Source organism: Actinacidiphila cocklensis, from assembly GCF_907177275.1.
Lineage (GTDB): Bacteria > Actinomycetota > Actinomycetes > Streptomycetales > Streptomycetaceae > Actinacidiphila > Actinacidiphila cocklensis.
On record NZ_CAJSLV010000051.1, the window covers coordinates 1 to 55,367 of the forward strand.

The following is a 55,367-nucleotide window of genomic DNA, read 5'->3' on the forward strand; positions in this document are numbered from 1 at the left end:
GGGCGGCCCTGGCCGCCCGCCCGGCGGCCCCGCGCCCGCTCGCGGCCCTGTCCGCGGCCACCGGCCCCGTACCGCGCCGCGTCGCCGCCCTCCTCACCCGCCCCCACCCGCCCCGCACCCCCCGCGCGATCGCGGTCGCCCTCGCCTGCTGCCTCGCCCTCTCCGCCGCCTGCGCCCTGGAGGCGGCCCACGACCTCCACGGCTCCATCGAGGTGGCCCAGGAGGAGTAGCCCCACAACGGCCGATCTCAAGCGGCGGCAGGAGAGGCGGGCGTCATGTCGAGGGACGAGATGATCCGACTCGCCGAGCGCCTTGCGGCCGGTGAGGGGACGGAGAGCGAGCACGACGGGCTCGTGCGGCTGCTGGAGGCGAACGTCCGGCATCCACGTGTGGTCGATCTGATCTACCGTTCCGGCCCGCAGCTCAGCGCGGCGGAAGTGGTCGACGAGGCTCTGGCGTACCGGCCCATTGCCCTGTGACCGCGCGGGCCGGCCGACGTGGCCGAGGAAAGTCCGGCCGGGGATGTCGAGAACCCGCGGCCGGCTCCGTCCCCGGGGTGAAGGCGGCGGCCACAATGGGTCGCACCGGCACGGAGGAGAACCACCATGGCCAAGTACCTGCTGCTCAAGCACTACCGAGGCGCCCCGGACGCGGTCAACAACATCCCCATGGACCAGTGGACGCAGGACGAGATCACGGCGCACATCCAGTACATGAACGACTTCGCGGCCCGGCTGGAGACGACCGGTGAGTACGTCGACGGCCAGGCGCTGTCCCCCGAGGGGACCTTCGTGCGGTACGACGGGGAGGGCCGCCCGCCGGTCACCGACGGCCCGTTCGCCGAGACCAAGGACCTCATCGCCGGCTGGATGGTGATCGACGTCGACACCTACGAGCGCGCGGTCGAACTGGCCGGGGAGCTGTCGGCCGCCCCCGGGGCGGGCGGGAAGCCCATCCACGAGTGGCTGGAGCTGCGCCCCTTCCTGACCCCGACGCACACCGTCACGGACTGCACGATGCACACCGCCACGGACTGACCGCGCCCGTGGACGAGGTCCTGCTCAGGAGCCTCACCCCGGGTGTGCTCGCCGTCCTCGTCCGCCGCGGAGCCGACTTCGCGGCGGCCGAGGACGCGGTGCAGGAGGCGCTGATCGAGGCCGTGCGGGTCTGGCCCGCGGAGCCCCCGCGCGACCCGAAGGGGTGGCTGGTCACCGTGGCCTGGCGCCGTTTCCTCGACGCGACCAGGTCCGACACCGCCCGCCGCCGGCGGGAGGACCGGGTGGAGGAGGAGCCGCCGCCCGGCCCCGCGGCCGCCGCGGACGACACGCTCCAGCTCTACTTCCTGTGCGCCCACCCGTCGCTGACGCCGTCCTCCGCGGTCGCGCTCACGCTGCGGGCGGTCGGCGGGCTCACCACCCGCCAGATCGCCCAGGCGTACCTCGTGCCCGAGGCGACCATGGCGCAGCGCATCAGCCGCGCCAAGCGCACCGTGTCGGGGGTGCGGTTCGACCGGCCCGGCGACGTCGCCACCGTACTGCGGGTGCTCTACCTGGTCTTCAACGAGGGCTACTCCGGCGACGTCGACCTCGCCGCCGAGGCGATCCGGCTCACCCGGCAGCTCGCCGCCGCCATCGACCACCCCGAGGTGGCGGGGCTGCTCGCCCTCATGCTGCTGCACCACGCGCGGCACGCGACCAGGACCACCCCCGACGGCGCCCTGGTGCCGCTGGCCGAGCAGGACCGCGGCCGCTGGGACACCGTGGCGATCACCGAGGGCGTCGCGATCCTCCAGGCGGCTCTCGCCCGCGACCGGCTCGGCGAATTCCAGGCCCAGGCGGCCGTCGCCGCGCTGCACGCGGACGCGCTCACCGCTGAGGAGACCGACTGGGTGCAGATCGTCGAGTGGTACGACGAGCTGGTCCGCCTGACCGACAGCCCGGTCGTCCGCCTCAACCGGGCGGTGGCCGTCGGTGAGGCCGACGGCCCCCGCGCGGGCCTCGCCGCCCTGGCGGCCGTCCCCGACTCCGTCCCTCGCCGCACCGCGGCCGCCGCGTACCTCCACGAGCGCGCCGGCGACCTCCCGACGGCGGCCCGCCTCTACGCGGAGGCGGCCCACCGCTCCCCGACCATCCCCGAACGCACCCACCTGACCCGCCAGGCGGCCCGCCTCAACGCCCACCTGCGCCCGTGAGGCGGGCGCCTGCCGGGCGGCCTACGCCCGGGCCGTCCGGGGGCTCGACCCCCCGGGTCGCGCCGGCCAGGTGCGCTGCGGGCTCCGGCGCGGGGCCGGGGTCCCGGCAGGGACAATAGGTGGGTGGAAGAGAACTTCGGCGACGTGCTCGCCCGGGCCGTCCGCGGCGGCGCGGACGACGTGGACGTCGCCGCGTCCGTGCTCGCGGCCGCCGCGGACTGGGACGCCGTCGCGGCACGGTCCGCGGAGGGGGCCGTACGCGACTGCGGGCGGCGCGGCTGGCAGCCGCAGGACCTCGTACGGATGGCCGCCCGTGAGCTGGGGCCGCTGCACCAGCGGCTGGCGGCGGCGGAAGGCGGCCTGGGCGCGTTCGCCCGGGCCGAACGGCTCGACCGCTTCTCCGCCGCGACCGCGTACGTCGAGCTGCTGTGCCTGTACGCCCGCCTCCCCGCGATCCCCGCGCTGCTGGCCGCCGCCCCGCCCGGCGAGGCCGCCGCGCCGCCGAAGATGCTGGCCCGCATCCGCGCGCTGCTGGCGAAGGCGGAGTCGACCGGCTACCCGGACGAGGCCGAGGCGCTCTCGGCGAAGGCCCAGCACCTGATGGCCCGGCACAGCATCGACGCGGCCCTGCTGGCCGCTTCCCACGAGCACCCGGACGCGGCAGGCGCCCGCCGCATCGGCGTCGACCGGCCGTACGAGGGCGCGAAGGCCCTGCTCCTGGACGCCGTCGCGGAGGCGAACCGCTGCCAGTCCGTCTGGTCCTCCGAACTCGGCTTCTCGACGGTCGTCGGCCACGCCCCCGACCTCGACGCCGTCGAGCTGCTCTACACCTCCCTCCTCGTCCAGGCCGACCGCGCCCTGCACCGCGGCCGCACCTCCCGCTCGCGCGACTTCCGCGAGTCCTTCCTGATCGCCTACGCCTCCCGTATCCGCGCCCGGCTGACCGCGGCGACCGCGGAGGAGGAGTCCGCGACCCCGGGCCTGCTCCCGGCGCTGGTCTCCCGCGCCCTGGCCGTCGAGGACACCACCCGCCGGCTGTTCCCCACGACCACCACCTCCCGCCTCAAGGCCCGCGACGCGGCCGGCTGGCAGCACGGCGAGGACGCCGCCGACAGCGCGCGCCTGCGCTGACCGCCGGCGCCCCCCTCGCTGGCCGTGGCCGGCGTCACCTCGCCGGACTTGCCCGGCTCCCCGACGCCCACCGAATACCCTGCCGCGGGCCGAACGGGTGGGCCGCCACGGCACGTTCACGTTCGGCACGACGGCGACCGACGCGGTCCCGTACCCGTAGGGCGTGCACGCAGCGCCGTCCTCGGCCTGCCGCCGGCGGGCTCTCCCCGCCGAGGGCCTTCTCGCTACGATCCCGGCTCCGTGGCCGGCCTGGAATGGAACTCGATGCGGCCCACCGGCGAAGGACACGTGAGAAACCCGAACAAGCCCAAGCCTTCGAGGCGTTCGCACGAACGAAAGGAGCCCCGATGGCCGTCGAGTCCCCGGGCGTCCGCACCCGCGAGGAGCATCGCGAGGACAGCGACGCCCGTGTGATCGCGCGGTCCCGGGACGAGCCCGAGCATTTCGCCGCGCTCTTCGACCGGTACGCCGACGCCGTGCACCGTTACGTGGCCCGGCGGATCGGTCCCGAGGCGGCGGAGGATCTGATGGCGGAGACGTTCACGACCGCCTTCCAGCGGCGCCATACCTACGACCTGACGCGTGCCGACGCCCGCCCATGGCTGTTCGGCATCGCGACCAACCTCATGGGCCGGCACCGCAGGGCCGAGGCACGCCGTTTGAAGGCGCTCGCCAAGGTTCCGGAGCCGGTGCAGCACGAGGAGCCGGTCGCGGACCGCGCGGTCGCCAGGGCCGGCGCCACAGGGGTGCGCCGGGAGCTGGCGGCGGCGCTGGCCAGGCTGTCCGCCCGGCACCGGGACGTCGTCCTGCTGGTGGCCTGGGGCGACCTCGGCTACGAGGAAGCGGCCCAAGCCCTCGGAGTGCCGGTCGGCACCGTCAGATCCCGGCTGAACAGGGCTCGCAAGAAGTTGCGCGAAGCACTGGGCGGGTCAGATCCGACAGCTTTCCGAGAGGCAGACCCCCATGCGTGACATCGAAGAACTGCGGGAACTGAGGGAGTACGACGCGGGGGCTCCCCCGCTCGACGACGCCACCCGGAGACGGGTGCGGGCACGGCTGCTCGACGCGATGGACGCGGAGGACGGACCCGCCACGGCCGTACGCCGCCGCCGTCCCGTCCTGCGCATCGCCCTGACCGCCGCGGTCGCGGCCGCGGTCGTCGGCGGTGTCCTGGTCGCCGGGCAGGGCGACGACAGCGGCGGGCGGCAGACGGCGGTACCGCCGTCTGCCAGTCTTCCGGCCCTGCAGAACGTGAGCGCGCAGGTCGTGCTCAACGGTGCGGCCACCTACGCCCGGCAGCACGAGCAGGCGGCCAGCCCGAGGGACGACCAGTTCATCTACACCAAGGAGATCATCAGGGAGACCGACGAGAAGACCGGCGCCACCAAGAGCTACACCGACGAGAACTGGAGGTCGGTGGACGGCTCGAAGCCTTCCTGGATCATGGAGGTCGGCAAGGGCTGGTGGGCACCGCCGACGGAAGCGGGCGTGACCGAGTGGCCGCCGCAGGACTGGGCGACGCTGAAGACGCTTCCGACCGACCCCGAGAAGCTGATCCTCTCGCTCGTGGCCGGGGGCGCGCCCAGCGACCCGTCGGCGCCCCCGTCGGCACCTTCGACGACTTCGGGCACGCCCGACGGCAAGGGCGACCCCCTCAGCGGGATCTCGGACGTCCGGTGGTCGGCGGCCGAGTTCCAGCTCACCGGGCTGCTCAAGCTGGTCCCGGTGATGCCCGACGGGCTGCGCCCGGCAGCGTACGAGGCGCTCGGCATGATCCCCGGGGTGAAGGCGGTGCCGAACCAGAAGGACGCCAAGGGCCGTACCGGCGTGGGCATCACCTACGACGACCCGACGCTTCCGGCCGAGTACGGGGGCTTCGGCAGCTACTTCATCTTCGACCCGAAGACCTACGAGTTCCTCGGCTTCCGCGACCAGAGCACCATCGGCAAGGGCAAGGGCAAGCACCGGGTCGAGGTCACCCAGCTCTCCTACCTCGACAGCTGGGCCGTCGTCGACAGGGCCAAGCAGCGGCCGTAGCCGGAAGGCGGCAGCGGCGAACCTGCGGGGCAGCGGTGGCCCGGTGAGGGCGGCCAGGACCGGAAGGTCCGCGGCCGCCCTCAGCGCATCGCCTTTCAGCGGGCGCCGCCACGGCGGAGGAGCTGGGTCAGGGGGGTGCGGATGTCGGCGGGGTGGAGGTTGAGGGGGGTGAACTCGGTCGGGCTTGCCCAGAGGAGTTCGAAGCTGTTGGTCGGGGAGTGTTCCTGGGCTTCGGGGCCGGACAGGGTGGGGGTGCCGGTGACGTCGGTCATCAGGTAGTAGGACGCGGGGCGGCCGTTGTGGAGGCCGGTCCACAGGAGGCGGTCGACGCGCGCTTCGAGGGTGGTCTCCTCGGCGAGTTCGCGCAGGGCGGCCTCCTCGGGGGTCTCGCCCTCCTCGACGTGGCCGCCGACCAGGACGGCGTAGTGGTGGCCGGGGCACTCCGGTCCGGGCGAGGCGGTGGCCTCGCACATGACGCAGGCGTCGAGCCGTTCGCGCTTCAGGTAGCGCTTGATGACCAGCGCACGCGGACCGTCGACGACCACGGCGACCGCTCGGGGTATCGGCATGCCGACGAGCATGCCAGCCGCCTGGTGCCGCCGGTGCTAGAGGTCGCCGGGCTCGCCCGTCACTGCGAAGGCGAGGACGCAGTGGCGGAGCCGGTCGAGGAACTCCGGGAGGTTGTCGGCGACCTGGCCGAACTCCGGCTCGTCCAGGGAGGCCGTGCGGGATCGGTGGACCGCGCCGCCCCAGTCGGCGACGTAGAGGTGGCCCGCGCCGTTCGAGGCGATCACCATCCCGAGCGGGTCGTCAGCCATCGGTATGAAGATCTCGCCTTCCTCTGCGAGCCGGTCCAGGACGTTGCGCGCCGAGTGGACGAAATAGCCGTTGCCGATATCCGGCAGCACGACCTCGCCGATCGACTCGTAGAACGTACTCATCTCGCGGAACCCGCAGCCTTCCCGGCCGTAATCGGCCGCAGCCCGGAGGTCCGACTCGTCCGCGACCCGGACCTCGTTCCTGCTGGGCGGGTAGCCGTACGTCTTCTCGAACGTCGACATCACGGCGGCCACCGCGCTGGTGACCTCGTCCCGCCAGCGTTCCAACCAGGCGGCGGAGTAGCTGAGTTCGTCCACGGCTCGAATCCTGCCAGACCCGGCCGTGAGGTCTCTGTCGTGCGTAGTACGCGGCAGATCAGGCTGACGGTTGAGTGCAGGTGGCCCAGACGATTTTGCCGGGGCCGTTGCGGTCGGTGACGCCCCATCGGTGGGCGGTCAGGGTGTCGACCAGGGTCAGGCCGCGGCCGCGTTCCGCGTCGGTGGGGGCCTCGGTCAGGGTCGGTGCGCCCTCCGCCAGGTCGACGGAGTCGTGGACCTCGATCCGTACGCCGGCGGGGACGCGGAGGACGGTGACGCCCGTCTTGCGGCCGGGGGCGGTGCCGTGGCGGTAGGCGTTCGTCATCAGCTCGGTCAGGACGAGACCGGCCGTGAAGGCCAGGTCAGACAGCTCCCAGTGGGCCAGTTGGCGTTCCAGGGAGTGGCGGGCCTGGTGGACTCCGCGGGGCGTGGCGGGCCACAGGATCTGTGCCGGGAGGTAGGTGGGGGTCGTGGTCGCCATCGCGGTGCGCCGCCTCTACGTGATCGGTTTCTGACGTTCTGTGGATAAGGGTGCGGTGTCGGACCTACGATCAGTAGGGGCTGGGCTTTGCCCTCCCTGACCGGCACATGGCCGGTTCGCATGCGTGCGACCGTGACGCTCCGCACGCAGGTGGCCGTGCCCGCTGCCGGGCCGGCCGGGCGGTTGCCCGGACTGCGAGGCAACGGAAGTGGGTGCGTACTGCGCATGAACGGCAACGGTGATGATGACCCGTCGGCCCGAGCGGTCTTCCGCCGCGAGCTGTCGCGCCGCCGAGAGAGCAGCGGCTGGACTCTCGCCCAGCTCTCCGACAAGACGAGGTACGACACGTCGTACCTCCAACGGCTCGAAAAGGGCGGTCGGTTGGGGTCCCTCGACGCGGCCTGCGCCCTCGACCGGGTCTACGACGCCGGTGATCTCCTCGCCAACCTGTGGCGGTTGGCCAAGCGGGAGGCGAGGCAGAGCCGTTATCAGGGCTTCACCGATCTGGAAGCCGACGCCACAGGCGTCCAGGAGTTCAGCATCAGCACGGTGCCGGGGCTGTTGCAGACGCCCAGGTACGCCGAGGCGCTGCTGCGAACGCTCCCCATCTCGGAGGAGGCGTTGCCAGGGGAGGTGCAGTCCCGGATAGCTCGGCAGGAGCTGTTGACCGGTTCGCAGCCACTGCACTACCGGGGACTGCTCGACGAGTCGGTGATCCGTCGCCCCGCTCGGAACCCGGAGGTCTGGACGGAACAGCTCGGGCATCTGGTCGAAGCGGCTCAACGCCCCAACATCTCGCTGCAGATGGTGCCGTACACGGCGGGCCTGCACGACCTGCTCGGCAGCTCACTCCAACTGCTGTGGCTCGCGAGCGGGCAGATGGTGGCGTACATCGAGAGCAGCCGTTTCGGGCAGTTGATCGACGACGTGGACGAGGTGGAGCACCTTCGGTTGTCCTACGATCGGCTGCGGGACTCCGCGCTCTCCACGGCCGAGACCCTTGGACTACTGCGAGACGTTCTGGAGGACCGCGCGTCATGCTCAACGCCACGCCAGACCTGAGCACCGCCACTTGGCGCAAGTCGTCGTACAGCGGTGGGGCCGACCCGGAAAGCTGCATCGAGGTCGCCGACGGCTTCGACGTCGTCCCCGTGCGGGACTCCAAGGACCCCCAGGGTCCCGCCCTGGTCTTCCCGGCCGCGGCCTGGGCCGCGTTCCTCGCCGACGTGAAGGCGAACCGCTTCCCGGTCTGATCGCGTGACGGGGTGACCCGTGTGCGGTCACACTGATGGGCCGGGCGCGCGACGCGCCGCGCGGACGGCTTGGCGCGGGCTGCCCGCGTAACGGACCCGTGGGGGATGTCGTGGCGAAGGTGACGATCAGCCTGGACAGCGATCTGGCGATCGAGGTCATGCTGCTGGCAGGTGCGAGGAGTCCGCAGGACGCGGTCGAGTTGATCGTGCGGGACTACCTGGAGCGGGGTCACCGCACCGAGGCCCGTACCGGTGACACCGGCGACGGCTACCGGGTCGCCGACCGGCGCGCTGCGCCGGAGGAAGGGCGATGAGCGCGGCGGGACGCGCCCCGTTCTGACCGGGTGGCGGACACGTTCTGCCGCCCGCAGGTGCTTCTATGGTCACTCAGCGCCGTCGAGCAAATGCGTGGAGTGGTCATGGCCGATGTGTCGCCACCGTCGTCACCGCCGTCGGACTACCGGCCGTCGAAAGGGCTCTGGCAGGAGGTGAAGGACGCGGTCACCCCGCGGTCCAGCATCCTGCTGCTCGGGGTGCTCATCCTCGAACTGGCCTTCATCGTCTCCTACATCGGGGCCTTCCACTCGCCGAAGCCGAGCCGGATCCCGCTCGCCGTGGTGGCGCCCGCGGGGACGCAGGCGGCGGTGGTCGGGAAGCTGAACGGGCTGCCAGGGGAGCCGTTGTCGGCGAAGTCGGCGGACAGCGTCGGGCAGGCGCGGGCGATGGTGCTGGACCGGAGCGTCGAGGCGGCGCTGGTGGTCGGGCCTGCGACGGGGACGGACCGGCTGCTGGTCGCGTCGGCCGGCGGGCCTGCGGCGGTGACTTCGCTGCAGGTGGTCTTCCAGAAGGTGGAGGCGCCGCGGCGGGTGACGATCGTCGACCTGCGGGCGCCCAACCCCGCGGACGGGCGCGGGCTGAGCAGCTTCTACCTCGTCGTGGGCGTGATCATCGGCGGCTATCTGGGGTCGGCCGCGCTGGCGATGTCGTTCGGTGCGCGGCCGGCGAACCTGCACCGGACGCTGGTGCGGCTGAGCGCGCTCGCCGTGCTGTCGGTCCTGTCCGGGCTGGGGGCCGCGATCATCGCCGACCTCGTCTTCGACGCGCTGCCCGGGCACTTCTGGTCGCTGTGGTGGATCGCGGTCCTGATCACCTTCGCCGCGTCCGCCGCGGGGATGGCCTTCCAGGTGCTGCTGGGGCAGATCGGCATCGCGCTGTCCGTGCTGATCTTCGTCGTGCTGGGGAACCCGAGTGCGGGCGGGGTGTTTCCGGCGTCGCTGATGCCGCCGTTCTGGCGGGACATCGGGCCTGCGCTGCCGAACGGGGCCGGGGTGACGCTGGTGCGCAACTACTCGTACTTCGGCGGGCACGACACCGCCACCGCGTGGTGGGTGCTGTCCGCCTGGGCGGTGGGCGGGGTGCTGGTCGGCATTCTGGCGTCCCTGCGGCGGCAGGCGAAGTTCGGCTTCATGGGCAGGCCGCAGGCGGCCTGACCGTCGGGCGGGCGAGTGCGGGAGTCCGGTCAGCGGCCGGGCCGGTGGGGGCCGCGGCCCCCGACTCCCGTGCGGCGTACCGCGTAGAGCGCCGCCCCTACCGCCGTCACCGCGAGGCCGGCGAGCACGGAGGAGAGCGGGAGGCTCGCGGCCAGGGCGGCGCAGCCCAGGACGCCGACGACCGGGACCGCGAGCGGAGGGCGGTGCTCGGCCGGGGCGAGGCGGAGGGCGGAGGCGTTGGCGATGGCGTAGTAGAGCAGCACGCCGAAGGAGGAGAAGCCGATGGCGCCGCGCAGGTCGGTGGTCGCGGCCAGGACGGTGGCGGTCGCGCCGACGGCGAGTTCCGCGCGGACGGGGGCGCCGGCCCTCAGGGTGGCCAGCGGGTGCGGGAGGTGGCGGTCGCGGGACATGGCCAGGGTCGTCCGCGATACGCCGAGCAGCAGCGCGAGCAGCGAGCCGAGCGCGGCGACGGCGGCGCCCGCGCGGGCCACGGGCGCCAGGCCCGGCGCACCGGCGGCGCGGACGGCGTCGGCGAGCGGGGCGGTGGAGTGGGCCAGCGCCACCGGGCCGAGGACGGCGAGCAGGGTGGCGGCGACGGCCGCGTAGACGACCAGGGTGATGCCGAGCGCCAGCGGGATCGCCCGGGGGATCGTGCGGGCCGGGTCGCGGACCTCCTCGCCGAGGGTGGCGATGCGGGCGTAGCCGGCGAAGGCGAAGAAGAGCAGGCCCGCGGCCTGGAGCAGGCCGTGGGCCGAGGCGCCGGTGCCGTCGGCGGCCAGCCGGTCCGCGTCGGCGTTGCCGGTCAGGCCCGCGACGACGCAGGCGGCGAGCACGGCGAGGGTCACCGCGACGATCAGCCGGGTCAGCCAGGCGGACTTGCGGACACCGAGGCAGTTGACGGTGGTCAGGGCCACGACGGCGGCGACGGCGGTGACACGGGCGTGGTTCGGCCAGGCGTAGTGGCCGACGGTCAGCGCCATCGCCGCGCAGGACGCGGTCTTGCCGGCGACGAAGCTCCACCCGGCGAGGTAGCCCCAGAACGGGCCGAGGCGCTCGCGCCCGTAGACGTAGGTGCCGCCGGACTCGGGGTGGCGGGCGGCGAGCCGGGCGGAGGAGGTGGCGTTGCAGTACGCCACGACCGCCGCGAGCCCGAGCGCGCCGAGCAGCGCGCCGCCGGCCCCCGCGGCCCCGGCGGCAGGGCCGAACGCCCCGAAGACCCCGGCCCCGATCATCGCCCCGAGCCCGACGACGACCGCGTCCCCGACGCCGAGCCGCCGCACCATCGCTTGTTCTGTCACGGGCGCATGGTGCCACCCCCGGGTGAACGGCGGGGTCGCCGCCGCGGGCCGGCCGGGATCCGGTCGGCCGGGGACCGCCGCCGCCGGGGCCGGCGGTCCCCGGCCAGGTGGAGCGGAGGTCAGAACTGCTGGACGAAGTACGGCGACACGGTCATCCGCCCGTTGCCCCGGGCGCCGTTGAGCTGGCCGGAGGAGGACTGGGCCAGGGTGTACCAGGAGTCGACGTAGTCGGCGTCGTTGGTGTACCAGGACGACGGGATCGCCGCCAGGATCGCGTCCACGAGCGGGATGTAGGCGCCCTGGTCGGTGATGGTGAGCAGGGCGTCCGCCAGTGCCTTGGCCAGGGTCGCGTAGTTGGTGTCGCCGTCGTCCTCCATCATCACGACGTCGGCCAGGTTGTACTTGTAGTTGGACCAGTTGACCAGGATCTGGTTGGGGTAGTACGTGGTGCCGTCGTTGTCCAGGTAGGGCATGTCGACGGTGTCGACGCGGACCTTGCCGTCGAATCCGAAGCCGCTGACGACCGAGAAGATCTCGGCGTTGCCGAGGATCCAGGGCTCCTCGTCGTCGTTGAGGTGGACCGAGTCGACCTTGGTCGTCCAGTAGCCGCCGGTGGCGGCCGTGGCGGCGGTCGCGGTGGCGGCGGGGGCGTTCAGGCCGGCCTGGTGGAAGGCCTTGCCGACCTCCTGGAGGCCGGCCGCGGCGGCCTTGTCGACGTCGACGTCCACCACGTAGACGGGCTGCTCCGGCGCCTGCCGGGCACTGAGGGTGTGGGCGTGGCCCGCACTGTCGTACGCGGTGACCGCGGCCCCGCTGTCGTCGTCGGCGGCGACGGCCACCAGCGGGACGGTGTCCGGGGTCAGGGCGGCCTTCATGCTGTCGGCGCCCAGCCGGACCCGCAGCAGCGAACCGGTCTGCGCGCCGAGGCCCTTGGCCGCGGCGATCTTCCGGTCGGCGGCGGTGACCGCGGCGGCGAGCCCGGCGGGTGCGCTGCCGCGCGCGGCGAGCGGGGCGAGGTCCACCTGCGCGGAGCCGAGCGCGGCGGCCCGTACCCGGCCGCGCCAGCCGGGTTCGGCGAGCGAGGCGGCGAGGCCGCGCGCGACGGCTGCTTCCGCGGCGGTGACGGGCGAGGTCTTGGCGGTGACGTGCGAGGGTGCCGGGGCGGCGGCGTGTGCGGAGGGCAGGGCCAGGCCCTGGACGGCCAGTGCGCAGGTCGCGCCGAGTGCGAGGGTGATCGCGGCGCGCTTGCTTGCGGTGAGGTGCACGGGGGTTCCTCCTGGAGGCGTGCCGGTGCCGCTGGTGAGCGGCGGAACGGCGGGCGAGGGCGTTCAGGACGGAGCCGATCTATGCGGGTAGATTTCCCGCATCGCCGTCATCATGGCCGGAGCATGCCAAGTTGCACAAGGTGCTTCGCCTGAACATGACCGGGCGCCGCGTGGCTGGCTCGTAACGGCTGCCCGCTGTCGTCGTCCACGTGGGCCGCAGTTCCGGGTGTCCTCGCCTCTGTGGACGGGGTGCGGAGAGCGGGCACCCGGAGTGGCCGGCTCGGGGGCGCTGACGTGCCGAGGGCGGCCCGGTCGGTGGACGGGCCGCCCTCGGGGTGTGGGGGAGGGTCAGACGGTGAGCGGGTCGAGGAGGAGGGGGCGGGCGCGGCCCTCGATCATGGCGCCGAGGCCCTGGACGGCGACGATGTCGGGGCGGTCGGCCACGTGGACGGGCATGCCGGTGGCCTGGCGGAGCATCAGGTCGAGGCCGGGCATCAGGGCGGAGCCGCCGGCCAGCATGATGCCGCAGTCGCCGAGGTCGGCGACCAGGTCGGGCGGGCAGTGCCGCAGGACGCCGGTGATGGCGTCCACGACCGCGGTCAGCGGGGTGCGCATGGCGTGCCGTACGCCCTCGGTGTCGACCAGGACCGAGCGGGGCATGCCGCTGACGACGTCGCGGCCGTACACCTCGGTGGTGGGGGTGCCGCCGCTCGCGGGGGCGCCGAGCATCTGGTGCAGCGGGCGCACGGACTGGCTGGGCAGCGTCAGCTCGTGCGCGTTGCGCAGGTGCTGCACCACCGCCCGGTCGATCGCGTCGCCGCCGACCGGCACGGTCTCCGCCGACACGATCGAGCCCAGCGAGAGGACCGCGACCTGGGTGGTGCCCGCGCCGCACACCACGATCATGGTGGCCTCGGGGTGCTCCACCGGCAGCCCGCAGCCGACCGCCGCGGCGATCAGCGTGTCCACCAGCTCGACCCGGCGCGCGCCGAGCCCGTACATCGTCTCGACGGCCGCCCTGCGGGCGATCGGCTCGCTGCCGTGCGGGGTGCACACCGCGGCCCGCATCATCGGCATCCGCAGCCTGCGGCGGCCGAGCTTGTCGCCGAGGATGTGCCGCAGCATCCGCTGGGCCATGGCGATGTCGACGACCGCGCCGCCCGCGACCGGTCGGACGACCCTGATGTGCTCGGGGGTGCGGCCGGCCATCTGCTCGGCGCTGGCGCCGACCGCGATGAGCGCGCCGGTGCGCACGTCGACCGCGGCCACGCTGGGCTCGTCGGCGACCAGGCCGCTGCCGCGCAGGTAGACCCGGGTGCGTGCGGCGCCCAGGTCGACCGCGACGGTGCAGCGGCGCAGCTGGACGAGGGTGGGGTTGGCGGGGAAGCCGATCACAGCTTGCCCCCGGCCTGCCGACCGTGCTGGGGGTGGTAGGTGGCCAGCGCCCAGATCACGAAGATGTCGATCCCGATCATGATCAGTGACCAGACGGGCTGGTAGGGCAGGAACATGAAGTTCGCGATCATGCTGAGCCCGGCGATCGCGATGCCCAGGTACTTCGCCCACGCGTCGCCGCGCAGCAGGCCCGCGCCGACGATCACGGCGATGACGCCGAGGACGAGGTGGATCCAGCCCCAGGCCCGCACGTTGAAGTCGTAGACGTAGCCGCCGCGGTTGACGATGTAGACCGTGTCCCTGGCGATGCCGACGATGCCTTCGAGGATCGCCAGGACACCGGCGACCAGCAGCAGGACGCCCGCGAAGACCGTGCCGCCCGCGGCCCAGGAGTTGCGTTCGTCGTCGTTCCGGGAGCGGCCCGGTCCTGCGGGGGGCGGCTGCGGTGAGGGTGTGTCGTGGCTCATGGCGACTCCCGGGTCCTGAGGACGACGGCGGGAGTGGTGCGCAGCAGGCGGTGCACGCCAAACGGCACCAACCCGTACAAACCCGCCTTGACGACAACATGATGTGACGACAAGTCGGATAATGCGAGCAGGACTGGGCCGTACGGGAGTGCGCCATGCGGGGGTTTCGTGCGCGCTCGGGCACTCGGGGGGCGCCCGGGGCACCCGGGGGAGTGAGGAAAGGGGGGCTAGTCCGCCGCCTCCAGGCGGAAGCCGAGCTTGATGCCCACCTGGTAGTGCTCGATCTCGCCGTCGACGAGGTGCCCGCGCACCTGCGTCACCTCGAACCAGTCGAGGCCGCGGAGCGTCTGCGAGGCCCTGCTGATGGCGTTGCGCAGGGCGGCGTCCACGCCCTCGTTCGAGGTGCCGACGATCTCCGTCACCCGGTAGGTGTGCTCGGTCATGGCGGACTGCCCTTCGCTGGGGGTCGGGGTGCCCTTCCACGGTGCCGCACGCCCGGCGCGACCGCACGGCGGCCGACCCGAATGCGTATCGTCATAAAATGGACATCGTGACGACCGGTTGGCCCACCGCACTCGTGCGCTGGATACCTGGTGGGATGGTCGCGGCCGGGGTCGTATTCGACCTGGCGACGCCCGCCCCCTACACCGGCGACCCCCTGCTCGCCGGGGGATGCGTGCTGGCCGGGGCCACCCAGCAGACCCGCGCCACGATGATCACCTTCGGCGCCGCACTGCTCGCGATGGTCGCGCTGACCATGGAGGACAACCGCCTCGACGAGCACAGCGGCATCGCCGACGTCGCGAGCATCGTGCTGGCCGGCGGGATAGCCCTGATCGTCAACCGGGTGCTGCGCCGCCACGGGCGGCAGCTGGCGACCGTACGCGGTGTCGCCGAGGCCGCACAGCGCGCCCTGCTGCCCGACCCACCGCAGCGCATCGGCCCGCTCGGCATCGCCGCACGCTACGACGCCGCCGCGTCCGAGGCCAGGATCGGCGGCGACGTCTACGCCGCCCAGGCGACCCCGTACGGCATACGGCTGCTGATCGGCGACGTCCGCGGCAAGGGCCTCGGCGCGGTCGGGGCGGTCGCGGTGCTGCTCGGCGCCTTCCGCGAGGCCGCCGACGCCGAGCCCGACCTGCCGCGGCTCGCCGACCGGCTGGACCGGGCGCTGGACCGCCACAAGACGGGCGGCGGCGACGAGGCCGCGCTCGAAGGCTTCACCACCGGGGTGCTCGCCGAGTTCAGCGCGGACGGCGACACCCTGCGCCTGGTCAACCGCGGCCACCCGCCGCCGTACCTGCTGACTGCCGACGGAGCCGTGCACACCCTGGAGCCGTCCGCGCCCGACCTGCCCTTCGGCATGCACGGGCTCGGCGGCCTGCGGTCGGTGCCCGACGAGGTGGCCGTACCGCACGGCGCCACGCTGCTGCTGGTCACCGACGGGGTGACCGAGACCCGCGACCCGGCCGGCGAGTTCTACGACCCGCAGGCCCGGCTGCCCGCGCTCGGGCCGCAGGACACCCCGCAGCAGGCCGTGGAGAGCCTGCTGCGGGACCTGGACGCCTGGACCGAGTCGCGGGTGCCGGGCAACGACGACCGTGCGGTGCTCGCCGTCCGGCGCGACTGACCGGTCCCGCCGTCCTCAGCGGTAGCGGTAGCACAGGGTGTACGACAGCTCGGGGTAGTTGTTCGGCCGCCAGGTCGCCCACGCGTCGTTGCCGCAGAACTTGCTGTCGTTGTACTTCGGGGTGCGGCCGGTGACGATGACGTTGGCGCTGCCGCACTTCGCCGCGTGCAGCGAGGGGTGGGTGGACGAGCCGCTGAAGTGCATGCACTGGTTCAGCACGGCGTGGCCCGCGTCGTCCGGGTAGACCATCGACAGGCACAGCGTGACGTCGAGGTCGGACCGGCCGCTCACCCCGAAGTGCTCGGCCCAGTCGTTGTTGCGCAGGCCCTTGCAGCGGCTGCCGTCCGTCGTCCCGGTGATCCGCTGCTGCACGGTGAAGGCGCCGGTCTGGCACTGCAGCTCGTCCCAGTCGCTGGTGGCGCTGTCGCCGTAGACGCACGTGCCGGCCGTCGCGTGGTACGCGGTGCCGTTCTCGTACTGGTAGCTCAGGCACAGCACGAGGTTCTGGGAGGAGTACGACACGTTCCAGTCGTCGCCGGGGAGCCTGTCGCAGCCGCTGGTGGCGGTGGTGCCCTGGAGGACCTGGACGACCTTGAAGGTCCGCGGCGCGCAGACCGTCGGCGTCAGGTCCGCGGTCTGCTCCGTCCCGCTGTTGTCGAAGCAGTCGCCGGCCTGGGCGGTCGCGATCGGGTCGTCCTGCGTCGGCGATGCGGACGGGATGCCGGAGACGTCCGACGGGTCGTCGTCGCTGCCGTCGTCGCTGCCGCTGTCACTGCCGCCGCTGGCGCCCGGGTCGGTGCTGCCGTCGGAGGGCAGGCTGCCGTCGAAGGAGGGCAGGCTCGGCAGGCCGGTCGCCGTCGCGCCCGCGGGCGGCTTCACCGAGAAGTCGTCGTGGCCCGAGCTGCCCGCCGTCAGGATGAAGACGGCGAACAGGGCAAGCGTCACGGCGGTCGCCACGACGGAGGCCGGCACGTCACGCCACCACGGCCGCTGCGCGGGTATCGCGGGTATCGCGGGCGCTCCGGGCATCGGAACGCCGCCCAGGGGAACGCCGGCCAGGGGAACGCCGCCCTGCGGAGGGCCGCCGTTCAGCCGGCCGAGCAGGTCGTGGACCGTGGGCCGGGCGGCGGGCTGCGCGCTCAGGCAGTCGGCGATCAGCAGCCCGAGCACCGGGTCGGCTATCGGCGGCGGCCCCGGCTGCCAGCCGGCCGAGGCGGGGGCCGGCGGGCGGCCGGTCGCGGCGAAGTAGAGGGCCGCGCCCAGGCTGTAGACGGCGTCCGGGTCCCCGCCGCCCGCCCCCGGTACGGCGTGCGCGATCCCGAAGGGGGCCAGCCGCGGACCCTCGGGCGTCATGAACACGGCGGACGGCTCCAGGCCGGCCAGGCGGACGCCGGCCTGCTGGGCGCCCGCCAGCGCACCGGTCAGCGCCACCGCCACGTCCCGCAGCTGGTTCGGCGGCAGCGGCCCGAGCCCGGTGACCGCCGTCGCCAGCGTCGCCACGTCGGGACCGGCCGAGGCCACCCAGGGCGCAGGACCTTCGGTGTCCGCGTCGACGGGCAGGACGTACGGGCCTGCGGCGCGGCGGGCGTCGTTCACGTCCGTGCGGAAGCGGGCGCGGACCTGCGGGTCGGCCGCCAGGTGCGGGTGCAGCACCGTGACGGTGACCGACGCCCCCGCCGGATGCCGTCCCGCGTACGCCTGCCCCAGCTCGTTCGCGCCCAGCCTGCCCGTCAGCTGGTACGGGCCGACCTGTGCCGGGTCGCCCATCATCAGCGGTTCCATCTCGCCGTTCCCCCGTTCCTTCGCACCCGTGCCACCCGAGGTGCGCCACTACGTGAACGCCGGTCAGCCGACCGGAAGGGGACACTGTGGCACTGCCGCGGCCGGCTGCGCCACCGGGTGGGAGGGGGCGGAGGGTTCAGTGGTGGAAGGCGGTCGCCACCGACTCGGGGCGGTTCAACGGGCCAGGCTGGCGGTGCAGTTCCGGCAGCAGCCGGGTGAGGTCGTTCATCAGCAGGTCGGCCAGGTCCTCGGAGAAGCCGTTGCGGCACACCACCCGCAGCACCGCCAGGTCCTGACGGTCGGCCGGGTACGTGTACGCGGGCACCAGCCAGCCGTGCTCGCGCAGCCGCCGCGAGACGTCGAAGACGTCGAAGGCCGTGACGTCGGGCGCGGTGGTCACCGCGAAGACCGGCAGCTCGTCGCCCCGGGTGATCAGCCGGAACTCGTCCAGCGCGGCGAAGCGGTCGGCGACCGAGACGGCCACGTCCCTGCTGGTCTGCTGGACCGCCCGGTAGCCGTCCTTTCCGAGCCGCAGGAACGTGTAGTACTGCGCCACCACCTGGGCGCCGGGGCGGGAGAAGTTCAGCGCGAAGGTCGGCATGTCGCCGCCCAGGTAGTTCACCCGGAAGACCAGCTCCTCGGGCAGCGCGTCGGCGTCCCGCCACAGCGCCCAGCCGACACCGGGGTAGACCAGGCCGTACTTGTGCCCCGAGGTGTTGATCGACGTGACCCGCGGCAGCCGGAAGTCCCACACCAGGTCCTCGTCGAGGAACGGCGCGACCATGCCGCCCGAGGCGCCGTCCACGTGCACCGGGATGTGGTGGCCTGTGCGCTCCTCGTACGCGTCCAGGGCCGCGCAGATCTCGGCGACCGGCTCGTAGGACCCGTCGAAGGTCGAACCGAGCACGGCGACCACGCCGATGGTGTTCTCGTCGCACAGCGCGAGCGCGGAGTCCGCGTCCAGGTGCAGGCGGTCGCCGCTCATCGGGGCGAGGCGGGCCTCGACCTCCCAGAACGTGCAGAACTTCTCCCAGCACACCTGCACGTTGGCGCCCATCACCAGGTTCGGCCTGGCCGTCGCCGGGTAGCCCTTGGTGCGCTTGGACCAGCGGCGCTTCAGCGCCATTCCGGCGAGCATGCACGCCTCGGACGAGCCGGTGGTCGAGCAGCCCACCACCGCGTCCGGGTCGGGGGCGTTCCACAGATCGCCGAGGATCGCCACGCAGCGCCGCTCCAGCTCGGCCGTACGCGGGTACTCGTCCTTGTCGATCATGTTCTTGTCGCGGCACTCAGCCATCAGGATGTCCGCCTGGGGTTCCATCCAGGTCGTGACGAAGGTGGCGAGGTTGAGCCGCGAGTTGCCGTCGAGCATCAGCTCGTCGTGCACGAGCTGGTACGCCGCGTGCGGCGTCATCGGCCCGTCCGGCAACTGGTGCTTGGGCGGTGCCGTCGTCCGCCCCGAAACGGGGTCGGCTTCGCCGAAGAAGGGGTTCACCGCGATTGCCCGCGGGCTGCCTGAGCCTTTGTGCAGTGCCATGTCTCGCACGATACGACTGCCTCTGCGGCTCCGCCCCCCGAGCCTTCACCCCCTCCGCGGGGGGCGCGCTTCCGCAGGGCGCGGTGGCTGGGGGCTCCCCTTCGGGGTACGTCCCGCCGTGTGGGGGTCCCCTTGCGGAAGGGGGCAACCCTCAGGGGCGCGGGGAACTGCGCGCCCAGCCCGCACCGGCGGGTGGTCCGGGGCGGAGCGAAGAGCCCCTCCGGGTCGGTGGCGAGCCGCGCGCGGTCGGTGGCTGGTCGCGCCGTTCCTCGCGCCCCTTCGGGGTACGTCCCGCCGTGTGGGGGTCCCCTTGCGGAAGGGGGTGCCTGACAGGGGCGCGGGGAACTGCGCGCTCAGCCCCCACCGGCGGGTGGTCCGGGGCGGAGCGAAGAGTCCCTCCGGGCCGGTGGCGACCCGCGCCACTGAGAAGCGCGAACCCGCTGCGGAAGAGGGCACCCACCCGGGGGAGGCGCCCCCCAGGGGGCGCTACGCGCGGGTGAGGACCACGGCGGAGCCGTATGCGCAGACTTCCGTACCGACGTCAGCCGCCTCGCTGACGTCGAACCGCATCGCCAGAACCGCGTTCGCGCCCCGCGCACGCGCCTGCTCGACAAGGCGCTGCATGGCCTGGTTGCGGGTCTCGACCAGCGTCTTGGTCAGACCCTTGAGCTCACCGCCGACCATGGACTTCAGGCCCGCACCGATCTGGCTGCCGAGGTGCCGGGAGCGGACCGTCAGGCCGAACACCTCGCCGATGACCCGTTCCACGCGAAAGCCGGGCGCGTCGTTCGTGGTGACGACCAGGATGTCCGCGCCCTGTTCCTGCCCACCGCCGAAATCATCGATTCCCATGGGAAGAAGCATCGCCCGGCGGTGGGCCTGCCGCAGCCGCGGCTACTCCAGGCGCGGCTGCTGCGCGGGGGCCGGGCAGATGCGCTGGCCCTCCTGGTCGAAGACGTACAGGTGCGCGAGGTCCACCAGCAGCGGGACGCGGTCCCCGCGGCGTACCCGGATGTCGGGTCCCGTGCGGACGACGAGGTCGCCGGTCTGCGTCTCCGGCGTCGAGGGCCGGTCCATGACCGACACCGGCGCCTGCTGCGGCTTGGGCGGCAGCCCGTCGGAGGACGCCGAGGAGGAGCTGTCGCGCTCCATGACGCTGGCCTGGATGCGCCGCGCGGCCTTCTGCGCGAGCTTGCCGAGCCCGACGCCGCTGCCGCCCCGGCGGGAGCCGTTCCTGGCCGCCGAGGTGGGGCGCGGGGCCTCCAGCTCGGGGACCACCGCGGGACGCGACCCGGTGTTGAGGTGCACCAGCGACTCGTGGCCCTGGTACTCGACGTGCTCGACGATGCCGCTGAGCACCACCTCGCCGGCGTGCGCCTGGCTGGGCTGGGCGATGCGCACCGCCTCCGAGCGCAGCCCGACGATGATGCGCCGGCCCTGCTGGATGCGCAGCATCTGGTGGTCGTAGTTCAGCGGCTCGGGCAGCCCGAGCCGCTGCCGGCCGAAGTCGATCCACATCCCGCCGGTGAGCGGGGCGATGACGGTGGCCTGGAGCAGGTTGATCCGCGGGGTGCCGACGAAGGCGGCGACGAAGACGTTCTCCGGCAGGTGGTACGCCTCACGCGGGCTGCTGATCTGCTGCAGCACACCGCTGCGCATGATCGCGACCCGGTCGCCGAGGGACATGGCCTCGGCCTGGTCGTGGGTGACGTAGACGGTCGTGACGCCCATGCCGTGGGTGAGGCGGGCGATCTCCGCGCGCAGGTGGGCGCGCAGCTTCGCGTCGAGGTTGGACAGCGGCTCGTCCATCAGGAAGACCGAGGGGTGCCGGGAGATCGCGCGGCCCATTGCCACGCGCTGGCGCTCACCGCCGGAGAGCTGCCCGGGGTAGCGGTCGAGGATCTCCTCGATGCCGAGGATGCGGGCGGTCTCGTCGACCCGCGGCCCGTGCTCCTCGCCCGGCATCTCGAACCGCAGCGGGAAGCCGATGTTCTCCCGGCTGGTCATGCTCGGGTAGAGGGCGAAGTTCTGGAAGACCATGGCCATCCGGCGGTCGCCGGGCGCGAGGTCGTTCGAATACTCGCCGTCGAGCAGCAGTTCGCCCGTGGTGATGTCCTCGAGCCCGGCGATCATCCGCAGGACCGTGGACTTGCCGCAACCGGAAGGACCCAGGAGCACCAGGAACTCCCCTGGTGCGATGTCCAGCGAGAACCGGTCCACGGCAGGCGACGGCTGCTTGGGGTAGTACTTGGAAACTTCGTGCAGGGTGATGGCGCGAGTCATAACGGGAGCCGCCAGGTGGTTCGGACGCAGTGACGGGGCACGTGGGGGGATGACTTTCCGGACATGCGAAGGTGGTGCGCGGGTGACACTGCGGAGAAGGTAGTCCACTACTCGCAGGTTGCGGAACGTTTGTATCAACACTGCATTGATACTTTTGGATCGTGACGAACATCGCCCTCGGTCCGAGCTGGCTCTCTCCCGACCATCTGATCAACACGTACGGCCTGTGGGGCGTACTGCTGATCGTGTTCGCGGAGTCCGGGCTGCTGATCGGATTCTTCCTGCCCGGTGACTCCCTGCTGTTCACGACGGGTCTGCTGGTCGCGGGCGGCACCCTGGACAAGCCGCTGTGGGCCGTGGCGCCGCTGATCGCCGTCGCCTCCGTGCTGGGGCAGCAGGTCGGCTACCTGTTCGGGCGCAAGGTCGGCCCCTCGCTCTTCCGGCGGCCCGACTCGCGGCTCTTCAAGATGGAGAACATCGAGAAGGCGCACGAGTTTTTCGATCGGCACGGCTCCAAAGCCATCGTGATGGCGTGCTTCGTGCCGATCGTCAGAACGTTCACCCCGATCGTCGCAGGCGTCAGCCGAATGAACTACCGCACCTTTGCCACCTTCAATGTCATCGGCGGCACGCTGTGGGGCGCCGGGGTCACCCTGCTGGGTTACTGGCTCGGGCAGATCGCATTCGTCAAGGACAACATCGAGGCGATCCTCGTCCTGGTGGTGCTGGTGTCCGTGGTGCCGCTGGGCATCGAGTACCTGCGCTCGCGCCGCAGGGCGAAGGCCGGGCCGGCGGCGCACGAGCCCGAGGGCGGAGAGACGTCCGAGGCCACCGCGGTCTCGCGTGGTGGCGGCCGGCACCGCGCGCAGAAGAACTGAGGCGGGCGGGTGACGGGCGGCGGCGGCCCGGGAGCAGGGGAGGAACGCGAGGCGGGGTCCGCCTTCACACCGCCCGAGGGCTTCCCGATCCTCCCCCTGCCGCCGGGTGACGCCCGCTGGCAGGACCGCATGCGGACCTTCGTACGGCTGCCCGTCACCGAGCGGCCGGGACCCGAGGCCGCCTTCGACCGGCCCGAGACCGGGCACACCGTGTCCGTGCCGAGGGTGCTCGACCTGACCCTGCGCATCGGCGAGCTGCTGCTCGCCGGGGGTGAGGGCGCGGAGGACGTCGAGGCCGCGATGCTCGGGGTGGCGTACGCCTACGGGCTCGCCCGGGTGGAGCCCAACGTCACCTTCACCCTGCTGGGCATCTCCTACCAGCCCTCGCTGACCGAGCCGCCGCTGACCGCGAGCCGTACGGTGCGCCGCCGCGTCACCGACTACACCCGGCTCGCCGCGGTCTACCGGCTCGTGGACGGCATCACCACGGGTGAGGCGACCCTGGAGGACGCCTACCGGCGGCTCGCCGACATCCGCCGCAACCGGCACCCGTACGGCAGCTGGCTGCTCACCTGCGCCGCCGGGCTGCTCGCGGGCGCGGCCAGCCTGCTGGTCGGCGGCAACCTGATCATCTTCCTCGCCGCCGGGCTCGCCGCGATGCTCGGCGACCGGCTGGCGTGGCTGCTGGCCGGGCGCGGGATCCCGGAGTTCTACCAGTTCGCGGCGGCCGCGATGCCCGCCGCCGCGATAGGGGTGGTGGTGGACCGCGCGCACTGGATTCCGGGCGCCGCGGGCGTCCAGTCCTCCGCGGTCATCACCGGCGGGCTGTTCGCGCTGCTGCCGGGCCGCGCGCTGGTCGCCGCCGTCCAGGACGGCCTGACCGGCTTCTACATCACCGCGTCGGCCCGGCTGCTCGAAGTGATCTACCTCGTCGTCGGCATCGTCATCGGCGTCACGCTGATCCTCTACGCGGGCGTCCACCTCGGCGCCGACCTCAACCCGGACCAGGCGATCCGGGCGTACGACCACCCGTGGGTGCAGCTGGTCGCCGCGATGGTGCTGACGCTGGCCTTCGCCGTGCTGCTCCAGTGCGAGCGGGCGGTGCTCCTGCTCGCCACGCTCAACGGGGGCGTGGCGTGGACGGTCTTCGGCGTCCTGCACCAGCAGGCGGGCGGCAACCAGGTCGCTGCGACCGCCGCCGCGGCGGGCCTGGTCGGGCTGTTCGGGCAGCTCATGGCCCGCTACCGGTACGTGTCCGTCCTGCCGTACGTGACGGCGGCGATCGGGCCGCTGCTGCCCGGCTCCGCGACGTACTTCGGCCTGCTGGCTTTCACCCAGAACCACGCGGCCCAGGGCTTCACGCAGCTCACCCGGGCCGCGGCGCTTGCGCTGGCGCTGGCCATCGGGGTCAACCTCGGCAACGAGATCGCCCGCCTCGCCCTCCCCACCCCCGGCCCTGCGGCCCCCCGCCGCGCGGCGAAGCGCACACGTGGTTTCTAGGGGGTTCCCCTCCCCCCGGCGGTGCGCGCCTCGTCCCGGGACCTTCCCCCGGGTTGCGACGAGCCACCGCCGGGGGAAGGTCCCGGGGCCGCCCGCAGGGGCAGGGCAGGGGGTCAGCCGCGGGAGACGCCGGAGGCAAGCGCGTCCAGAGCCGCCTGCGCGGCATCCGCGGAAGTCGTGCCCTGGGTCATGAAGGAGAACGCCAGGACGCGCCCCGCAGGGGTGACCGTCACCCCCGCGATCGTGTTCGTGCCGGTCAGCGTGCCGGTCTTCGCCCGGACGACCCCCGCACCGGGGCTCGCCGCGAAACGGGACGCGAGCGTGCCGGTGAAGGCCGCGACGGGAAGCCCGGCGAGGACCGGGCGCAGCTCGGGGTGGGCGGGGGACGCGGCCAGGGCGAGGATGCGGGTGAGCGTCGCGGGCGACAGCGCGTCGGTGTGGTCCAGGCCGCTCCCGTCGGCGAAGACGGCGTGCACGAGGGGCACGCCGTACTGCCGCAGCGCCGCCGCGATCGCCTTCGCGCCGCCCGCGAAGGAGGCCGGGTGGCCGGAGGCCAGGGCGACCTGCCGGGCCAGCGCCTCCGCGAGGTCGTTGTCGGAGTCGGTGAGCATCCGCTCGACCAGCTCGCTGACCGGCGCCGACTGGTGCACGGCGAGCCGCGTACCCCCGGCGCCGCGCGCGGGCGCGGGCCCGCCGGCCACGGTGATGCCGTGCGAGCGCAGCAGGGCCGCGAAGGACGTGGCCGCGGAGAGGGCCGGGTGGGTGGTGCGGGTCGCAGGCCCGCCGGTGCTGGCGTCGAGGCGGCCCTCGCGCACCATCAGCGCGGTGACCGGTGCGAGGTTCTCGTTGTAGCCGATGGGGTGCAGCACGGGACCTGAGTAGAGCGACGTGTCGTAGCCGAGCCGTACCGATGTGGTGCCGCGAGCGTGCAGCGCGGCCGCGGTGTCGGCGGCGAGCCGGTCGAGTTCGAGCGTCGGGTCGCCGCCGCCGACGAGCACGATGCGCCCGGGTCCGAGGGCGACGACGCTGGTCGCCAGGGTGCGGGAGCCGCCCAGGACACCGAGCGCGGCGGTGGCGGTGGCGAGCTTGGTGGTGGACGCGGGGGTGGAGGCGGTGCTCGGCCGGTGGGCGTAGAGCAGCTTCCCGGTGGTGACGTCTATCACCGCCCCGGTGCGTACCGTGCCCAGGCCGGGCGAGGCCATCAGCGGCCCGAGCCGGGCCGCGAGAGCCGCGGCGGTCTCCGGCGCCCCGCCGCCGGCCGCGGCCAGGACAGGCGCGGCGGAGGCGGCGGGCGGCGCGGCATAGGGCCGCGGCGACGCGGTCGCGGCGGACCGTACCGGCGCCTCGTGCCCGTCCCGGGCCGCGGCGAGTGACCGCTCGGCCTTACGCTGACCGCCGTCCCACGGTCCGGCCGCGGCCACCGCACCGGCGGCGACGACCGCGCCTATTGCCGCGGATATCGCCACTACCTGCACATTCCTGCTGTGCGGCACCCCCGACCAGCCCCTTTCGCGACCACCCACTTGCGTGGGAGACACTTAATCACCCGCAGTATGCGCTGATCATGGAGGAGTAGGGCCTTGGAGTTCGACGTCACGATCGAGATCCCGAAGGGTTCGCGGAACAAGTACGAGGTGGACCACGAGACCGGTCGTATCCGCCTGGACCGCCGGCTCTTCACCTCGACCAGCTATCCCGCCGACTACGGCTTCATCGAGAACAGCCTGGGCCAGGACGGCGACCCGCTGGACGCGCTGGTCATCCTGGACGAGCCGACCTTCCCCGGCTGCCTGATCACCTGCCGCGCCATCGGCATGTTCCGCATGACCGACGAGGCCGGCGGCGACGACAAGGTGCTGTGCGTGCCCGCGTCCGACCCGCGGGTGGAGCACCTGCGGGACATCCACCACGTGAGCGAGTTCGACCGGCTGGAGATCCAGCACTTCTTCGAGGTCTACAAGGACCTGGAGCCCGGCAAGTCCGTCGAGGGCGCCGACTGGGTCGGCCGCGCCGAGGCCGAGGCCGAGATCGAGGACTCGTTCCGCCGCCTCAAGGAGCACGGCCCGGGCCACTGACGGCCGCAGCCGCCACGTACGCCCGAGGGGCGGGCCGGGGAATGTCCCCCGGCCCGCCCCTCCGCCTTCTGCGCGGCGCCCCAAAGCGCGGACCGGCAACGTACCGTGAGAGGCATGACGAGCATCGGTGGAAGCGAGATGGTCGACTGGAACCTCGCCGTGGCGACGGCCCAGAGGCTGACGCGCCCTGGGCCTGAGGTGAGCCGGGACGAGGCCCGGGCGATCGTCGCCGAGCTGCGCGGGCACGCGCAGGAGTCGGAGGCGCACGTGCGGGGCTTCACCCGCATGTACGGCGACGGGGAGGTGCCGCCGCACGGCACCCCCGTACTGATCGTGGACCGGGCCGGCTGGGTCAAGGCGAACGTGGCGGGCTTCCGCGAGGTCCTCAAGCCGCTGCTGGTCAAGATGCAGGCGCGCAGGCCCGGCGGCGCGGGGGGTGCGGTGCTCGGCACGGTCGGCGGCAAGGTCACCGGCGTCGAGGTCGGGATGCTGCTGAGCTTCCTGTCCTCCCGGGTGCTCGGGCAGTACGAGACCTTCGCGCCGCCCAGCCGCGACATGCCGGCGGGTCCGGTCAAGCCGGGTCCCGGCGAGTCGCGGGCCGGCCGGCTGCTGCTGGTCGCGCCGAACATCGTGCAGGTCGAGCGGGAGCTGGACGTGGACCCGCACGACTTCCGGCTGTGGGTGTGCCTGCACGAGGAGACGCACCGCACGCAGTTCTCCGCGGTGCCGTGGCTGCGCGACCACATCGAGGGCGAGATCCAGTCGTTCCTGGGCGAGACCGACCTGGACGCGTCGACCGTGATCGAGCGGGTCAGGCAGGCCGTGCAGTCCTTCACCGGCGGCAACGGCGCCAAGGACCCGGCGGCGGAAGGGGCCGAGGAGCGGGCAGCGGCCGCCGACGCGCCTGACGACGGCCGCAGCCTGGTCGACCTGGTCCAGACGCCCACCCAGCGGGAGATCCTGGCCCGGCTGACCGGCGTGATGTCGCTGCTCGAAGGCCACGCCGACTACGTGATGGACGGTGTGGGACCCGACGTCGTGCCGAGCGTCGCGGAGATCCGCGAGAAGTTCAGCCGCCGCCGCGCCAACGGCGCCGGCCGCCTCGACCAGGCGCTGCGCCGGCTGCTCGGCCTGGACGCGAAGCTGCGGCAGTACCGCGACGGCGAGCGGTTCGTACGGGCGGTGGTCGACGAGGTCGGCATGGACGGCTTCAACAAGGTGTGGACGTCGCCCAACACGCTGCCCAGCAAGGCGGAGATCGGCAAGCCCGCGGAATGGGTCGCGCGGGTGCACCGGCGCTCCGACGGCTGACGAGCGAGCGCCGCAGTGGCCGGCCGAGGGACGAGGCCGTCCGCGGAGGGTGCGAGGAGGAAGACGGAGCGGTGAAGGGGTCGCCTGACGCTCTTTCACGCCCCCGGTTCACCCGTCCGAGGGACCGTAGACGCAGGGTAGGGCGTGCGATGCTCGGGTAATGCCCAGAGTTCTGTCACCATCTGGATACCCTGCGTCATCTCCTCTCGTCGATCCTGCTCACCGCAGCCTTCACAGCCTCCTCAGGAGGGAACCGGACATGGGACCCCACCCCACGGTCGCGGCGATACGCCTGGCGGTCCGCCGCGTCCTGCACGACGTCCTCAGCTCGTCCGCAGAACCGCACCCCGTGGTGCTCGCCGCGTGCAGCGGCGGCGCCGACTCCATGGCGCTGGCCGCCGCCCTCGCCTTCGAGGCGCCGCGGCTCGGCGTCAGGGCCGGCGCGGTCACCGTCGACCACGGCCTGCAGGACGGCTCCGCCGTCCGCGCGCAGGAAGTGGCAGGACGGCTGCGCGCGCTCGGCCTGGACCCGGTGGACGCGGTCGGTGTGACCGTCGGCCGCCAGGGCGGCCCCGAGGCCGCGGCCCGCGACGCCCGCTACGCGGCACTCGACGCCGCCGCCGACCGGCGCGGCGCGGCGGCCGTACTGCTCGGCCACACCCGCGACGACCAGGCAGAAACGGTGCTGCTCGGGCTCGCCCGCGGCTCCGGTATCCGCTCGCTTTCCGGCATGGCCGCGGTCTCCGGGGCCGGCGGCCGCTACCGGCGGCCCTTCCTGCTGCTGGACCGCGACACCGTGCGCCAGGGCTGCCTGGCCCAGGGCATCACGGTCTGGGAGGACCCGCACAACCACGACCCCGCCTACACCCGCTCCCGGGTCAGGCACGAGGCGCTGCCGGTGCTGGAGAAGTCGCTCGGCAAGGGCGTCGTCGAGGCGCTGGCCCGTACCGCCCAGCTCTCCAGGGACGACGCCGACGCGCTCGACCAGTGGGCGGCCGACGCCCAGGCGGACGCGGCGGGCGACGACGGCAGCCTGGACGTGCGCCGGCTGGCGACGCTGCCGGCGGCGGTGCGCCGCCGGGTGCTGCGCAGGACGGCGATCGCGGCCGGGTCACCGCCGGGCTTCCTCTTCGCCCGGCACATCGAGGAGGTGGACCGCCTGGTCACCGGCTGGCACGGGCAGAAGGCGCTCAACCTGCCGGGCGGCGTCGCCGTACTGCGGGCCAATGGCAGACTGGTGTTCTCGCCGTCGTAGAGGCGCCGGCGTGGACCCGAGCAGCTGAGGGATGTACCAGGCAGTGAACGAGATCGACATGGGCACCGACCTGGAGAAAGTACTCATCTCCAAGGCAGAGATCGACGCCAAGCTGGTGGAGCTGGCTGCGGAGATCGACCGGGACTACGCGGGTAAGGACCTGCTGATCGTGGGGGTGCTCAAGGGCGCCGTCATGGTCATGGCGGACCTGGCCCGCGCCCTGTCGAGCGAGGTCACCATGGACTGGATGGCGGTGTCCTCCTACGGCGCCGGCACCAAGTCCTCCGGCGTGGTGCGCATCCTCAAGGACCTCGACACCGACATCGCCGGCCGGGACGTGCTGATCGTCGAGGACATCATCGACTCGGGCCTGACGCTCTCCTGGCTCATCAGCAACCTCGGCTCGCGCGGCCCGGCCTCCCTGGAGGTCTGCACTCTGCTGCGCAAGCCCGAGGCGGCCAAGGTCGAGATCGACGTGAAGTACACCGGCTTCGAGATTCCCAGCGAATTCGTCGTCGGTTACGGCCTGGACTATGCCGAGAAGTACCGGAATCTGCCCTTCGTCGGGACGCTCGCCCCGCACGTCTACGGCGGCTGACCGCCGCCCGGGCGGGCACAGGGAACCGATGGCACTTTCCCAGCGTTGGAGCAGGGGAAAGCGGGTTGGTTAACAGTCGGCGGCGCCCTCGGGTGACAATGCTGGGGTACCGTCCGAAGGTCGGGTCATTACAACACCGGATGCATGCGCCGCCAGCAGGCGGCGGTGCCTCACTGTGGCAGGAGGGACGGGGCGGTTTCGCCCCGCATGGATGGACGTGAAGCGCTATTTCCGTGGGCCAGTGATGTGGATCGTGCTGGTTGTCCTCGCTGTGATCGTGTTGATGCAGGTCGTCGGGTCTGGCGGCGGCTACAAGACGGTGGACACCGGCGCGGTTCTGCATGCGATCGACACCAACCAGGCCAAATCAGCCGAGCTGACCACCGGAGACGACAACTCCATCAAGGTCCAGCTCAAAGACGGCGTGAAGATCGAGGGCAGCTCCAAGGTCAGGGCCAGCTACATCGGCGACCAGGGTGCCGCGATCGCCGCCGACCTGCAGCGGATCGTGGACGGTCAGGTCAAGGGAGTCCAGCTCCCCGACAAGTACACCGTCTCGCAGTCCAAGCAGAACGCCTTCCTCGGCATTCTGCTGTCGCTGCTGCCCTTCGTCCTGATCGTGGTGGTCTTCCTCTTCCTGATGAACCAGATGCAGGGCGGCGGTTCGCGCGTCATGCAGTTCGGGAAGTCCAAGGCCAAGCTGATCACCAAGGACACCCCCAAGACGACGTTCTCGGACGTCGCGGGCTGTGACGAGGCGGTGGAGGAGCTCCAGGAGATCAAGGAGTTCCTGCAGGAGCCGGCCAAGTTCCAGGCCGTCGGCGCCAAGATCCCCAAGGGCGTGCTGCTGTACGGCCGCCCTGGTACCGGCAAGACGCTGCTCGCGCGGGCCGTCGCCGGTGAGGCGGGCGTGCCGTTCTACTCGATCTCCGGTTCCGACTTCGTCGAGATGTTCGTCGGTGTCGGCGCCAGCCGGGTCCGCGACCTGTTCGAGCAGGCCAAGGCCAACGCACCGGCCATCGTCTTCGTCGACGAGATCGACGCCGTCGGCCGGCACCGCGGTGCGGGCCTCGGCGGCGGGCACGACGAGCGTGAGCAGACCCTCAACCAGCTGCTGGTCGAGATGGACGGCTTCGACGTGAAGGGCGGCGTGATCCTGATCGCCGCCACGAACCGGCCCGACATCCTGGACCCGGCGCTGCTGCGCCCGGGCCGCTTCGACCGGCAGATCGCGGTCGACCCGCCGGACCTTCAGGGCCGTCTGGAGATCCTCACGGTCCACCAGAAGGGCAAGCCGATCGCGCCGGACGTCGACCTGATGGCCGTCGCCCGCCGCACGCCGGGCTTCACCGGTGCGGACCTGAGCAACGTGCTGAACGAGGCCGCGCTGCTCACCGCCCGCGGCGACAAGAAGCTGATCGACAACGGCGTGCTGGACGAGGCCATCGACCGCGTCGTGGCCGGGCCGCAGAAGCGCACCCGCATCATGTCGGACAAGGAGAAGAAGATCACCGCGTACCACGAGGGCGGACACGCCCTGGTCGCGGCGGCCTCGCCCAACTCCGACCCGGTGCACAAGGTGACGATCCTGTCCCGCGGCCGCGCCCTGGGCTACACGATGGTGCTGCCCGACGAGGACAAGTACTCGACCACGCGCAACGAGATGCTCGACCAGCTCGCCTACATGATGGGCGGCCGGGCGGCGGAGGAACTGGTCTTCCACGACCCGACCACCGGCGCGTCCAACGACATCGAGAAGGCCACCACCACGGCCCGCGCGATGGTCACCCAGTACGGCATGACCGAGCGGCTGGGAGCGATCAAGTTCGGCTCCAGCGACTCCGAGCCCTTCCTCGGACGTGAGATGGGCCACCAGCGCGACTACTCGGAAGAGGTCGCCGGGCTGGTGGACGAGGAGGTCAAGAAGCTGATCGAGACGGCGCACAACGAGGCCTGGGAGATCCTGGTCGAGAACCGCGACGTCCTGGACAACCTCGTGCTGGCCCTGCTGGAGCGGGAGACGCTGAACAAGGAGGAGATCGCCGAGATCTTCGCCCCGATCGTGAAGCGCCCGCCGCGTCCGGCCTGGACCGGTTCCGCCCGGCGTACGCCGTCCACCCGTCCCCCGGTGCTCTCGCCGAAGGAGCTGGCGCTGACCAACGGCAGCCAGCAGCCCTCCAACGGCAACGGCCCGGCGGCGATCACGACGACGAAGCCGCCCGTGGAGCCCGTCGACCTGCCCGAGGACGGCAGGAACGACAGCTGACAAGCCGCAGGTCCGGGAGCCTCCCGGAATGAAGGCCGCGGTCCCGGGGTTTTACCCTGTGGCCGCGGCCTTTTGTTGTCGCGGCTCCCGGCCGACCGCACCAGCAGCAGGAACGAGGCACCATGACCGACCCCGTGACACTCGACGGCGAGGGCCGGATCTCCGAGTTCGACGAGAAGCGGGCCGCCGCGGCCGTCCGCGAGCTGCTGCTCGCCGTCGGTGAGGACCCCGACCGCGAGGGCCTGCGCGAGACCCCGAACCGGGTGGCCCGGGCCTACCGGGAGATCTTCTCCGGGCTGTGGCAGGAGCCCGAGGACGTGCTGACCACCACCTTCGACCTCGGGCACGACGAGATGGTGCTGGTCAAGGACATCGAGGTGATGTCCTCCTGCGAGCACCACCTGGTGCCCTTCGTGGGCGTCGCGCACGTCGGCTACATCCCCTCCACCAGCGGCAAGATCACCGGCCTGTCGAAGCTGGCCCGGCTGGTCGACGTCTACGCCCGCCGCCCGCAGGTGCAGGAACGTCTCACCACGCAGATCGCCGACGCGCTGATGCGGATACTGGAGCCGCGCGGGGTGATCGTGGTCGTCGAGTGCGAGCACATGTGCATGACCATGCGGGGCGTCCGCAAGCCCGGGGCCAAGACGATCACCTCCGCGGTGCGCGGCCAGCTCCGCGACCCGGCCACCCGCGCCGAGGCGATGAGCCTGATCATCGGCCGCGGCTGAGCGGCCCCGCCGGCGGCCGCGGCCGCTACGACGGGGCGAGGTGGGCACTGAGCCACTCCAGCGCCGGCGGGATCTCCCGCGCCCAGGTCGTGAAGTTGTGGCCGCCGCTGGGCAGGATGATCGACGAGACGCGGGTCGGGCCGTGGCCGGCCAGTGCGATGAAGCGCAGGGTCGCCCGGTAGTTGCGCTCGCCGTGCCGGCTGCTGGTCACCAGCAGGTCCACCGGCGGGTGCGGGAGGTGCCCCAGGCGCCACATCAGGTCGTCGGAAGCGCGGCGGGCGGGACTGCCGCCGTAGAGGTCCCCGGTCGTCGCGTCCTCGGGGGCGCCGTAGTCCGCCGACAGGCCCACCGCGGCGCCGTACGAGCCCGGGTTCCGCAGAGCGAGCTTGAGGGCGCAGTAGCCGCCCGTGGAGTCGCCGATGACGCCCCAGCTCGCCGCGCCCGCGCCGATCCGGTAGCGGGCCGCCAGTGACCTTCGCAGGTCGGTGGCGAAGAACGTCTCGGTCCGCGGCCCGCCCGGCACGTCCGTGCACTCCGTGTCGCGCGGCGGCGCCACGGTGGGCCGCATCATCACCAGGATCATCGGCCGGGCGGCGCCGCGCCGTACCTGCCCCGCGGCGACCACCGGGTACTTCAGCTTCTTGAACAGCGCCTCGGCCGTGCCCGGGTAGCCGGTGAGCACGAGCGCGGCCGGGAAGCGGCGGTGCGGGTGCGCGAAGTACTGCGGCGGCAGGTAGACGTACGCCGTCGTCGTGATGCCCGAAAGGCCGCCGCCGAGGGCGATCTTCTGGATCTGGCCGCCGAGCCGCGGCACCGAGCCGCCCGCGACGTTGACGTGCAGGGTGGCGAGCACCCGCAGCGCCCCCTCGGCCGGCGAGCCCGCCGCGTGGTCGACGACGACGCCCGGGGTGGTCTCCAGGCCGAAGAGGTCGGCCCAGGAGGCGTAGAACCCGAAGGAGTAGTTCGCCGCCAGGCCCAGCGCGGCGACCAGCGCCAGCTGGGTCGCCAGCAGCGCCCCGACCCTGCCCAGCACCGGCAGCAGGCCCCGTCCGGCCAGCCGCGGCCACAGCCACACCGTGGCCGCGAACAGCGCCAGGGCGAGCAGAGCGGCGGCCAGCAGCACCTTCTTACTCGTGAGACCCATGTCGGCAGGTGTACTTTCTGCGTCGGCGTCCAGTTGCGCCGCCCGGGAAGGAACCCGGACGGCAGAGTTCGCGTCCTAGAGGGCGCAAATTCTTCGTACTGGAGCAGATTGCGGGACATTCCCGTGATTTCCGGTGATGCTGTGGTTTGGGTGACCCATGTCTGTGCTGCTAGAGGCTGAAAGCCCGGCCCGGGTTCCGTCGGCGGTGGACGATGTCCGCTGATCGGCAGTCGGCCGCGCGCCGGCACCGCTGGCCGGTGCGGTCTTCCGCCGTGCCCAAGATCATCGGCTCCGCGACGGCGGTGATCGGCCTGCTCGACGTGATCTCCGCGGTCTTCCCGGCCTTCCGCAACGGCCGGATGCACCACATGGCCGCGGTCTTCCCCGGCACCGTCAGCTCGCTGGCCGCCGCCACCTCCGTCGTCACCGGCATCCTGCTGCTGATGCTGGCCCACGCGCTCAAACGGGGGAAGCAGCGCGCCTGGTGGGCCGCCGTGGCCCTGCTGCCGGTCGGCGCCGCCACCCAGCTGATCTACCGGCACTCCTTCTTCGGCGTCGGCGTGTCGCTGGCGCTGATGACGGTGCTGCTGCTGCACCGGCAGGAATTCACCGCGCTGTCCGACCCGCACACCCGCTGGCGCGCACTGCTGAACTTCGTCGGGCTGAGCGCCGTCGCCTTCTCCCTCGGCCTGGTCATCACCAGCGCCCACCCCTCCTCCGAGCGCGGCAGCCCCGGCTTCCTCGACCGGTGCGAGCACGTGCTGCTCGGCCTCTTCGGCGTCTCCGGGCCCGTCAACTACACCAGCGACCGGGTCGACGACGTCGTCGGCTTCTCCCTCGGCGGCCTCGGCCTGCTCATCGCGATCTCCACCGTCTACCTCGCGCTGCGCCCCGGCCGCCCGGTCGCCGAGCTCAGCGAGGCCGAGGAGGACCGGCTGCGCGCCCTGCTGGCCCGGCACGGCGCCCGCGACTCGCTCGGCCACTTCGCGCTGCGCCGCGACAAGTCCGTGGTCTTCTCCGCCAGCGGCAAGGCCGCGGTCTGCTACCGGGTGGTCTCCGGCGTGGCGCTGGCCGGCGGCGACCCGATCGGCGACGTCGAGGCGTGGCCCGGCGCCATCGAGCGCTTCATGGAGCTGGCCCGCGCCCACGCCTGGCTGCCCGCCGTCGTCGGGTGCAGCGAGACCGGCGGCGAGGTGTGGACCCGCGAGACCGGGCTCGACGCGCTGGAGCTGGGCGACGAGGCCATCGTCGACGCCGCGGACTTCACCCTCGAAGGCCGCGCCATGCGCAATGTGCGGCAGATGGTCAAGCGCATCGAGCGGTCCGGCTACGTGTGCCGGGTCCGCAGGGTGCGGGAGCTGACCGAGGGCGAGAAGCAGAAGGTGCGGCTCGCCGCCGACGCCTGGCGCGGCACCGACACCGAGCGCGGCTTCTCGATGGCGCTCGGCCGCTTCGGCGAGGACCTGGACGGCGACTGCGTCGTCGTCACCGCCCACAAGGACCGCGAGCCGGGCGCCCCGAACCCGGAGCTGGGCGACCTGCGGGCGGTGCTGCACTTCGTGCCCTGGGGCGCCGACGGCATGTCGCTCGAGCTGATGCGGCGCGACCGCAGCGCCGACCCGGGGCTCAACGAACTGCTCATCGTCGCCGCGCTCCAGCAGGCCCCGGCGCTCGGCGTGGTCCGGGTGTCGCTGAACTTCGCGATGTTCCGCTCCGCCCTGGCCCGCGGCGAGCGGATCGGCGCGGGGCCGGTGCTGCGCGGCTGGCGCGGCCTGCTGGTCTTCCTGTCCCGCTGGTTCCAGATCGAGTCGCTGTACAAGTTCAACGCGAAGTTCCAGCCGGACTGGGTGCCGCGCTTCCTGGTCTTCCCCAACTCCCGCGACCTGCCCAGGATCGGCTTCGCGATCATGCAGGCGGAGGGCTTCGTCACCCTGTCGCTGCCGCTGCCCGCCGCCGTCCAGCGCTTCCTGCCCGGCCGCGCCGACCGGCCCCCGCACCGGCACCGCACGGGCTACGCCGCCGTACCCGACAGCGCCGCGGCGTTGTCGCGGGACTCGGGCAAGCGGAGTGCGGTCGCCTGACCCGCACCGCCTACGCTGGGCGCATGAGTACCCAGCAGGGTCCGGCAGGACCCGTAGGACTCCCGCAGTGGGACCGCTGCGCGGTCATGGGCGTGGTGAACGTCACGCCCGACTCCTTCTCCGACGGCGGGCGGTGGTTCGACCCCGATGTCGCCGTCAAGCACGGCCTCGACCTGGTCGCCCAGGGAGCCGACCTGGTCGACGTCGGCGGCGAGTCCACCCGGCCGGGTGCCGCCAGGGTCGACGAGATGGAGGAGCTGCGCCGGGTGCTCCCGGTCGTCCGCGAACTGGCCGCCTCCGGCGTGCTGGTCAGCGTCGACACGATGCGGGCCGCCGTCGCGGAGCAGGCCGTCGCCGCCGGGGCCAGGCTGGTCAACGACGTCAGCGGCGGCCAGGCCGACCCGGCGATGATCCCGGTGGTGGCCGCGGCCGGCGTGCCCTTCGTGGTGATGCACTGGCGCGGCCAGAGCATCGACATGAACAACCGCGCGGTCTACGGCGACGTCCTCGCCGAGGTCATCGCCGAACTGCGCACCAGCCTGGACCGGGCGGTGGCCGGCGGCGTCGACCCGGACCGCATCGTGCTCGACCCGGGTCTGGGCTTCGCCAAGGAGGCCGACCACGACCTCGCGCTGCTCGCCCAGCTCGGCGCGCTGCGCACGCTGGGCCGGCCGCTGCTGGTGGCCGCCTCCCGCAAGCGTTTCCTCGGCCGCGTCCTGGCCGGCTCCGCGGGCGACCCGCCGCCGGCCCGCGAACGCGACGCGGCCACCGCCGCGGTCACCGCGATCGCCGCCCGCGAGGGCGCCTGGGCGGTCCGGGTGCACGAGGTGCACGCCAGCGCGGACGCCGTACGGGTGGCGCGCGCCATCGAGACGGCCGCAGGGCAGACCGCGGCGGGGGCGGGCGCATGACGCCGCGCACCGCGGAGGCCCGCGCGGTCGAGCGGGCCAACCAGGCCTTCTACGACGCCGTGGAGAACTCCGACCTCGACGCGCTGGAGTCGGTCGTCCTGGACGGCCCGCTCGCCGAGTCCGTCGCCGTCGTCCACCCCGGCTGGCCGGTGCTGCGCGGGCGCCGCGAGGTCATGCGGTCCTTCGCGCTGATCATGGCCAACACCGACTACATCCAGTTCTTCCTGACCGACGTCGAGGTCGGGGTGGACGGCGACGCCGCCGTGGTGACATGCACCGAGAACATCCTCACCGGCGGCCCCGCCGAGGACGACGGTTCGGCCGGCTCGCTGGTCGGCGGCCTGGTGGTGGCCACCAACGTCTTCCGCCGCACCGCCGACGGCTGGCAGCTGTGGGTGCACCACGGCTCGCCGGTGCTGGCCGAGGAGGACGACGAGACCGAAGAAGCAGAACACGAGGAGTGATGGTGGACCGAGTCGCGCTGCACGGGCTGAAGGTGCACGGAAACCACGGGGTCTTCCAGCACGAGCGGGAGAACGGCCAGGTCTTCGTGATCGACCTGGTGATGGGCCTGGACACCGTCCCGGCGGCGGCCGGTGACGACCTCGATCGGACCGTGCACTACGGTGTGGTCGCCGAGGAGGTCGCGGCCGTCGTCTCCGGCGAGCCCGTCGACCTGATCGAGACCCTTGCCCAGCGCATCGCCGACACCTGCCTGGGGCACGAGGCGGTGCAGGAGGTCGAGGTGACCGTGCACAAACCCGACGCTCCCATCACCGTGCCCTTCGACGACGTGACCGTGACCATCACCCGGAGGCGCCAGTGACCGCCGAATGGCCGGAACAGTCCGCAGACCCCACCGTCCAGCCCGTGCCCGCGTCCGTCGTCGCCGCCGTCGACGCGGCCGACCGCACGCTGCAGAACCCCAAGACCGCCGTCGTCGCCCTCGGCGGCAACCTCGGCAACCGCCTGGAGACGCTCCAGGGCGCCGTGGACGCGCTGGAGGACACCCCGGGCGTCCGGGTCAAGGCCGTCTCCCCGGTGTACGAGACCGAGCCGTGGGGCGTCGAGCCCGGCACCCAGCCCGGGTACTTCAACGCGGTCGTCCTGATCCGCACCACGCTCCCGCCGAGCGCACTGCTGGAGCGCGCCCACGCCATCGAGGAGGCGTACCTGCGGGTACGTGCCGAGCGCTGGGGGCCGCGCACCATCGACGTCGACATCGTCGCCTACCAGGGCATCGTCTCCGACGACCCGGCCCTCACGCTGCCCCACCCCCGCGCCCACGAGCGCGCCTTCGTGCTCGTACCGTGGTACGACGTCGAACCGGCCGCCGTCGTGCCAGGACACGGGCCGGTCGCGGAACTGCTCGCGGCCGTCGGACGGACGGGCGTCGAGCGCCGCGACGACGTGGAACTACGGCTGCCCGAGTAATCGTTGCGACCGGTAGACAACAACGACGTGGAGGCGGGCGCTCGGTGAGGACACTGCGGATCAGGATGCTGGCGGGGCTCTTCGCGATCGCACTGGTGATCGCCTGGTCCATTGCCCGGCTGTGGGACACGGTGGGCACGCTGCCAGGCGTGCCGGTGGCCGCGCCCATCGTCCTGGCCGTGATCGCGGTGGCCCTCTTCGCGACGGCCCTTTCCCTGCGCTCCCGGCTCCGCGCGCAGCGCGAGCGGCGCCCCGGCGCCAAGGGCGTCGACCCGCTGGCCGCCGCCCGGGCGGTCGTCTTCGCCCAGGCCAGCGCGCTTGTCGCCGCGCTGGTCGCGGGGCTGTACGGCGGCGCCTGCCTCTACCTGATCATGTACAAGCTCGACATGGATCCGCGCCGGCACCAGGCCGTCTACGCCGGCCTGGCGTTCCTCGCCGGGGTCGCGGTCGTGGCCGCGGCCATATTCCTTGAGCGCATCTGCAAACTCCCCGAGGACGAGGATTCCCCTCCGGGGGTTCACGCGCCGCACCACCGCCACCACTGACTCCCCGGGCGCCGGCCCCCCGTCCCTGCCCCTTCCCCCGGGCTCCGGGACCTTCCCCCGGTGGTGGGTTGCGCGCGCAGTTCCGCCCCCAGAGCTTTGCGCTGGGGGTACCCCCAGCTCCCCCTGAAAAACGCTTGCCCTGTGCGCAGAGGGCGAGCCCCTGCCAGGGGCGAATGCTGTGCGTCGGAGGACGCGGGCCAGAAAGGGGCGCCCACAGGCGAAGCTCTGGGGGAGAACGGAGCGACAAGCCACCCGCCGGGGGAGGGTCCCGGGGCGGCGCCCGGGGGCAGCCCCGGGTGGGTGGGGGTGAGTTGACCCGCGGGGGAGGCTCGTGGTTCGCTCGGGGCGTGAACGAGTTCGCGCCCCGTTTCCACCGGAGGGTCCATCTGGACCTGCTCCGGTACGCGGGCTGCGTGTGTACGGCCGCGCGCTGACGCGCGCCTCCGCGCCCGCCGTTCACCTACGCCCCCAGGGTGGTCACCCTTGTCCACGTCACGCACGACATCCCTCGCGCCCACCGCCGCGGAACTGCTCGACTTCGCCAGGCGCACCGCAGCCGACACCGCGCTGGTGCGCGACCTCCCGCTCGACCCCGAAGGCCGCACCTGGGTGCGGCTGGAAGGCCCCGGTGGGGCCGAGGCCTGGCTGATCGGCTGGCCGCCCGGCGCCGAGACGGGCTGGCACGACCACGGCGGCTCCTACGGCGTCTTCGTGACCGCCGCGGGCGAGCTGACCGAGCAGTCGCTGTCGGTACCGCTGCCCTCCGAGGGCTGGCGCTCGCTGGAGCTGGCCGACGGCCTCGACCGCGACCGGGTGCTGCCGGAGGGCAAGGGCCGGGCGTTCGGCCGGCACCACGTGCACCAGGTCGAGAACCGCTCGCAGACCACGCACGCGGTCTCCGTGCACGCGTACTACCCGCCGCTGCCGCTGATCCGCCGCTACAGCCGCAAAGGCAGCACGTTCCGGCTGGAAATGGTCGAGCGCCCGGAGGAGTGGTGATGGCCCGCTCACTGGACGAGCACCTGGCGGCGCTGCGGACGACGTACCGCCGCCTCGGCCCCGCGGAGGCGGCCGGGGCGGCCCGCGAGGGCGCGCTGCTGGTCGACATCCGCTACGCGGCCCTGCGGGACCGGGACGGCACGATCCCGGGCGCGGTGATCGTCGAGCGCAACGAACTGGAGTGGCGGCTGGACCCGTCGGGGTCGCACCGGCTGCCGCAGGCGGTGTCGTACGACCTGCCGGTCGTGGTGGTCTGCAACGAGGGCTACGCCTCGACGCTGGCCGCGGCCTCGCTGCACGCCCTGGGCCTGGCCGCTGCCACGGACCTGGCGGGCGGCTTCCAGGCGTGGCGTGCGGCGGGCCTGCCGGTGACCGCGCCGGACGGCACGCCGACGCGCCCGACGCCGTCGATCGCGGCCGAGGGCGCCCCCGCGTAGTCCAGCCCACCGGCTCCACCGCCGCGCCCTCGCGGCGGTGGGCTCGTCGAGCCATACGGTGGGCGCGGCCGGCAGGTCGGCGAGGGCGATGCCGGTGACGGAGAGCCGTTCGAGGCCGCGGTCGGCGCCGACGAACTCGGCGACGAGGCGGTCGAACAGAATGCCTTTGCCGTCAGCAAGGACTTCGCCGAGCAGCACCACCTGAAGACGCTTTCCGATCTTGGCGCGGCGAACCTCAAGATCAAATTGGCGGCCGGCGACGAATGCCCCGACCGGCCCTTCTGCGAACCCGGTCTGAAGTCCGCCTACGGCATCGGCGTCGTATCCGTCGCCCCCGAGGGAGTCGGCACCACGCAGTCCAGGCAGGCCGTCAAGGACGGTACCGGCCAGCTGGTGCTGACCACCACCGGCGCGACGCTCGAACAGTTCGACCTGGTGCTGCTCCGACGCGGAACGCCGGAAGCCGCGGATGTCGCCGCCGACTACCTCGACGCCAAGGGGCTGTGATCCGGGGCGATCCGGGGCGATCCATGGGCGGTAACGGCGAGGGTATTCGGCATGTCGCAAAACGGACACAACGTGCCATGGCGAATGCCCTCCGTATTCGCCCGGCATTAGATACCGGAATCGGGCAGAAAAAGTGTCACCCGCTGCCCCACGGGCCGTCCGCGCACGCTAAATTTCTGGCCATGCCCCGTGGACGCCACCGCCATTCCCAGCCACTGCACCGTTTGCTGCCGCCGCTGAGCGTCGCCTGCGGCGCCGCAGTGCTCGCCGCCGCTTCACTCATGGCCGCGGATACGGGCGTGATACGGGTCATCACCGCCGCGACCGCGCTCACCGCGATAGCCGGCGCGGCACTGGCCCGCACCTGGGACCGGTCCGCGGGACGCGAGGTCGCCGAACTCGAGGCCGCCCGGGTGCGCGAGGAATGGCGCACCGACGAGCGGGTCGCCGAGCTGGAGACCGACCTGGAGGAGTCGCGGGAGATCCGCGGCCGGCTGGAGAAGAAGCTGCGCGCCAAGCGGTCCGAGATGGCCCGCCTCCGCACCGAGCACGCCGACCTGCTGCGGCGGTACGCCACCGCCGAGGCCGAGCGGGCGCGGGCGCTGGAGAAGAACCGGCTGCTGCGGGTCGGCGACGCCCCGCAGCAGCTCGCCCTGACCGCCGGGACCTCCGCGATCGGGCCTGCCGCCTTCCTCAAGGCCGAGCAGGCGTTGCGGGAGCTGTCCCGCAACGCGGCGAAGCAGCAGGCACAGGCCACCGTCGAGGAGGCCAGGCGCCGCGAGGCGGCGGCGCCCGAGGAGGAGCAGGGGCGGCACACCGCGGAGTCCCACGCCCGCGCCACGTCCCGTGCGGGGCTGCCGGTGCGCGAGCACCGGCTCGTGCCGGCCGTCGCCGCGGCCGTCCTGCCCTACGCGCAGCCCACTGCCGCGCCCACCGGGTCCGCGCACCGGGCGATCGGCGGCTTCGACTTCTTCGGCACGCAGAAGGAACTCCCGCCGGCTCCGTCGGCCGCCGCCGAACTCCCGCCCGCGTCCTCGTCCGCGTCCTCCTCCGCATCCTCGACTTCGACTTCGACTTCGTCCGAGCACGCCCAGGCCGAGGACCCGGCCGAGGTCATCGACCTCACGGCGCACGACGACACGGAGCAGCTCGACATGTCGGGCCTGCGCGCCCAGGCCTAGCGTTCAGGCGACGATGGGGCGGACGCCGGCGGATGCGCGGGCGGCGGCGTGGCCGGACACGAGGGTGCGCAGGGCGCGTTCGGCCGCGGGGTCGGCCGGTGTCACCGCGATCAGGCACTGGTCGAATCCGCCCGGGGTGGCCAACGCGTCGTAGTTGACCGTCAGCTCGCCGACGGCAGGGTGCCGTACGCGCTTGGTGCCGTGGTCCCGCTCCCTGACCGTGTGGTCGTCCCACCAGGTCGTGAAGTCCGCGCTGGCGGACCGTAGCTCCGCGATCAGTTCGCGCAGCCGGCGGTCGTCGGGGTGCCGTGCGAGATTGGCCCGCAGGTTGCCGACCGTCTCGCGGGCGACCCGCGCCCAGTCGAGCTGCATGGCGCGCACCGGCGTCGGCAGGAAGAGGGCGCGGGCCAGGTTGTCGGCGCCCGCCGTGCCGAAGTCGTCGCCGAAGAGCGCCGCGGCGGCCGCGTTGTGCGCCAGGACGTCGAGCCGGAAGTCCAGGACGTACGCGGGCAGCAGCGGCATCCCGTCCAGCAGGGCGCGCAGGGAGCCGCCGACCAGCGGCCGGTCGTGTGCGGGCAGCGGCACCTCGCCGCGCCCGATCAGGTGCAGGTGCCGCAGCTCGGCGGGGGACAGCCGCAGCGCCCGCGCCAGCGCGTCCAGCACCGCCGCGCCCGGGGTGCCCACCCGTCCCTGCTCCAGGCGGATGTACCAGTCGATGCTGACCGCCGCGAGCTGCGCCACCTCCTGCCGGCGCAGCCCCGGGGTCCTGCGCCGGCCGCCGGCCGGCAGCCCCACGTCCTCCGGCGCCAGCCGGGAGCGCATCGCCCGCAGGAACTGCGCCAGTTCCGCCTGCCCGCCTGCTCGCCGCCCCGTCATCCCCCCATGATCCGCAGGGCGGCCGGGCAGTGTCCACCCGCGGACCTGGCACTGCGCGTACCAGCATCCGGAGGGCCTTCCCGCCGCCGGCCGTCCCACCGAGGGTGTACCCACATTCCCCTGCCCCTGGAGGCCGAACACCATGACCTGGTCCGTCCGCACCGCCGTCCGAGCGCCGCGCCGCGCCGCCGTCGCGCTGGCCGCCGTCACCGCCGTCACCGCCGCCGCGGTGGGCGCCGGATCGGCGGCGGCCCACGACAGCGTCCGCAGCTACGGCTACACCGCGGTCCGCAGCGCGGTCCCTGCCGATGCCGGCCACTTCTCCGTCACCAGCCCCGACGTCCGCGACGGCGGCACCTTCCCCGCGGCCTTCTACGCCGACGCCTTCGGCTGCACCGCCGCCAACCGGCAGGTCAGGCTGGCCTGGAGCGGCGCCCCGCGCGGCACCCAGAGCTACGCGGTCACCATGTTCGACCCCGACGCCCCCTCGGGCGCCGGCTTCTGGCACTGGCTGACCTGGGACATCCCGGCCGGCACTCGCACCCTGGGCGGCACACCGCCGCCCGGCGCGGTCGCGGGCACCGACGACGCCGGTGCCACCGGCTACCTGGGTCCCTGCCCGCCCGCGGGCGACATCCCGCACCGCTACGTGATCACCGTCTACGCGCTGGACGTCCCCAGCCTGGACCTGCCCGCCGCCACCCCGGCGACGGTCACCACCTTCACGATGTCCTCCCACATCACCGCCACGGCCCGCCTGACGGCGACGGCCGCCCGCTAGGCGGATCGATCACGCGGTCCGGCTCCGGGCCGCCCGGGGGCACTCGCCTTCCCCCGGGTGACCCGGGGGAAAGCGCAATACGGAGAACACCTGTAACGCGCGGGCGGCCCCGCGCATCGACTACGGGTAGGAGCACGCCGTCCGGAGGGGGCCGTCCGCATTGCGACAAGCACAGACCAAGGCGTACATCGAGTTCGCCCAGGCCAGAACACGGCCGTTGTACCGGTCCGCGTGGCTGCTCGCCGGCGGTGACACGCACCTCGCCGAGGACCTCGTCCAGGAGACGCTGAGCCGGATGTACGTCGTCTGGGGGCGCGGGTCGGACAAGCTCGGCAACCCGGCCGCGTACGCCCAGACCGTCCTGGTGCGGACCTTCCTGATGCACCGGCGCCGCCGCGCCACCGCCACCGAGCGGCTGACGCCCGACCCTCCGGAGTCCGGGCGGCAGCCGGCCGGGGGCGGCACCGGCGACGTGGCGCTGCGGGTGACGCTGCTCGACGCGCTCGCCCGGCTCGGCCCGAAGGACCGCGCGGTGCTCGTCCTGCGCTACTGGGAGGACCGCAGCGTCGAGGACACCGCGGAGGCCATGAGCGCGACGTCGGGCGCGATACGCACCCGTACCGTCCGCGCCCTGGAACGGCTGCGGGCCGAACTCGGCGAGCAGGCGGCCGATCTCGTCCCGAGATGAGGCGCCCGCCGCATCCGGCGCCGTCTGCCGCGCTCCGGCAGCACTCACGACCCGTCCGCACGCGCGGTCCGCGCATGCCCACCAGACGAGGATCAGCCATGCCCGAATTCGAGGACGCCCTCAGCACCGCCCTCCGCCAGGCCGCCGAATCCGTGCTGCCCGACCGGCCGCTGCGGCTGGTGTCCGAGGCCCACGCCCAGGGGCGCAGGACGCGCCGGCGGCGCAAGCTCGCCATGGTGACGACGGCCGCTGCCGTCGCCGCCGCCCTCGCGGTCGGCGGCACGGTCGTCGCGATGTCGGGGTCCGACGGCCACCGCACCGACACGATGGTCGCGGATCCCCCGCCGGCCGGCCAGGGGCAGCGGGACGTGCAGATGAGCAACGCCCTGACCGCGCTGCTGACGCCGGGCACCCTCACCGGGATACGCCCCGAGGACAGCATCGCGAAGGAGGACGAGAAGGCCGGCATCGCGCCTGCGGCCGGTGTGGCGGCCAAGTTCTCCAACAGCCGGGGCGTGGCGGTGGTGTCGGTCTTCGTGACCCGCAAGCCGGCCGGTGCAGGCCTGTCCAGGGTCGTCTGTCCCCCCGGCGGGTCGGGCGGCTCCGACGGCCCGTGCCACATAGCCACGTTCAAGGACGGCCGGGTCATGGTCTCCCAGAGCATCCAGCCGGCCCCGAAGGACTGGCTGGGGGCGCTCTACGAGACCGCCGGCTACCAGGTCACCGTCATCCAGGACTGGTTGCGGAAGCCGGGTACGCCCGGAGGCAACTCCCCGAAGACCGACGCCCCGCTGACCGTCGCGCAACTGACGTCGATCGCCCAGTCCGATCTCTGGCGGACCATCGCCGCGGGTATGCCGGTCCCGCCCGGCTCGGCCACGGTGGCGGGCAGGTTCGTCTCCCCGGCACCGTGGTCCTAGGGCGGGGACCTACGCGAGGCGTTCCACCGTCAGGGTGGTGAGGACGTCGGGTGAGGTCAGGACGTCGATCGTGCGGACCCGGCCTGCGGCGATCGTGAAGGTCAGGACGCGGAAGCGGGGCGTGCCGGGCTCGGCGACGATACCGACCGCGCCGTCGACCAGGGCGAGGTGGGCGCCGACCGCGGTGGCCGCGAGAGCGGCGTTGCGGGCGACCGCGACCGCGCCCCGGCTCACCGGCGCCCCCGCCACGTCGGTGCGCGAGACCGCGTCGGGGTCGAGGAGCGCGACCAGCGCCTCGAAATCCCCCTGCCGCGCGGCAGCGAGAAACGCACCGACCACCTGCCGCTGCCGCGCGAGATCCGGCTCGGGCGCGACGGGCGCACCCTGCACCCGGCGCCTGCCGCGGCTGGCCAGCTGCCGCGCGGCAGCCGGCGTGCGGTCCACGATCGGCGCGATGTCCTCGAACGGCACCGCGAACATGTCGTGCAGCACGAAGGCCAGCCGCTCCGCGGGGTCGAGCGTCTCCAGCACCACGAGCATCGCGACCCCGACCGAGTCGGCGAGCACCGCCTCCTGCTCGGGATCGGCGGCCCCCGGCCCGGGAACCGCCGGGAGCGGCTCCTCGCGGCGCGACCTGCGCGACCGCAGCATGTCCAGGCAGACCCGGCCCACGACGGTGGTGAGCCACCCGGCGAGATTCGCGACCTCGGCGGTGTCGGAGCGGCTGAGCCGCAGCCACGCGTCCTGGACGGCGTCGTCCGCCTCGGTCGCCGAGCCCAGCATGCGGTAGGCCACCGCCCGCAGATGGCTCCGGTTGGCCTCGAAGCGTTCGGCCAGCAGCTCGTCGTTCATCGGTCACGTCCTCCGTTGCGTTCCGTCGCCCCTTTGACGCGCGGCACGCCGGTGATGTGACCGGCCGCTCCCTGCTACTTGTCGACGTCGCCGACCACGAAGAACATCGACCCGAGGATCGCCACCATGTCGGCCACCAGGGTGCCGGGCAGCAGCACGGTGAGCGCCTGTATGTTGTTGAACGAGGCCGAGCGCAGCTTCAGGCGGTACGGGGTCTTCTCGCCCTTCGACACCAGGTAGTAGCCGTTCAGGCCGAGCGGATTCTCCGTCCAGGCGTAGGTGTGGCCCTCCGGGGCCTTGAGCACCTTCGGCAGCCGCTGGTTGATCGGCCCCGGCGGCAGCTCCGCCAGCCGGTCCAGGCACGCGTCGGCCAGGTCGAGCGCCACATACGTCTGTTCGAGCAGTACCTCGAAGCGGGCCAGGCAGTCGCCCTCGGTCCTGGTCACGACCCGCATCGTGTCGGCCAGCTCGCCGTACGCCAGGTACGGCTCGTCCCTGCGCAGGTCGAAGTCCACGCCGGAGGCGCGGGCGATCGGCCCGCTCACCCCGAAACCGTGCACGTCCTGCTGCGAGAGCACGCCGACGCCGCGGGTCCTGCCGCGGAAGATCTCGTTGCCGAGGACGAGGTCGTCGATCCGCCCCATCCGCGAGCGCACCGCGGCGACCGTCGCCCGCGCCCGCCCGGTCCAGCCGTTCGGCAGGTCCTCCTTGAGGCCGCCGACGCGGTTGAACATGTAGTGCATCCGCCCGCCGGAGACCTCCTCCATGACGTGCTGCAGCTCCTCGCGCTCGGTGAACGCGTAGAAGATCGGCGTGATCCCGCCCAGCTCCAGGGGGTACGAGCCGAGGAACATCAGGTGGTTCAGCACCCGGTTCAGCTCGGCGAGCAGCGTCCGCGTCCACACGGCGCGCTCCGGCACCTCCATGCCGAGCATGCGCTCGACGGCGAGTACGACGCCGAGTTCGTTCGCGAAGGCGGAGAGCCAGTCGTGGCGGTTCGCCAGCATGACGATCTGGCGGTAGTCCCGCGCCTCGAACAGCTTCTCGGCGCCGCGGTGCATGTACCCGATGATCGGCTCCGCCGAGCGGATGCGTTCGCCGTCCAGCACCAGGCGGAGGCGGAGCACTCCGTGGGTCGAGGGGTGCTGGGGGCCGATGTTCAGCACCATGTCGGTGCCTTCGGCTGCGCCGCCGATGCCGATCGTGGTCTCCGTCATGCGCCCATCCTCTCAGCTCAGCCCCTCCGGGCTGCCCCGTCCCCCGGTCCCGGGACCTTCCCCCGAGGGCGGAGCCGCGCGACGAGCCACGCACCGGGTGGTGGGTGAAAGCGCTCCGCAAGGCGCGGATGCGGGGCTCAGGAGAGGGTGCCGGCCAGGGGGGCCAGGGACGGAGTGGGGGTGAGGGACCAGGTGAAGGTGCCGAGGGTTGTGGGGGAGATGAGCGCGGCGGCCTCCGAGGCCGCAGACAGGGCGCGGACGTAGTCCGCGGGGGAGGTCGTCGCCAGGGCGAGGGGCGGGCGCGCGGCGGTGAGCCCCAGAGCGCGGAGGGCGTCGCGCTGGGCGACGCGGACACCCCCCGGCAGGGAATCCGCCGCGACATGCGCGGTCAGGTCGCACGTGCCGTCAGGCACGGGAGGCACCTGCCGCCCCGCCCGGTACCCCGTAAGCGTGCCGTAGGGCGGCCGCTCGGCCAGGACGTGGCAGTAGTCCACGGCGACGGCGAGCCCGTCCGCCAGGGACGCGGCCGCGGCGGCCCACGCCTCGTCCCTTGGCCGTCCGATCTCCGCCCGCTCCCCGGGCGAGAGCGCCGGCCACCAGCGGCGCAGCCACTGCGCATCGGCGCTGTCCACTTCCGCGCCGAGGCGCTCGGCCCCGTCCGAGGTACGGACCTCGACATAGCGGACGGCACCGTCCTCATCCGCCTCCGCCACGTCCAGCGGCACATTGTCGAGCCATTCGTTGGCGAAGAGCAGCCCGCGTACATTGCGTGGCGTCTCCGCCGCCCAGGTGATGCGCGGGTCGAGCCCGGCCGGGCGCGGCGAGAGGTCGACGGCGTAGGGGCGTACCCGCGCGGCGACCCCGGGGGGAAGCGCGTCGAGCACGCCGGCGCACAGTTCGCCGCCGCCCGCCGCCATGTCGGTGAAGACCAGTTCCCCGGGGTGCCCGAGCGCGCTGTCCACCCGGCACAGCAACTCCGCAACGGCCTCCGCATAGAGCCGCGAGACGTGCACTGACGTGCGGAAATGCCCTGCGGGCCGCTCGCGCAGGAAAAAGCCGCCGGGACCGTAGAGCGCCTGCTGCATCGCGGTGCGCCAGGGAAGCCACTGCGGGGTGGGGCTGGTCACACGGAACCTTCCTGACCTGGAGTTGCGTCGTAGGGCTGGGCGGTTCGCCACCCGGGGCCGGTAGGGTTCCGGAATACCACAGTGCCGTGGGCGCCGATGCAGGTGGCGGCGGATGTGCGGTAAGGCAGTACGAGGGAGTGGAAAGCGGATGACGGCCGGACACGACGGCACGCCGGAGAACGACGACCCGTTCGGGTACCTCTACCGGGCCGAGGACGGCAGCGAGCAGCCCGCGGCACCGCGCACCTCGTACAACCAGGTGCAGCGGGTCGGCGAGCGGCGCAGCCCGCAGCAGCAGCCCCAGCAGGCGCAGCAGGGCGGGTACGGCTACCCGCCGGCCCAGCCGCAGCAGCAGGGCGGCTACCCGCAGCCGCAGCAGCAGCAGGCGCAGGGCGGCTACGGCCGGCAGCAGGGTGGCCCGCAGCAGGGCGGCCCGCAGCAGCCGCCGCAGTACGCTCCGCAGCCGGGCGACGGCGGCGGCCGCCGGGGCGCGGGCAACGGCCACGGCGGCGGCGACGCGCCCAACCGCAAGGGCCTGCTCATCGCGGCGATCGCGGTGGTGGCCGCGGTGGCGATCGGTATCGCCATCGCCATGAGCCAGGGCTCCGGCAAGGACGACCAGGCCAACGACAAGCCGACCACCCCGCCGGTCAGCAGCACCACGCCCTCGACGCCGTCGCAGACGCCCTCCGCCACGCCGTCGCAGTTCGCGTCGGACAAGGTCGACGCCTCGACCTTCGCCCTGGCCGGCGGCGCCGCGACGAGCACCGAGGTGCAGGGCGCGAGCGCCGCCAACGGCACGTACGTCGGCAACCTGAACCAGGTCGGCTCCAGCGCGACCTGGACGGTGACGGTGCCCGAGGACGGCGCCTACACCTTCTTCATCAACTACGGCAACGCCGGTCCCGACGCGACGCTCTCGCTCGCCGTCAACGGCACGACGCGCACCACGCCGGTGAAGCTGAAGAACTACGGCTCGTACACCGACTGGTCGAAGGCCTGGAACAACACGACCTTCGCCTGGGTCACCCTGAAGAAGGGCGACAACACCCTCCAGCTGTCCTTCCAGCAGAGCGACACCGGCGCGGTCAACCTCGACCAGACCTGGCTCAAGCAGGGGCAGGTCAAGAAGTAGCCGGGACGACCTCGATCCGCGGCAGCAGGTCGGCGTAGGCCGCCCGGTCGTACTCGCCGGCCGCCGGGGCCAGGACGGTCGCGGCCGACAGGGCGACCGCCCGGGTCAGCCGCTCCGGCCACGGAAGCCCCTCGGCGACGCCCGACAGCAGGCCGGCGACGGCGGAGTCGCCGGCGCCCGTGGGGTTGCCGGTCAGCAGGACCGGCGGGGCGGCCCGCCAGCCGATCTCCTCCTCGGCCATCACGAGCATGCCCTCGGCGCCCAGTGACGCCGCCACCGCGCGCGCCCCGCGCCTGCGGGCGTCGCGGGCCGCCCTGACGGGCTCGGCGAAACCGGTGAGGCCGGCCAGCTCGTCGGCGTTCGGCTTGATCAGGTCGGGCCTGGCGGCCAGGCCGCGCCGCAGCGGCGGTCCTTCGGCGTCGAGCAGGACGTAGACGCCGGCCGCGCGGGCCTCGCGTATCAGCTCCGCGTACGCCCCGACCGGTACGCCCGGCGGCAGGCTGCCGCACAGCGCCACCGCGTCGGCGCTGCCGCCCGTCAGCAGCTCGCGGTAGACGCCGAGCAGGGCGTTCCACTCGGCGGGGGTGACGGTGGGGCCTGGCTCGTTCAGCTGCGTCGCGCCGCCGTTGCCCGCGTCCACGACGCCGACGGTCCGGCGGGTGTGGCCGGCGATCGGCACGAGGGCGTCGGTGAGGCGGCCGTCGTACGACCCCGCGGCGAGCCGCCGCCGCACCTCGTCCCCCGCGGGGCCGCCGGCGAAGCCGGTCACGGTGACGGGGTGGCCGAGCGCGGCCAGCACGCGGGCGACGTTGAGCCCCTTGCCCCCGGGCCGCTCGACGACCTCCAGCACCCGGTGCGAGGCGTGCGGCAGGAGCGCCGGGACCCGGTAGGTGAGGTCCAGAGCTGCGTTCAGCGTGACGGTGATGATCACCCACCGATTCTGACCCACCCCCCACCCCCGGGTACACCACGCGTCCCCTTCCCCTTCGCCAGGGGAGGACGCGCTTCCGCGGGGCGCGGTGGCTTGTGCGGTGCCCCTTGCGCAGGGGGTGCGCTTCCGCGGGGCGCGGTGGCTGGGGGGTTCCCCTTCGGCAAGGGGGCAACCACCAGGGGCGCTGGGGGCACCCCCAGGCGAAGCTCTGGGGGCGGAACTGCGCGCTCAGCCGTCCACCGGGGCGCGGGTCGCCACTGACCCAAAGGGGCTGTTCGGTGCGATCCGGACCACCGGCCGGTGGCCGCTGTGCGCGCAGTTCCCCGCGCCCCCAAATGCCTCGCGAACCCGGGAGCGCGCAGGCGCCGCCTAGAGCCTCGCTCGCCCGGGAGCGCGCGGGCACCCCGGAGGGCTCGCGAACCCGGGAGCGCACGGGCGCCCCCGAGGACTCGCGAACCCGGGGGCGGGGAGGGCGCCCCGAAGCGCCAGGGGATGGCGCATTCCGCGGACGGGGGCGCCCGAAGCGCTCAGCTCGGGTCAGGGGCGCTTGAGCCACTCGCCGTTGCGCATGACGCCCACGACGTCGTAGGACTCGTCCAGGACGACGAGATCCGCGTCCTTGCCGGGTTCCAGCGTGCCGACGCGGTCGGCGAGCCCGATGAGCCGCGCGGGGTTCGTGGACACCGCGCGGACCGTGTCGGTCAGCGACAGGCCGTCCAGGGTGACCGCGCGCTTGAAGGCGGTGTCCATCGTGAGGGTGGAGCCGGCGATCGAGCCGCCCTCGACGAGGCGGGCGACGCCTTCGAGGACCTCGACCTTGAGCGGGCCGAGGTCGTAGAGCCCGTCGCCGAAGCCGGCGGCGTCCATCGCGTCGGTGATGAAGGCGACCCGGCCGGCGCCGGCCGTGCCGAAGGCGAGTTCGAGCACGGACGGGTGCAGGTGTGTGCCGTCGTTGATGAGCTCGACGGTGATCCGCTCGTCCTCCAGGAGCGCCGCGATCGGCCCGGGGGTGCGGTGGCCGAGCGGCGGCATCGCGTTGAACAGGTGCGTGGCGACGGTCGCCCCCGCGTCGATCGCCTCCACCGTCTGCTCGTACGTGGCGTCGGTGTGGCCGATCGCCGCGATCACGCCGAGGTCGGCGAGCATGCGTACGGACTCGATGCCGCCGGGCAGTTCGGCCGCCAGGGTGACCATCTTGGCGGCGCCGCGCGCGGCCTCGACGAGCTTGCGCACGTCCGCCGGGTCCGGGTGGCGCAGCAGGCCCTCGTCGTGGGCGCCCTTGCGGCAGGGCGAGATGAAGGGGCCCTCGTAGTGGATGCCGGCGATCTCGCCCTGCTCCACGAGTTCCGACAGCAGCCCGGCCTGCCGGGCGAGCGCGTCCATCGTCTCGGTGACGGTGGAGACGACCAGCGTGGTCGTGCCGTGCTCGCGGTGCGTGCGCACACCGGTGAGCACGTCCTCCGCGGTGCCGGAGGTGAAGGACGCGCCGCCGCCGCCGTGGTTGTGGATGTCCACGAAGCCGGGGACGACGGTGTGGCCCGCGGACAGGTCGAGTACGACGTCGTCCGGCAGCGGCCCGGTGTCCGCGGCGATCCGCGAGCCCTCGACGGCGATCCGGCCGCCTTCCACCACACCCGTGGGCAGGACCACACGGGCACCCGTCAGCACCGTGCGCTGCGTTGTCGTTACGGGGGCCATCAGGCGGATACCTCCACGGAGAGTAGATCCCAGGCGAGCAGGCCGGCGCCCAGGCATCCAGCGGTGTCCCCGAGGGCGGCGGGGACGATGAGGGGGAGCTTCTGGAAGGTGGTGCGCGCCTCGACCGCCGCCCTCAGCGGGCCGAAGAGGGTGTCGCCGGCCTCCGCGAGGCCGCCGCCGATGATCAGGACCCGGGGGTCGAGCAGGGTCAGCCCGGTGACCAGGCCCGCGGCGAGCGCGTCGATGGCGTCCCGCCAGACCTCCAGGGCGCGCGGGTCGCCGGCCTCGACGGCGCGGGCGCAGTCCGCCGCGTCCGCGGTGGGGTCGTCGCTGGCCGCGGCCCACGCGCGGGAGACGGCGGCGGCGGAGGCCAGGATCTCCATGCAGCCGCGCTGCTCGCAGCTGCACAGCGGCCCGTCGGGGCGTACGACGACGTGGCCCAGCTCGCCGGCGAAGCCGTGCGCACCGGCCTCGATGCGCCCGTCGATGCCGATGGCGCCGGCGATGCCGGTGCCCAGGGCCAGGAAGAGGAAGCGGTCGGTGCCGCGGCCCGCGCCGATCCGGCCCTCGGCGAGGCCGCCGGTGCGCACGTCGTGGCCCAGGGCGACGGGTACGCCGTCGAGCCGCTCGGACAGCAGCGCCCGCAGCGGTACGTCCCGCCAGCCGAGGTTGGAGGAGTACGCGGCGATGCCGTTGACGTCGTCCACGATGCCGGGCACGGCGACGCCCGCGGCGGCGGCCGGTTCGCCGTGTTCGCGTATCCCGTGGTCGCGCAGGTCGGCGGCGAAGTCCACGATCGCGGTCACGACGGCGTCGGGGCCGTGCTCCCTGCCGGTGGGCCTGCGGTCCTCGTGCAGGAGGGTGCCGTCGGCTGCGACCAGGGCGGCCTTCATCCCGGTGCCGCCCACATCAAGGGCGATGACATGTCTCACGGGGGACAGTCTCGCGGGTAACCCCACTAAAGGTCTAGTCCACTCGTCGAGGAAGATCCGAGGTGGCGCAGGGTGCCCCGCCGAACGGGGGATTCCGGTCATGGTGTAGACCTTGGGTGAATCTGTGGGCAAGACTCTGCGCTTCCGCGGACAAATCCATCCACGAAGGCGGTATTCCGGCATGAACGTGCAGCGACGAAGACTTGTGAGCCTGGTGGCGGCCGGACTGGGCACCGTACTCGCCGCGACCGCCCTGAGCGGATGCAGTGCGAAGTCGGACAAGGACGTCACCCTGCACATGGTCGCCGCGGACTACGGCGACCCCAAGACGCACAACAGCTCGACGACGTACTGGAACGACCTGGTCAAGGCGTTCGAGAAGAGGAACCCGCACATCAAGGTCGACGTCCAGGTCGTCGACTGGGACCACGTGGACGACAAGGTCGCCACCATGGTCAAGGCGGGCAAGGCCCCCGACATCGCGCAGATCGGCTCGTACGCCGACTACGCCGCCGACGGCCTGCTCTACAGCGCGGACGACATCTTCTCGATCAGCATGCAGGCCGACTTCATCCCGTCGCTGGTCTCGGCCGGCACCATCCACCGGGTGCAGTACGGCATACCGTGGGTGTCCAGCTCGCGGCTGTTCTTCTACAACAAGGGCCTGTTCAAGGAGGCCGGCATCAAGCGCGCGCCGGCGACCTGGGCCGACGTCGCGCACGACGCGGCCAAGCTCAAGGAGCACGGCGTCAAGGTGCCCTACGGGCTGCCGCTGGGCACCGAGGAGGCGCAGGCCGAGTCCCTGATGTGGATGCTCGGCGCGTCGGGCGGCTACACCGACAGCGTCGGCGGCTACACCTTCGACTCCGTCGAGAACGTCGCCGCCTTCAAGTGGCTGAAGGACAACCTCGTCTCGAAGGGCCTGACCGGCCCCGGCGACCCCGCCAAGACCAACCGCCGCACCGTGTTCGCCGACTTCCTGGCCGGCGACGCCGGAATGCTCAACGGCCACCCCACGCTGCTCGCCCAGGCCAAGGCCGCGCACATCGACGTCGGTGTCGCCGCGCTGCCCGGGCAGAAGGGCACCACGGACAGCACGCTCGGCGTGGCCGACTGGATGATGGCCTTCAAGCAGAAGGACGACCACCTGGCGGCGGACAGCGCGTTCCTGCGCTACGTCTACAGCGCGGAGAACTCGCTGAAGTTCCTCGACCAGTACGGTCTGCTGCCGGTGACGACCTCCGCCCTGCAGGCGATGGAGCGCAACCCCAAGGACGCGGACATGCGCCAGTTCCTGGAGCGGCTGCCCGCCGCGGTCTTCTACCCCGTCGACAAGACGTCCTGGGGGCCGGTCAGCGACCAGGTCAAGAAGTTGATCGGCACCGCCGTGGACGGCGATCCGAAGCAGGTGCTGGGCACGCTCCAGAGGTTCGCGGCGGCGCAGGTCGGGAAATAGCCCTCTCGTGAGCGAAGAGGAGCTGCCGCTGTCCGCGCGGGACATCGCCGTGCTGGACTTCGCGTCCAGGGCGTGGGCCGGAACGGGGGCGCGGGACCGCGCGATACGGGAGCGGTTGGGGATGTCGCCGACGGCGTATCTCCAGCTGCTCAACGCGCTCCTGGACGATCCCCGCGCGCTGGCTCACGCCCCCGCGACGGTCAATCGCCTCCGCGCGAGCCGCGCACTCCGCCGCTCCGAACGCTGAACTCCTCCCCCCGGGTTGCCCCTTCCCGCCGTCCCGGGACCTTCCCCCCGGTGGGTGGTTCGTCTCGCAGTTCCGCCCCCAGAGCTTCGCCTGGGGGTACCCCCACGCGCCCCCTTTGGCCCGCGTCCTCCGGTGCACAGGGTTCGCTACGGCGGCGGGAGGGTCCCGGGACAGGGGTCGGGGGGTACCCCCGGGGGCAGGGGGCGACGGTAAGGTCGGAGTCATGGGTTACGCCGAGATTCCGACGCCCAGCACGCCGCAGGGCGAAGTAGGACTCAACGCGCTGCTGGCGCAGCCGCAGCGCGCGGTCGTGGCGCTGGATTTCGACGGCACGCTCGCCCCGATCGTGCCCGATCCTGAGCAGGCCCGCGCCCACCCGGGCGCGGTCCCGGCGCTGGCGCGGCTCGCGCCGCACGTCGCGGCGGTGGCCGTGGTCACCGGCCGCCCGGCCGGTGTGGCCGTCCGCTACGGCGGCTTCGCCGGGGTCGCCGCCCTGGACCACCTCGTCGTCCTCGGCCACTACGGTGCCGAGCGCTGGGACGCGCACACCGCCGAGGTGCACAACGCCGGCGCCCACCCCGGCGTCACCGCGGTCCGCGCGGAGCTGCCCGGCTTCCTCGACCGCAACGGCGCCTGGCGGGGCACCTGGATCGAGGACAAGGGCGGCCGGGCGGTCGCCGTCCACACCCGCCGCACCGAGAACCCGGACGCCGCCTTCGAGGCGCTGCGCGTCCCACTGGCCCAACTCGCCGCCGACCACGACCTGATGGTCGAGCCGGGACGCTACGTCCTGGAGCTGCGCCCGCCCGGTGTGGACAAGGGCGTCGCCCTGGCGGCGTATCTGCGCGAGGTGGACGCCGGCTGCGTCCTCTACGGCGGCGACGACCTCGGCGACCTCGCCGCCTTCGCCGCGGTGCACGAGCTGCGCGAACAGGGTCTGCCCGGCCTGCTGGTGGCCAGCGCGGGCGGCCCCGACTCGCCCAAGGAGCTGACGTCGCAGGCCGACCTGGTCGTCCCGGGGCCGGCCGGCGTCGTGGCGCTGCTCGACGCCCTGGCCGACGCCGTCACCGCCTGAGCCGCCTTCCCCGCTCGTATCCCGGACCCTCGTCCAGAGTATTCAGGAGCCTTTCCTACGCCTCCGAAACTGCTATGAACTCCAAAGTATGCGCAGCAGGATGAATCGCCAGCGATCAGACATAACGCTGCGCGGAGGACGGGTCCGTCGATCGCGGTGACGGCGCCCCGACGCGCCCGTTTGGCCAGCCCAAGTCCGCCTTC

General features: G+C 73.0%; 56 protein-coding genes and 2 pseudogenes. 37 read left to right on the top strand and 21 right to left on the bottom strand.

The genetic code is table 11. The features are described from left to right. From NFU81_RS14520 to NFU81_RS14550, 7 genes and pseudogenes are all read left to right on the top strand, one after another. Nucleotides 1-230, top strand: a pseudogene (locus NFU81_RS14520) (M56 family metallopeptidase); the annotation flags it as partial. Nucleotides 231-275: 45 nt separating this feature from the next. Beyond that, the gene (locus NFU81_RS14525) at nt 276-479 is read left to right on the top strand and encodes a hypothetical protein (protein ID WP_251489650.1); all 204 of its coding nucleotides are present in this window, start codon (nt 276-278) and stop codon (nt 477-479) included. 126 nt (nt 480-605) lie between these two features. After that, the gene (locus tag NFU81_RS14530; RefSeq protein ID WP_251489651.1) at nt 606-1,037 is read left to right on the top strand and encodes a YciI family protein; all 432 of its coding nucleotides are present in this window, start codon (nt 606-608) and stop codon (nt 1,035-1,037) included. 8 nt (nt 1,038-1,045) lie between these two features. Next, nucleotides 1,046-2,191, top strand: a complete 1,146-nt coding sequence (locus NFU81_RS14535; RefSeq protein ID WP_251489652.1) for an RNA polymerase sigma factor — start codon at nt 1,046-1,048, stop codon at nt 2,189-2,191. Nucleotides 2,192-2,314: 123 nt separating this feature from the next. Beyond that, entirely contained in the window at nt 2,315-3,322 is a 1,008-nt protein-coding gene (locus NFU81_RS14540; RefSeq protein WP_251489653.1) for a DUF2786 domain-containing protein, read from the top strand. Nucleotides 3,323-3,669: 347 nt separating this feature from the next. After that, nucleotides 3,670-4,293: an RNA polymerase sigma factor gene (locus tag NFU81_RS14545; protein WP_251489654.1), complete on the top strand. Its 624-nt coding sequence runs from the start codon at nt 3,670-3,672 to the stop codon at nt 4,291-4,293. Next, nucleotides 4,286-5,359, top strand: coding sequence for a CU044_5270 family protein (locus NFU81_RS14550; RefSeq protein ID WP_251489656.1), 1,074 nt, complete (start codon nt 4,286-4,288; stop codon nt 5,357-5,359). Before NFU81_RS14545 ends, NFU81_RS14550 begins: the two co-directional genes overlap by 8 nt. Nucleotides 5,360-5,454: 95 nt before the next feature. Here NFU81_RS14550 and NFU81_RS14555 read toward each other — a convergent pair whose 3' ends face one another. Genes NFU81_RS14555 through NFU81_RS14565 form a run of 3 tightly spaced genes read right to left on the bottom strand, consistent with a single transcriptional unit; the run spans nt 5,455 to nt 6,976 of the window. Continuing rightward, nucleotides 5,455-5,928: an NUDIX domain-containing protein gene (locus NFU81_RS14555; RefSeq protein WP_251489658.1), complete on the bottom strand. Its 474-nt coding sequence runs from the start codon at nt 5,926-5,928 to the stop codon at nt 5,455-5,457. A gap of 36 nt (nt 5,929-5,964) precedes the next feature. Next, on the bottom strand, nt 5,965-6,495 hold the full coding sequence (locus NFU81_RS14560) for a hypothetical protein (RefSeq protein WP_251489660.1): 531 nt from the start codon (nt 6,493-6,495) through the stop codon (nt 5,965-5,967). A gap of 58 nt (nt 6,496-6,553) precedes the next feature. Continuing rightward, on the bottom strand, nt 6,554-6,976 hold the full coding sequence (locus NFU81_RS14565; RefSeq protein WP_251489662.1) for an ATP-binding protein: 423 nt from the start codon (nt 6,974-6,976) through the stop codon (nt 6,554-6,556). Between the two features lie 225 nt (nt 6,977-7,201). Here NFU81_RS14565 and NFU81_RS14570 point away from each other — a divergent pair, with 225 nt between their 5' ends. The 4 genes from NFU81_RS14570 to NFU81_RS14585 all read left to right on the top strand — a co-directional run bounded on the left by NFU81_RS14570 (nt 7,202) and on the right by NFU81_RS14585 (nt 9,719). Continuing rightward, the gene (locus NFU81_RS14570) at nt 7,202-8,038 is read left to right on the top strand and encodes a helix-turn-helix domain-containing protein (RefSeq protein WP_251489664.1); all 837 of its coding nucleotides are present in this window, start codon (nt 7,202-7,204) and stop codon (nt 8,036-8,038) included. Next, on the top strand, nt 8,014-8,229 hold the full coding sequence (locus tag NFU81_RS14575) for a DUF397 domain-containing protein (protein ID WP_251489666.1): 216 nt from the start codon (nt 8,014-8,016) through the stop codon (nt 8,227-8,229). Before NFU81_RS14570 ends, NFU81_RS14575 begins: the two co-directional genes overlap by 25 nt. 110 nt (nt 8,230-8,339) lie before the next feature. Next, complete coding sequence (locus NFU81_RS14580) at nt 8,340-8,543, top strand: hypothetical protein (RefSeq protein WP_251489668.1); 204 nt, start codon at nt 8,340-8,342, stop codon at nt 8,541-8,543. 105 nt (nt 8,544-8,648) lie between these two features. Further along, complete coding sequence (locus NFU81_RS14585) at nt 8,649-9,719, top strand: ABC transporter permease (protein ID WP_251489670.1); 1,071 nt, start codon at nt 8,649-8,651, stop codon at nt 9,717-9,719. Nucleotides 9,720-9,748: 29 nt separating this feature from the next. Here NFU81_RS14585 and NFU81_RS14590 read toward each other — a convergent pair whose 3' ends face one another. The 5 genes from NFU81_RS14590 to NFU81_RS14610 form a co-directional block, all read right to left on the bottom strand. Then, nucleotides 9,749-11,002, bottom strand: coding sequence for an APC family permease (locus tag NFU81_RS14590; protein ID WP_251489856.1), 1,254 nt, complete (start codon nt 11,000-11,002; stop codon nt 9,749-9,751). Nucleotides 11,003-11,136: 134 nt separating this feature from the next. Further along, nucleotides 11,137-12,282: a DUF3103 family protein gene (locus NFU81_RS14595; protein WP_251489672.1), complete on the bottom strand. Its 1,146-nt coding sequence runs from the start codon at nt 12,280-12,282 to the stop codon at nt 11,137-11,139. Between the two features lie 348 nt (nt 12,283-12,630). Then, nucleotides 12,631-13,677: a rod shape-determining protein gene (mreB, locus tag NFU81_RS14600; protein WP_251489674.1), complete on the bottom strand. Its 1,047-nt coding sequence runs from the start codon at nt 13,675-13,677 to the stop codon at nt 12,631-12,633. Further along, nucleotides 13,674-14,144 carry a DUF7144 family membrane protein gene (locus tag NFU81_RS14605; RefSeq protein ID WP_251489676.1) on the bottom strand — a complete coding sequence of 157 codons (471 nt, stop codon included), beginning with the start codon at nt 14,142-14,144 and terminating at the stop codon, nt 13,674-13,676. The genes mreB and NFU81_RS14605 overlap by 4 nt, the downstream gene beginning before the upstream one ends. 227 nt (nt 14,145-14,371) lie before the next feature. Beyond that, nucleotides 14,372-14,587: a dodecin gene (locus NFU81_RS14610; protein ID WP_251489678.1), complete on the bottom strand. Its 216-nt coding sequence runs from the start codon at nt 14,585-14,587 to the stop codon at nt 14,372-14,374. 98 nt (nt 14,588-14,685) lie between these two features. Here NFU81_RS14610 and NFU81_RS14615 point away from each other — a divergent pair, with 98 nt between their 5' ends. Then, complete coding sequence (locus NFU81_RS14615; RefSeq protein ID WP_251489680.1) at nt 14,686-15,774, top strand: PP2C family protein-serine/threonine phosphatase; 1,089 nt, start codon at nt 14,686-14,688, stop codon at nt 15,772-15,774. A 15-nt stretch (nt 15,775-15,789) separates the two neighbouring features. Here NFU81_RS14615 and NFU81_RS14620 read toward each other — a convergent pair whose 3' ends face one another. From NFU81_RS14620 to NFU81_RS14635, 4 genes are all read right to left on the bottom strand, one after another. Beyond that, nucleotides 15,790-17,556 carry a serine/threonine protein kinase gene (locus NFU81_RS14620; protein ID WP_251489682.1) on the bottom strand — a complete coding sequence of 589 codons (1,767 nt, stop codon included), beginning with the start codon at nt 17,554-17,556 and terminating at the stop codon, nt 15,790-15,792. A gap of 136 nt (nt 17,557-17,692) precedes the next feature. Then, the gene (gad, locus tag NFU81_RS14625) at nt 17,693-19,093 is read right to left on the bottom strand and encodes a glutamate decarboxylase (RefSeq protein ID WP_251489684.1); all 1,401 of its coding nucleotides are present in this window, start codon (nt 19,091-19,093) and stop codon (nt 17,693-17,695) included. 486 nt (nt 19,094-19,579) lie between these two features. Then, a complete protein-coding gene (locus NFU81_RS14630; RefSeq protein ID WP_251489685.1) occupies nt 19,580-19,945 on the bottom strand; it encodes a YbjQ family protein in 366 nt (121 codons plus the stop codon). Nucleotides 19,946-19,987: 42 nt separating this feature from the next. After that, entirely contained in the window at nt 19,988-21,376 is a 1,389-nt protein-coding gene (locus NFU81_RS14635; RefSeq protein ID WP_251489686.1) for an ABC transporter ATP-binding protein, read from the bottom strand. Between the two features lie 161 nt (nt 21,377-21,537). Between NFU81_RS14635 and NFU81_RS14640 the strand changes: the two genes are divergently transcribed. Continuing rightward, complete coding sequence (locus NFU81_RS14640) at nt 21,538-22,254, top strand: DedA family protein (protein WP_251489688.1); 717 nt, start codon at nt 21,538-21,540, stop codon at nt 22,252-22,254. Between the two features lie 9 nt (nt 22,255-22,263). Further along, nucleotides 22,264-23,754, top strand: coding sequence for a threonine/serine exporter family protein (locus NFU81_RS14645; RefSeq protein WP_251489690.1), 1,491 nt, complete (start codon nt 22,264-22,266; stop codon nt 23,752-23,754). Between the two features lie 113 nt (nt 23,755-23,867). On the opposite strand, the gene dacB is transcribed toward NFU81_RS14645, so the two are convergent. Further along, entirely contained in the window at nt 23,868-25,220 is a 1,353-nt protein-coding gene (gene dacB, locus NFU81_RS14650) for a D-alanyl-D-alanine carboxypeptidase/D-alanyl-D-alanine endopeptidase (protein WP_251489691.1), read from the bottom strand. A 114-nt stretch (nt 25,221-25,334) separates the two neighbouring features. On the opposite strand from dacB, the gene NFU81_RS14655 reads away from it, so the two are divergent. The 6 genes from NFU81_RS14655 to folE all read left to right on the top strand — a co-directional run bounded on the left by NFU81_RS14655 (nt 25,335) and on the right by folE (nt 31,990). After that, nucleotides 25,335-25,829, top strand: a complete 495-nt coding sequence (locus NFU81_RS14655) for an inorganic diphosphatase (protein ID WP_033173553.1) — start codon at nt 25,335-25,337, stop codon at nt 25,827-25,829. A gap of 114 nt (nt 25,830-25,943) precedes the next feature. After that, the gene (locus NFU81_RS14660; RefSeq protein WP_251489692.1) at nt 25,944-27,140 is read left to right on the top strand and encodes a zinc-dependent metalloprotease; all 1,197 of its coding nucleotides are present in this window, start codon (nt 25,944-25,946) and stop codon (nt 27,138-27,140) included. A gap of 259 nt (nt 27,141-27,399) precedes the next feature. Next, complete coding sequence (gene tilS, locus NFU81_RS14665; RefSeq protein ID WP_251489693.1) at nt 27,400-28,395, top strand: tRNA lysidine(34) synthetase TilS; 996 nt, start codon at nt 27,400-27,402, stop codon at nt 28,393-28,395. 43 nt (nt 28,396-28,438) lie between these two features. Further along, nucleotides 28,439-28,993 (top strand): hypoxanthine phosphoribosyltransferase, encoded by a 555-nt coding sequence (hpt, locus tag NFU81_RS14670; protein WP_308208289.1) that lies wholly within the window; start codon nt 28,439-28,441, stop codon nt 28,991-28,993. A 211-nt stretch (nt 28,994-29,204) separates the two neighbouring features. Then, entirely contained in the window at nt 29,205-31,259 is a 2,055-nt protein-coding gene (gene ftsH, locus NFU81_RS14675; RefSeq protein ID WP_251489695.1) for an ATP-dependent zinc metalloprotease FtsH, read from the top strand. Nucleotides 31,260-31,381: 122 nt separating this feature from the next. Continuing rightward, on the top strand, nt 31,382-31,990 hold the full coding sequence (folE, locus tag NFU81_RS14680) for a GTP cyclohydrolase I FolE (protein ID WP_251489697.1): 609 nt from the start codon (nt 31,382-31,384) through the stop codon (nt 31,988-31,990). A gap of 25 nt (nt 31,991-32,015) precedes the next feature. Here folE and NFU81_RS14685 read toward each other — a convergent pair whose 3' ends face one another. Beyond that, entirely contained in the window at nt 32,016-33,134 is a 1,119-nt protein-coding gene (locus tag NFU81_RS14685) for an alpha/beta hydrolase (RefSeq protein WP_251489699.1), read from the bottom strand. Nucleotides 33,135-33,346: 212 nt separating this feature from the next. On the opposite strand from NFU81_RS14685, the gene NFU81_RS14690 reads away from it, so the two are divergent. The 10 genes and pseudogenes from NFU81_RS14690 to NFU81_RS14735 all read left to right on the top strand — a co-directional run bounded on the left by NFU81_RS14690 (nt 33,347) and on the right by NFU81_RS14735 (nt 41,229). Further along, on the top strand, nt 33,347-35,215 hold the full coding sequence (locus tag NFU81_RS14690) for a phosphatidylglycerol lysyltransferase domain-containing protein (RefSeq protein ID WP_251489702.1): 1,869 nt from the start codon (nt 33,347-33,349) through the stop codon (nt 35,213-35,215). 23 nt (nt 35,216-35,238) lie between these two features. Next, nucleotides 35,239-36,126 (top strand): dihydropteroate synthase, encoded by an 888-nt coding sequence (folP, locus tag NFU81_RS14695; protein ID WP_251489704.1) that lies wholly within the window; start codon nt 35,239-35,241, stop codon nt 36,124-36,126. Further along, on the top strand, nt 36,123-36,590 hold the full coding sequence (locus tag NFU81_RS14700) for a nuclear transport factor 2 family protein (protein ID WP_251489706.1): 468 nt from the start codon (nt 36,123-36,125) through the stop codon (nt 36,588-36,590). The genes folP and NFU81_RS14700 overlap by 4 nt, the downstream gene beginning before the upstream one ends. Before the next feature lie 2 nt (nt 36,591-36,592). Continuing rightward, entirely contained in the window at nt 36,593-36,952 is a 360-nt protein-coding gene (folB, locus tag NFU81_RS14705; protein WP_251489858.1) for a dihydroneopterin aldolase, read from the top strand. Then, nucleotides 36,949-37,560, top strand: coding sequence for a 2-amino-4-hydroxy-6-hydroxymethyldihydropteridine diphosphokinase (folK, locus tag NFU81_RS14710; RefSeq protein WP_251489708.1), 612 nt, complete (start codon nt 36,949-36,951; stop codon nt 37,558-37,560). The genes folB and folK overlap by 4 nt, the downstream gene beginning before the upstream one ends. Before the next feature lie 44 nt (nt 37,561-37,604). Further along, nucleotides 37,605-38,105 (top strand): DUF3180 domain-containing protein, encoded by a 501-nt coding sequence (locus NFU81_RS14715; protein ID WP_251489710.1) that lies wholly within the window; start codon nt 37,605-37,607, stop codon nt 38,103-38,105. A 483-nt stretch (nt 38,106-38,588) separates the two neighbouring features. After that, nucleotides 38,589-39,104, top strand: a complete 516-nt coding sequence (locus NFU81_RS14720; RefSeq protein ID WP_251489712.1) for a cupin domain-containing protein — start codon at nt 38,589-38,591, stop codon at nt 39,102-39,104. Beyond that, nucleotides 39,104-39,541, top strand: coding sequence for a rhodanese-like domain-containing protein (locus tag NFU81_RS14725; RefSeq protein ID WP_251489714.1), 438 nt, complete (start codon nt 39,104-39,106; stop codon nt 39,539-39,541). Before NFU81_RS14720 ends, NFU81_RS14725 begins: the two co-directional genes overlap by 1 nt. Nucleotides 39,542-39,685: 144 nt before the next feature. After that, nucleotides 39,686-40,048: pseudogene (locus NFU81_RS14730) on the top strand (glycine betaine ABC transporter substrate-binding protein); the annotation flags it as partial. A gap of 182 nt (nt 40,049-40,230) precedes the next feature. After that, on the top strand, nt 40,231-41,229 hold the full coding sequence (locus NFU81_RS14735) for a hypothetical protein (RefSeq protein ID WP_251489716.1): 999 nt from the start codon (nt 40,231-40,233) through the stop codon (nt 41,227-41,229). Between the two features lie 3 nt (nt 41,230-41,232). Here NFU81_RS14735 and NFU81_RS14740 read toward each other — a convergent pair whose 3' ends face one another. Next, nucleotides 41,233-42,105: a helix-turn-helix transcriptional regulator gene (locus NFU81_RS14740; RefSeq protein ID WP_251489718.1), complete on the bottom strand. Its 873-nt coding sequence runs from the start codon at nt 42,103-42,105 to the stop codon at nt 41,233-41,235. 142 nt (nt 42,106-42,247) lie between these two features. On the opposite strand from NFU81_RS14740, the gene NFU81_RS14745 reads away from it, so the two are divergent. The 3 genes from NFU81_RS14745 to NFU81_RS14755 all read left to right on the top strand — a co-directional run bounded on the left by NFU81_RS14745 (nt 42,248) and on the right by NFU81_RS14755 (nt 44,494). After that, the gene (locus tag NFU81_RS14745; protein ID WP_251489720.1) at nt 42,248-42,886 is read left to right on the top strand and encodes a YbhB/YbcL family Raf kinase inhibitor-like protein; all 639 of its coding nucleotides are present in this window, start codon (nt 42,248-42,250) and stop codon (nt 42,884-42,886) included. Between the two features lie 160 nt (nt 42,887-43,046). Next, a complete protein-coding gene (locus NFU81_RS14750; protein ID WP_251489722.1) occupies nt 43,047-43,574 on the top strand; it encodes a SigE family RNA polymerase sigma factor in 528 nt (175 codons plus the stop codon). A 98-nt stretch (nt 43,575-43,672) separates the two neighbouring features. Then, nucleotides 43,673-44,494, top strand: coding sequence for a hypothetical protein (locus NFU81_RS14755; protein WP_251489724.1), 822 nt, complete (start codon nt 43,673-43,675; stop codon nt 44,492-44,494). A 9-nt stretch (nt 44,495-44,503) separates the two neighbouring features. Here NFU81_RS14755 and NFU81_RS14760 read toward each other — a convergent pair whose 3' ends face one another. The 3 genes from NFU81_RS14760 to NFU81_RS14770 all read right to left on the bottom strand — a co-directional run bounded on the left by NFU81_RS14760 (nt 44,504) and on the right by NFU81_RS14770 (nt 47,648). Continuing rightward, complete coding sequence (locus NFU81_RS14760; protein WP_251489727.1) at nt 44,504-45,346, bottom strand: sigma-70 family RNA polymerase sigma factor; 843 nt, start codon at nt 45,344-45,346, stop codon at nt 44,504-44,506. Between the two features lie 74 nt (nt 45,347-45,420). Then, entirely contained in the window at nt 45,421-46,563 is a 1,143-nt protein-coding gene (locus tag NFU81_RS14765) for an NADH-quinone oxidoreductase subunit D (protein ID WP_251489729.1), read from the bottom strand. 137 nt (nt 46,564-46,700) lie between these two features. Then, nucleotides 46,701-47,648: an SAM-dependent methyltransferase gene (locus tag NFU81_RS14770; protein WP_251489860.1), complete on the bottom strand. Its 948-nt coding sequence runs from the start codon at nt 47,646-47,648 to the stop codon at nt 46,701-46,703. A 190-nt stretch (nt 47,649-47,838) separates the two neighbouring features. Here NFU81_RS14770 and NFU81_RS14775 point away from each other — a divergent pair, with 190 nt between their 5' ends. Further along, nucleotides 47,839-48,825 (top strand): carbohydrate-binding protein, encoded by a 987-nt coding sequence (locus NFU81_RS14775; protein ID WP_251489732.1) that lies wholly within the window; start codon nt 47,839-47,841, stop codon nt 48,823-48,825. Here NFU81_RS14775 and NFU81_RS14780 read toward each other — a convergent pair. From NFU81_RS14780 to NFU81_RS14790, 3 genes are all read right to left on the bottom strand, one after another. After that, nucleotides 48,815-49,756, bottom strand: a complete 942-nt coding sequence (locus NFU81_RS14780; RefSeq protein WP_251489733.1) for a 1-phosphofructokinase family hexose kinase — start codon at nt 49,754-49,756, stop codon at nt 48,815-48,817. The two genes, NFU81_RS14775 and NFU81_RS14780, sit on opposite strands and share 11 nt — an antisense overlap. A 537-nt stretch (nt 49,757-50,293) precedes the next feature. Further along, nucleotides 50,294-51,454, bottom strand: a complete 1,161-nt coding sequence (nagA, locus tag NFU81_RS14785; RefSeq protein ID WP_251489735.1) for an N-acetylglucosamine-6-phosphate deacetylase — start codon at nt 51,452-51,454, stop codon at nt 50,294-50,296. Continuing rightward, the gene (locus NFU81_RS14790) at nt 51,454-52,386 is read right to left on the bottom strand and encodes an ROK family protein (protein ID WP_251489737.1); all 933 of its coding nucleotides are present in this window, start codon (nt 52,384-52,386) and stop codon (nt 51,454-51,456) included. The genes nagA and NFU81_RS14790 overlap by 1 nt, the downstream gene beginning before the upstream one ends. Nucleotides 52,387-52,567: 181 nt before the next feature. On the opposite strand from NFU81_RS14790, the gene NFU81_RS14795 reads away from it, so the two are divergent. The 3 genes from NFU81_RS14795 to otsB all read left to right on the top strand — a co-directional run bounded on the left by NFU81_RS14795 (nt 52,568) and on the right by otsB (nt 55,164). Continuing rightward, nucleotides 52,568-53,842: an extracellular solute-binding protein gene (locus tag NFU81_RS14795; protein WP_251489739.1), complete on the top strand. Its 1,275-nt coding sequence runs from the start codon at nt 52,568-52,570 to the stop codon at nt 53,840-53,842. A gap of 7 nt (nt 53,843-53,849) precedes the next feature. Beyond that, complete coding sequence (locus tag NFU81_RS14800) at nt 53,850-54,089, top strand: DUF3263 domain-containing protein (RefSeq protein WP_251489740.1); 240 nt, start codon at nt 53,850-53,852, stop codon at nt 54,087-54,089. 223 nt (nt 54,090-54,312) lie between these two features. After that, on the top strand, nt 54,313-55,164 hold the full coding sequence (gene otsB / locus NFU81_RS14805; protein ID WP_251489742.1) for a trehalose-phosphatase: 852 nt from the start codon (nt 54,313-54,315) through the stop codon (nt 55,162-55,164). The last annotated feature ends 203 nt before the right edge of the window (nt 55,165-55,367 follow it).

Bases quoted from the DNA above. Each gene is read 5' to 3' on its own strand.
- NFU81_RS14525 (WP_251489650.1), top strand. From the start codon at position 276: ATGTCGAGGGACGAGATGATCCGACTCGCCGAGCGCCTTGCGGCCGGT.
- NFU81_RS14530 (WP_251489651.1), top strand. From the start codon at position 606: ATGGCCAAGTACCTGCTGCTCAAGCACTACCGAGGCGCCCCGGACGCG.
- NFU81_RS14545 (WP_251489654.1), top strand. From the start codon at position 3,670: ATGGCCGTCGAGTCCCCGGGCGTCCGCACCCGCGAGGAGCATCGCGAG.
- NFU81_RS14550 (WP_251489656.1), top strand. From the start codon at position 4,286: ATGCGTGACATCGAAGAACTGCGGGAACTGAGGGAGTACGACGCGGGG.
- NFU81_RS14555 (WP_251489658.1), bottom strand. From the start codon at position 5,928: ATGCCGATACCCCGAGCGGTCGCCGTGGTCGTCGACGGTCCGCGTGCG.
- NFU81_RS14565 (WP_251489662.1), bottom strand. From the start codon at position 6,976: ATGGCGACCACGACCCCCACCTACCTCCCGGCACAGATCCTGTGGCCC.
- NFU81_RS14570 (WP_251489664.1), top strand. From the start codon at position 7,202: ATGAACGGCAACGGTGATGATGACCCGTCGGCCCGAGCGGTCTTCCGC.
- NFU81_RS14575 (WP_251489666.1), top strand. From the start codon at position 8,014: ATGCTCAACGCCACGCCAGACCTGAGCACCGCCACTTGGCGCAAGTCG.
- NFU81_RS14585 (WP_251489670.1), top strand. From the start codon at position 8,649: ATGGCCGATGTGTCGCCACCGTCGTCACCGCCGTCGGACTACCGGCCG.
- NFU81_RS14590 (WP_251489856.1), bottom strand. From the start codon at position 11,002: ATGGTGCGGCGGCTCGGCGTCGGGGACGCGGTCGTCGTCGGGCTCGGG.
- NFU81_RS14605 (WP_251489676.1), bottom strand. From the start codon at position 14,144: ATGAGCCACGACACACCCTCACCGCAGCCGCCCCCCGCAGGACCGGGC.
- NFU81_RS14610 (WP_251489678.1), bottom strand. From the start codon at position 14,587: ATGACCGAGCACACCTACCGGGTGACGGAGATCGTCGGCACCTCGAAC.
- NFU81_RS14615 (WP_251489680.1), top strand. From the start codon at position 14,686: ATGGACATCGTGACGACCGGTTGGCCCACCGCACTCGTGCGCTGGATA.
- NFU81_RS14620 (WP_251489682.1), bottom strand. From the start codon at position 17,556: ATGGAACCGCTGATGATGGGCGACCCGGCACAGGTCGGCCCGTACCAG.
- gad (WP_251489684.1), bottom strand. From the start codon at position 19,093: ATGGCACTGCACAAAGGCTCAGGCAGCCCGCGGGCAATCGCGGTGAAC.
- NFU81_RS14630 (WP_251489685.1), bottom strand. From the start codon at position 19,945: ATGGGAATCGATGATTTCGGCGGTGGGCAGGAACAGGGCGCGGACATC.
- NFU81_RS14635 (WP_251489686.1), bottom strand. From the start codon at position 21,376: ATGACTCGCGCCATCACCCTGCACGAAGTTTCCAAGTACTACCCCAAG.
- NFU81_RS14660 (WP_251489692.1), top strand. From the start codon at position 25,944: ATGACGAGCATCGGTGGAAGCGAGATGGTCGACTGGAACCTCGCCGTG.
- tilS (WP_251489693.1), top strand. From the start codon at position 27,400: ATGGGACCCCACCCCACGGTCGCGGCGATACGCCTGGCGGTCCGCCGC.
- ftsH (WP_251489695.1), top strand. From the start codon at position 29,205: ATGGACGTGAAGCGCTATTTCCGTGGGCCAGTGATGTGGATCGTGCTG.
- folE (WP_251489697.1), top strand. From the start codon at position 31,382: ATGACCGACCCCGTGACACTCGACGGCGAGGGCCGGATCTCCGAGTTC.
- NFU81_RS14685 (WP_251489699.1), bottom strand. From the start codon at position 33,134: ATGGGTCTCACGAGTAAGAAGGTGCTGCTGGCCGCCGCTCTGCTCGCC.
- NFU81_RS14690 (WP_251489702.1), top strand. From the start codon at position 33,347: ATGTCCGCTGATCGGCAGTCGGCCGCGCGCCGGCACCGCTGGCCGGTG.
- folP (WP_251489704.1), top strand. From the start codon at position 35,239: ATGAGTACCCAGCAGGGTCCGGCAGGACCCGTAGGACTCCCGCAGTGG.
- NFU81_RS14700 (WP_251489706.1), top strand. From the start codon at position 36,123: ATGACGCCGCGCACCGCGGAGGCCCGCGCGGTCGAGCGGGCCAACCAG.
- NFU81_RS14725 (WP_251489714.1), top strand. From the start codon at position 39,104: ATGGCCCGCTCACTGGACGAGCACCTGGCGGCGCTGCGGACGACGTAC.
- NFU81_RS14735 (WP_251489716.1), top strand. From the start codon at position 40,231: ATGCCCCGTGGACGCCACCGCCATTCCCAGCCACTGCACCGTTTGCTG.
- NFU81_RS14740 (WP_251489718.1), bottom strand. From the start codon at position 42,105: ATGACGGGGCGGCGAGCAGGCGGGCAGGCGGAACTGGCGCAGTTCCTG.
- NFU81_RS14745 (WP_251489720.1), top strand. From the start codon at position 42,248: ATGACCTGGTCCGTCCGCACCGCCGTCCGAGCGCCGCGCCGCGCCGCC.
- NFU81_RS14755 (WP_251489724.1), top strand. From the start codon at position 43,673: ATGCCCGAATTCGAGGACGCCCTCAGCACCGCCCTCCGCCAGGCCGCC.
- NFU81_RS14760 (WP_251489727.1), bottom strand. From the start codon at position 45,346: ATGAACGACGAGCTGCTGGCCGAACGCTTCGAGGCCAACCGGAGCCAT.
- NFU81_RS14765 (WP_251489729.1), bottom strand. From the start codon at position 46,563: ATGACGGAGACCACGATCGGCATCGGCGGCGCAGCCGAAGGCACCGAC.
- NFU81_RS14770 (WP_251489860.1), bottom strand. From the start codon at position 47,648: ATGCAGCAGGCGCTCTACGGTCCCGGCGGCTTTTTCCTGCGCGAGCGG.
- NFU81_RS14775 (WP_251489732.1), top strand. From the start codon at position 47,839: ATGACGGCCGGACACGACGGCACGCCGGAGAACGACGACCCGTTCGGG.
- nagA (WP_251489735.1), bottom strand. From the start codon at position 51,454: ATGGCCCCCGTAACGACAACGCAGCGCACGGTGCTGACGGGTGCCCGT.
- NFU81_RS14795 (WP_251489739.1), top strand. From the start codon at position 52,568: ATGAACGTGCAGCGACGAAGACTTGTGAGCCTGGTGGCGGCCGGACTG.
- otsB (WP_251489742.1), top strand. From the start codon at position 54,313: ATGGGTTACGCCGAGATTCCGACGCCCAGCACGCCGCAGGGCGAAGTA.